This is a genomic window from Mycobacterium kyorinense (assembly GCF_001672775.1).
Lineage (GTDB): Bacteria > Actinomycetota > Actinomycetes > Mycobacteriales > Mycobacteriaceae > Mycobacterium > Mycobacterium kyorinense_A.
The window spans coordinates 1-41,210 of the sequence record NZ_LZKJ01000147.1 but is presented as its reverse complement, the minus strand read 5'-3'; the positions used below and the strand labels follow the sequence as shown (position 1 = coordinate 41,210).

The 41,210-nt window shown below is 66.1% G+C and carries 41 protein-coding genes and 1 pseudogene; 21 read left to right on the top strand and 21 right to left on the bottom strand.

The features are described 5' to 3' along the window. The first annotated feature begins 429 nt into the window (after window positions 1-429). Genes nadD through A5707_RS16720 form a run of 5 tightly spaced genes read left to right on the top strand, consistent with a single transcriptional unit; the run spans window position 430 to window position 3,675 of the window. Entirely contained in the window at window positions 430-1,026 is a 597-nt protein-coding gene (nadD, locus tag A5707_RS16740) for a nicotinate-nucleotide adenylyltransferase (protein WP_065015580.1), read from the top strand. Beyond that, the gene (gene rsfS / locus A5707_RS16735; protein ID WP_065015579.1) at window positions 1,023-1,391 is read left to right on the top strand and encodes a ribosome silencing factor; all 369 of its coding nucleotides are present in this window, start codon (window positions 1,023-1,025) and stop codon (window positions 1,389-1,391) included. Before nadD ends, rsfS begins: the two co-directional genes overlap by 4 nt. Next, a complete protein-coding gene (gene gpgP, locus A5707_RS16730) occupies window positions 1,388-2,038 on the top strand; it encodes a glucosyl-3-phosphoglycerate phosphatase (RefSeq protein WP_065015578.1) in 651 nt (216 codons plus the stop codon). Before rsfS ends, gpgP begins: the two co-directional genes overlap by 4 nt. Beyond that, entirely contained in the window at window positions 2,028-2,837 is an 810-nt protein-coding gene (octT, locus tag A5707_RS16725) for a diglucosylglycerate octanoyltransferase (RefSeq protein ID WP_065015577.1), read from the top strand. Before gpgP ends, octT begins: the two co-directional genes overlap by 11 nt. A 4-nt stretch (window positions 2,838-2,841) precedes the next feature. Beyond that, complete coding sequence (locus tag A5707_RS16720) at window positions 2,842-3,675, top strand: DegV family protein (protein ID WP_065015576.1); 834 nt, start codon at window positions 2,842-2,844, stop codon at window positions 3,673-3,675. Window positions 3,676-3,728: 53 nt separating this feature from the next. Here the strand turns inward: A5707_RS16720 and A5707_RS16715 are convergent, their stop codons facing one another. The 3 genes from A5707_RS16715 to A5707_RS16705 form a co-directional block, all read right to left on the bottom strand. After that, window positions 3,729-6,623: an RND family transporter gene (locus A5707_RS16715; protein ID WP_065015575.1), complete on the bottom strand. Its 2,895-nt coding sequence runs from the start codon at window positions 6,621-6,623 to the stop codon at window positions 3,729-3,731. Next, window positions 6,620-7,039 (bottom strand): MmpS family transport accessory protein, encoded by a 420-nt coding sequence (locus A5707_RS16710; protein WP_065015574.1) that lies wholly within the window; start codon window positions 7,037-7,039, stop codon window positions 6,620-6,622. The genes A5707_RS16715 and A5707_RS16710 overlap by 4 nt, the downstream gene beginning before the upstream one ends. A gap of 280 nt (window positions 7,040-7,319) precedes the next feature. Further along, window positions 7,320-8,363 carry a dihydrodipicolinate reductase gene (locus tag A5707_RS16705; protein ID WP_065015573.1) on the bottom strand — a complete coding sequence of 348 codons (1,044 nt, stop codon included), beginning with the start codon at window positions 8,361-8,363 and terminating at the stop codon, window positions 7,320-7,322. A 78-nt stretch (window positions 8,364-8,441) separates the two neighbouring features. On the opposite strand from A5707_RS16705, the gene A5707_RS16700 reads away from it, so the two are divergent. Beyond that, window positions 8,442-9,659, top strand: coding sequence for an enhanced intracellular survival protein Eis (locus A5707_RS16700; protein WP_269455155.1), 1,218 nt, complete (start codon window positions 8,442-8,444; stop codon window positions 9,657-9,659). A 75-nt stretch (window positions 9,660-9,734) separates the two neighbouring features. On the opposite strand, the gene A5707_RS16695 is transcribed toward A5707_RS16700, so the two are convergent. From A5707_RS16695 to A5707_RS16675, 5 genes are all read right to left on the bottom strand, one after another. Next, on the bottom strand, window positions 9,735-10,157 hold the full coding sequence (locus tag A5707_RS16695; protein WP_065015572.1) for a PPOX class F420-dependent oxidoreductase: 423 nt from the start codon (window positions 10,155-10,157) through the stop codon (window positions 9,735-9,737). A gap of 2 nt (window positions 10,158-10,159) precedes the next feature. Continuing rightward, window positions 10,160-11,251 carry an acyl-CoA dehydrogenase family protein gene (locus A5707_RS16690; RefSeq protein ID WP_065015571.1) on the bottom strand — a complete coding sequence of 364 codons (1,092 nt, stop codon included), beginning with the start codon at window positions 11,249-11,251 and terminating at the stop codon, window positions 10,160-10,162. A 7-nt stretch (window positions 11,252-11,258) separates the two neighbouring features. Beyond that, window positions 11,259-12,419, bottom strand: a complete 1,161-nt coding sequence (locus tag A5707_RS16685) for an acyl-CoA dehydrogenase family protein (protein WP_065015587.1) — start codon at window positions 12,417-12,419, stop codon at window positions 11,259-11,261. A gap of 90 nt (window positions 12,420-12,509) precedes the next feature. Further along, window positions 12,510-13,496, bottom strand: a complete 987-nt coding sequence (locus tag A5707_RS16680) for an NAD-dependent epimerase/dehydratase family protein (RefSeq protein WP_065015570.1) — start codon at window positions 13,494-13,496, stop codon at window positions 12,510-12,512. Between the two features lie 140 nt (window positions 13,497-13,636). Continuing rightward, complete coding sequence (locus A5707_RS16675) at window positions 13,637-14,410, bottom strand: SDR family NAD(P)-dependent oxidoreductase (protein ID WP_065015569.1); 774 nt, start codon at window positions 14,408-14,410, stop codon at window positions 13,637-13,639. A 137-nt stretch (window positions 14,411-14,547) separates the two neighbouring features. Here A5707_RS16675 and A5707_RS16670 point away from each other — a divergent pair, with 137 nt between their 5' ends. Genes A5707_RS16670 through holA form a run of 3 tightly spaced genes read left to right on the top strand, consistent with a single transcriptional unit; the run spans window position 14,548 to window position 17,940 of the window. Next, the gene (locus A5707_RS16670; RefSeq protein WP_065015586.1) at window positions 14,548-15,375 is read left to right on the top strand and encodes a ComEA family DNA-binding protein; all 828 of its coding nucleotides are present in this window, start codon (window positions 14,548-14,550) and stop codon (window positions 15,373-15,375) included. Between the two features lie 49 nt (window positions 15,376-15,424). Continuing rightward, complete coding sequence (locus A5707_RS16665) at window positions 15,425-16,939, top strand: ComEC/Rec2 family competence protein (protein ID WP_065015585.1); 1,515 nt, start codon at window positions 15,425-15,427, stop codon at window positions 16,937-16,939. An 8-nt stretch (window positions 16,940-16,947) separates the two neighbouring features. Then, window positions 16,948-17,940, top strand: coding sequence for a DNA polymerase III subunit delta (gene holA, locus A5707_RS16660; protein ID WP_156658058.1), 993 nt, complete (start codon window positions 16,948-16,950; stop codon window positions 17,938-17,940). A 25-nt stretch (window positions 17,941-17,965) separates the two neighbouring features. On the opposite strand, the gene rpsT is transcribed toward holA, so the two are convergent. Both rpsT and A5707_RS16650 read right to left on the bottom strand, forming a co-directional pair. Continuing rightward, window positions 17,966-18,226, bottom strand: coding sequence for a 30S ribosomal protein S20 (gene rpsT, locus A5707_RS16655; RefSeq protein WP_065015568.1), 261 nt, complete (start codon window positions 18,224-18,226; stop codon window positions 17,966-17,968). Window positions 18,227-18,470: 244 nt separating this feature from the next. Next, window positions 18,471-19,313, bottom strand: a complete 843-nt coding sequence (locus A5707_RS16650) for a ribonuclease Z (protein ID WP_065015567.1) — start codon at window positions 19,311-19,313, stop codon at window positions 18,471-18,473. 255 nt (window positions 19,314-19,568) lie between these two features. Between A5707_RS16650 and A5707_RS16645 the strand changes: the two genes are divergently transcribed. Then, the gene (locus A5707_RS16645; RefSeq protein ID WP_065015583.1) at window positions 19,569-19,997 is read left to right on the top strand and encodes a CBS domain-containing protein; all 429 of its coding nucleotides are present in this window, start codon (window positions 19,569-19,571) and stop codon (window positions 19,995-19,997) included. A gap of 15 nt (window positions 19,998-20,012) precedes the next feature. Here A5707_RS16645 and A5707_RS16640 read toward each other — a convergent pair whose 3' ends face one another. Continuing rightward, window positions 20,013-20,615, bottom strand: a complete 603-nt coding sequence (locus tag A5707_RS16640) for a type II toxin-antitoxin system PemK/MazF family toxin (protein ID WP_065015582.1) — start codon at window positions 20,613-20,615, stop codon at window positions 20,013-20,015. Window positions 20,616-21,130: 515 nt separating this feature from the next. On the opposite strand from A5707_RS16640, the gene lepA reads away from it, so the two are divergent. Next, on the top strand, window positions 21,131-22,984 hold the full coding sequence (lepA, locus tag A5707_RS16635) for a translation elongation factor 4 (RefSeq protein ID WP_082969508.1): 1,854 nt from the start codon (window positions 21,131-21,133) through the stop codon (window positions 22,982-22,984). A 111-nt stretch (window positions 22,985-23,095) separates the two neighbouring features. Here lepA and A5707_RS16630 read toward each other — a convergent pair whose 3' ends face one another. After that, window positions 23,096-25,093: a glycoside hydrolase family 15 protein gene (locus tag A5707_RS16630; protein WP_065015565.1), complete on the bottom strand. Its 1,998-nt coding sequence runs from the start codon at window positions 25,091-25,093 to the stop codon at window positions 23,096-23,098. A 129-nt stretch (window positions 25,094-25,222) separates the two neighbouring features. Here A5707_RS16630 and A5707_RS24585 point away from each other — a divergent pair. The 6 genes and pseudogenes from A5707_RS24585 to A5707_RS16605 form a co-directional block, all read left to right on the top strand. Further along, a pseudogene (locus A5707_RS24585) lies at window positions 25,223-25,411 on the top strand (hypothetical protein); the annotation flags it as partial. 224 nt (window positions 25,412-25,635) lie between these two features. Next, a complete protein-coding gene (locus tag A5707_RS24990) occupies window positions 25,636-25,728 on the top strand; it encodes an Ms4533A family Cys-rich leader peptide (protein WP_419866436.1) in 93 nt (30 codons plus the stop codon). Window positions 25,729-25,886: 158 nt separating this feature from the next. Then, entirely contained in the window at window positions 25,887-26,870 is a 984-nt protein-coding gene (locus A5707_RS16620) for a sulfate ABC transporter substrate-binding protein (RefSeq protein WP_419866437.1), read from the top strand. Next, a complete protein-coding gene (gene cysT, locus A5707_RS16615) occupies window positions 26,867-27,694 on the top strand; it encodes a sulfate ABC transporter permease subunit CysT (RefSeq protein WP_065015562.1) in 828 nt (275 codons plus the stop codon). The genes A5707_RS16620 and cysT overlap by 4 nt, the downstream gene beginning before the upstream one ends. Then, entirely contained in the window at window positions 27,691-28,506 is an 816-nt protein-coding gene (cysW, locus tag A5707_RS16610) for a sulfate ABC transporter permease subunit CysW (RefSeq protein WP_065015561.1), read from the top strand. The genes cysT and cysW overlap by 4 nt, the downstream gene beginning before the upstream one ends. Continuing rightward, window positions 28,503-29,555 carry a sulfate/molybdate ABC transporter ATP-binding protein gene (locus A5707_RS16605; RefSeq protein WP_065015560.1) on the top strand — a complete coding sequence of 351 codons (1,053 nt, stop codon included), beginning with the start codon at window positions 28,503-28,505 and terminating at the stop codon, window positions 29,553-29,555. The genes cysW and A5707_RS16605 overlap by 4 nt, the downstream gene beginning before the upstream one ends. A gap of 64 nt (window positions 29,556-29,619) precedes the next feature. Here A5707_RS16605 and A5707_RS16600 read toward each other — a convergent pair whose 3' ends face one another. The 4 genes from A5707_RS16600 to A5707_RS24985 form a co-directional block, all read right to left on the bottom strand. After that, the gene (locus tag A5707_RS16600) at window positions 29,620-30,363 is read right to left on the bottom strand and encodes a sirohydrochlorin chelatase (protein WP_065015559.1); all 744 of its coding nucleotides are present in this window, start codon (window positions 30,361-30,363) and stop codon (window positions 29,620-29,622) included. Further along, window positions 30,363-31,094 (bottom strand): phosphoadenylyl-sulfate reductase, encoded by a 732-nt coding sequence (locus A5707_RS16595; RefSeq protein WP_065015558.1) that lies wholly within the window; start codon window positions 31,092-31,094, stop codon window positions 30,363-30,365. The genes A5707_RS16600 and A5707_RS16595 overlap by 1 nt, the downstream gene beginning before the upstream one ends. Further along, complete coding sequence (locus A5707_RS16590; protein ID WP_065015557.1) at window positions 31,091-32,758, bottom strand: nitrite/sulfite reductase; 1,668 nt, start codon at window positions 32,756-32,758, stop codon at window positions 31,091-31,093. Before A5707_RS16590 ends, A5707_RS16595 begins: the two co-directional genes overlap by 4 nt. A gap of 113 nt (window positions 32,759-32,871) precedes the next feature. After that, window positions 32,872-32,928, bottom strand: coding sequence for a hypothetical protein (locus A5707_RS24985; RefSeq protein ID WP_370485981.1), 57 nt, complete (start codon window positions 32,926-32,928; stop codon window positions 32,872-32,874). A gap of 204 nt (window positions 32,929-33,132) precedes the next feature. Between A5707_RS24985 and A5707_RS16585 the strand changes: the two genes are divergently transcribed. The 3 genes from A5707_RS16585 to hemW are packed head-to-tail and all read left to right on the top strand — an operon-like array spanning window position 33,133 to window position 35,258. Then, a complete protein-coding gene (locus A5707_RS16585) occupies window positions 33,133-33,675 on the top strand; it encodes an Mce protein (RefSeq protein ID WP_156658051.1) in 543 nt (180 codons plus the stop codon). After that, window positions 33,672-34,052: a transglycosylase family protein gene (locus tag A5707_RS16580; RefSeq protein ID WP_065015556.1), complete on the top strand. Its 381-nt coding sequence runs from the start codon at window positions 33,672-33,674 to the stop codon at window positions 34,050-34,052. Before A5707_RS16585 ends, A5707_RS16580 begins: the two co-directional genes overlap by 4 nt. Window positions 34,053-34,100: 48 nt before the next feature. After that, window positions 34,101-35,258, top strand: coding sequence for a radical SAM family heme chaperone HemW (gene hemW / locus A5707_RS16575; protein WP_065015555.1), 1,158 nt, complete (start codon window positions 34,101-34,103; stop codon window positions 35,256-35,258). Here hemW and A5707_RS16570 read toward each other — a convergent pair. After that, window positions 35,255-35,455 carry a hypothetical protein gene (locus tag A5707_RS16570; protein WP_065015554.1) on the bottom strand — a complete coding sequence of 67 codons (201 nt, stop codon included), beginning with the start codon at window positions 35,453-35,455 and terminating at the stop codon, window positions 35,255-35,257. The two genes, hemW and A5707_RS16570, sit on opposite strands and share 4 nt — an antisense overlap. A 342-nt stretch (window positions 35,456-35,797) precedes the next feature. Between A5707_RS16570 and A5707_RS16565 the strand changes: the two genes are divergently transcribed. Next, window positions 35,798-37,150 carry a salicylate synthase gene (locus A5707_RS16565; RefSeq protein ID WP_065015553.1) on the top strand — a complete coding sequence of 451 codons (1,353 nt, stop codon included), beginning with the start codon at window positions 35,798-35,800 and terminating at the stop codon, window positions 37,148-37,150. 89 nt (window positions 37,151-37,239) lie between these two features. On the opposite strand, the gene A5707_RS16560 is transcribed toward A5707_RS16565, so the two are convergent. The 4 genes from A5707_RS16560 to A5707_RS16545 all read right to left on the bottom strand — a co-directional run. Further along, window positions 37,240-38,130 (bottom strand): MerR family transcriptional regulator, encoded by an 891-nt coding sequence (locus A5707_RS16560; protein WP_065015552.1) that lies wholly within the window; start codon window positions 38,128-38,130, stop codon window positions 37,240-37,242. Between the two features lie 7 nt (window positions 38,131-38,137). Then, window positions 38,138-39,598: a flavin-containing monooxygenase gene (locus A5707_RS16555; RefSeq protein ID WP_065015551.1), complete on the bottom strand. Its 1,461-nt coding sequence runs from the start codon at window positions 39,596-39,598 to the stop codon at window positions 38,138-38,140. A 3-nt stretch (window positions 39,599-39,601) separates the two neighbouring features. Next, window positions 39,602-40,522: a reductase gene (locus A5707_RS16550; RefSeq protein ID WP_065015550.1), complete on the bottom strand. Its 921-nt coding sequence runs from the start codon at window positions 40,520-40,522 to the stop codon at window positions 39,602-39,604. Between the two features lie 22 nt (window positions 40,523-40,544). Next, on the bottom strand, window positions 40,545-41,210 hold a 666-nt coding region (locus tag A5707_RS16545), incomplete at its 5' end, for an SDR family NAD(P)-dependent oxidoreductase (protein ID WP_065015549.1).

The following is a 41,210-nucleotide window of genomic DNA, read 5'->3' as shown; positions in this document are numbered from 1 at the left end:
GGCCCTGCGCTGCCTCAAACGCCACCTCGCCCGCAACGTCTTTCGTCGCCTACACGCCGACCACCAAACCCGCCAACCCGACCTTCACGCAGCCGCTTGACATAGGAGCAATGTGTCCCCGGTCGACACGCCGGGGCGAACGCCGTTTCTGCGCACGCTCGCGTCGCGGCAATAAGCACGTGGATCCTGGTCATGCGCTGTCGCGGGGATAGTCAGGCTGCCTGCCTCATCGATGGTCGCCTGCAACGCCCAGCAATTTCCGGGTCGGCCCAGTGCGCTGGCTTTGCCGCCGGCACCGGCTCGCCATCCTCTCTCGAGCGTGCGCAGAAACGGGTATGCGCTCGGCGTGTCGACCGGGAACACGCACGCTCGCGCGAGGGTGGGGCTCCAGTAAGCTGGCAAATCGTGCGAAAGCGGCGACTGGGAGTGATGGGCGGGACATTCGATCCCATCCACAACGGTCACCTGGTCGCCGCCAGCGAAGTCGCCGACCGGTTCAACCTCGACGAAGTGGTGTTCGTGCCGACCGGCCAGCCCTGGCAGAAGGGTCGACAGGTCAGCGCCGGCGAAGACCGCTACCTGATGACGGTCATCGCTACCGCGGCCAACCCACGCTTCTCGGTAAGCCGCGTCGACATCGACCGCGGGGGGCTGACCTACACCAAGGACACCCTGCGGGATCTGCACACGCTCAATCCTGATTCCGACCTGTTTTTCATCACCGGGGCCGACGCGCTGGCCTCAATCCTGTCCTGGCAGGACTTGGAGGAACTGTTCGCGATGGCGCGGTTCGTCGGAGTCAGCCGACCCGGTTACGAGCTGGGCCGCGAGCACCTCGCCGATGTCCTTGACGGGCTGCCCGACGACGCGCTGACCCTGGTCGAGATCCCGGCACTGGCCATCTCGTCCACCGATTGCCGTCGGCGCGCCCAGGAGTCCCGGCCGCTGTGGTACCTGATGCCCGACGGTGTGGTGCAGTACATCTCCAAACGCGAGCTCTATCGCAAACCCCAGGACCAGCCATGACCGCCAGCCAAGAAGCCATCGACATGGCCACCGTCGCCGCCGGCGCAGCCGCCTCGAAGCTCGCCGACGACGTCGTCGTCATCGACGTGTCCGGTCAGCTGGTCATTACCGACTGCTTCGTAATCGCCTCGGCGTCCAACGAACGACAGGTCAACGCGATCGTCGACGAGGTCGAGGAGAAGATGCGACGAGCCGGCTACAAGCCAGCGCGCCGCGAAGGCACCCGCGAAGGCCGCTGGACTCTGCTGGACTACATCGACATCGTCGTGCACATCCAGCACCAGGATGAGCGTGACTTCTACTCACTGGACCGGCTGTGGCGGGACTGCCCGGTGATCACCGTGGACCTGGAGAGCACGTCGTGAACGTGCGTCGGTTGGTCATGCTGCGCCACGGGCAAACCGAGTTCAACGCCGACACCCGGATGCAGGGCCAACTCGACACCGAACTCAGTGAGCTCGGCCGCGCTCAGGCGCTCGCCGCGGCTGAGGCGTTGGGCAAACGTCAGCCGCTGCTGATCGTGTCGTCGGATCTGCGGCGCGCCTACGACACGGCGACGGCACTGGGGCAGCAGACCGGCCTGCCGTTGCGCGCCGACAATCGATTGCGGGAGACGCACCTCGGCGACTGGCAGGGCATGACCCACGCCCAGATCGACGAGATCGCTCCGGGCGCCAGGTTGGCGTGGCGCGAAGACGCGTCCTGGGCGCCGCACGGCGGGGAAAGCAGGGTCGACGTCGCCGCGCGCAGCATGCCGCTAGTGGCCGAATTGGTCTCCGGTGAACCGGAATGGGGCGTCGACGATCGGCCGGTGGTCCTGGTTACCCACGGCGGGTTGATCGCCGCCCTGACGGCAGCATTGCTGGGGCTGCCGGTTGCCAACTGGCCGGCGCTGGGCGGGATGGGCAACGCCAGCTGGACGCAACTGTCCGGCCACTCCAGCGACGACGCCATCAGCTGGCGCCTTGATGTGTGGAACGCTTCGGCACAGGTCGCAGGCGATGTCCTCTGAGCCGGGCCCGGTATTGCTGGTCTTCGCCGATTCGCTGGCCTATTACGGGCCGACCGGCGGTCTGCCCGCCGACGACCCCCGCATCTGGCCTAATATCGTTGCAGCGCAACTCGGTTGGGACATCGAACTGATCGGTCGCATCGGCTGGACTTGTCGCGACGTCTGGTGGGCGGCCACCCAGGACCCGCGAGCCTGGGCCGCGCTGCCCCGGGCCGGCGCGGTCGTCTTCGCCACCGGCGGGATGGACTCGCTGCCGTCGCCGCTGCCGACCGCGCTGCGCGAGCTCATCCGCTATGTCCGCCCGCCGTGGCTGCGGCGCTGGGTTCGCGACGGATACGGTTGGCTGCAGCCGCGGCTATCGCCGATGGCACGGGCCGCGCTGCCACCGCACCTCAGCGTCGAATATCTCGAACTGACCCGCGGCGCAATTGATTTCAACCGCCCCGGTATCCCGATCGTGGCTTCACTGCCGTCGGTCCACATCGCCGAGACGTACGGCAAGGCCCACCACGGCCGAGCGGGTACCGCGGCTGCGATCACCGAATGGGCCCAGCAGCACCACATCCCGCTCGTCGACTTGAAAACCGCCGTGGCCGAACACATCATGAGTGGGCGCGGCAACCCGGACGGCATTCACTGGAATTTCGAGTCTCACCAGGCAGTGGCCGAGCTGATGCTCAAAGCGTTGGCCGAGGCCGGTATTTCAGGCGCGGCGCCGATGCAGGGGGGGCCCCGCGAAGCTGGGGACGCGGCGCCGACGCAGGGCGCGGAGCGCAATCATACCGAGAAGCCGCGCTGAGTCCATGGCGGTGGTAGTGGTTACCGATTCGTCGGCGCGGCTTCCCGACGACGTCCGCCAAAAGTGGGCGATCCGGCAAGTGCCGCTGCACATTCTGTTCGACGACGCCGATTTGCGCGACGGCGTGGACGAGGTACCCGACGACATTCACCTGCACGGCGGGGCAACCACAGCGGCAGCCACGCCGACCGAATTGTCTGATGCATACCGGCAAGCCCTTGCTGACAGCGGTGGCGACGGCGTGGTAGCGGTACATCTTTCGGCGGCGCTGTCTGGAACCGTCGGCGCCGCCGAATCCACCGCCGCCGACCTCGGTGACGGTGTGCGGGTTGTCGATTCGAGGTCCACCGCGATGAACACCGGGTTCGTCGCGCTGGCCGCGGCCCGAACCGCCGCCGACGGCGGCGATTTGGACGCGGTTGCGCGGGCTGCTGCGGCGGCGGTGCGCCGCAATCACGGATTCATCGTCGTGCACCGATTGGACAACCTGCGTCGCAGCGGACGCATCGGCGGCGCTGCCGCCTGGTTGGGCACCGCGCTGTCACTTAAGCCGCTGTTGCGCATCGACGAGGGCAAACTGGTTCTGGCGCAACGGGTTCGCACCGCGAGCAAGGCGGTGGCGACCATGATCGACCGGGTCTGCGCGGTCGTCGGGGAGCACTCCGCGGCCATCGCCGTGCACCATGTCGCCAACCCCGACGGCGCCGCCGAGGTGGCCGCGGCGCTGGCCGAGCGGCTGCCGTCCTGCGAACCGGCGATCGTGACCGACCTGGGGCCGGTATTGGCGCTGCACGTCGGCGCCGGCGCGCTGGCGGTGTGCGTCGAGGTCGGCGAATAGGGTTCGCGAGCGTAACGTCACCGCGACTTTCGTTGCCGATTCTCGCAATGGCGTTACGCTGGCGGGCCGTGCGCCGGCACGGCCAGCGGCGCGGTATCGTCGCTGAGCCGGTCCGGGGGAGGCCGTCGCCGCGCGTTGTCGCCGCGGGGATGGACGATCTGCGGCCACCAGAACCAGCGTCCGAGCAGGACGGCGACCGACGGCATGAAGAGCGCGCGCACCACCAGGGTGTCCATCAATAGGCCGATGCAGACGGTGGAGCCGAACTGGCCGAGCACCCGCAATTCACTGCCCAGCATCGCTGCCATCGTGAACGCGAACACCAGGCCCGCGGCGGTCACCACGCCGCCGCTGCCGCCCATCGCCCGGATATACCCAGTCTTGAGTCCGGCGTGGATCTCTTCTTTGAACCGGGACACCAGTAGCAGGTTGTAGTCGGATCCGACGGCCAGCAGGATGATGATGGACAGCACCATCACGATCCAGTGGATATGGATGCCGAAGAGGTCCTGCCAGATGAGCACCGACAGTCCGAAGGCCGCCGCGATCGAGCTTCCCGCGGTGCCCACGATCACCAGCGCAGCGACCAGGCTTCGAGTGATCAGCAACATGATCATGAAGATCAGCGTGAGCGCCGACACCACCGCGATCATCAGGTCGTATTTCGCGCCGTCGTGCATGTCCTTGAACGTCGCGGCGGTACCGCCGAGGTAGACCTTGGCCTCCGACAGCGAGGACTGCTTCAGCGCTTCTTGCGCGGCAGTGCGTACCGGGGCGACCCGTTCGATTCCCTCCGGGCTCATCGGATCACCCTGATGCGTGATGAAGAAGCGGGCGGATTTGCCGTCCGGCGACAGGAACTGCCTGAGCCCGACTTGGAAGTCCGGGTTGTCGAACGCCTCTGGGGGCAGGTAGAAGAGGTCGTCGTTCCGGGAGTCGTCGAAGCTTTGTCCCATGACGATGCCGGTGTCGCTCAACGCCTCCAGCTGGTTGATCATCGCAGTGAAGGTGCTGTGCAAGGTCAGCGTCAGCGACCGGGTGGTTTTCAGCGATTCGATCTGCGGCGGCAGCACCGTGAGCAGTTCGCGCGTCACGGCGTCGAGGTCATCGAAGTCGCTAGCGAGGGTGTGGAACTTTTCATCGAGTTCGTCGATGCCGTCCAGCGAGTCCCATATCGACTTCAGGGAGAAGCAGATCGGGATGTCGTAGCAGTGTTTCTCCCAGTAGAAGTAGCTGCGGATGGGCCGCCACATGTCCTCGAAATTGGCGAAGTTGTCCCGCAATTCATCGGTGATCTCCGTCAGTTCATGGGTGTCGATGTTCGTGCGGTGCGTCGCCGCGCTGAGTCGTGTCTGGATCTCTAGCGTCTTCTGCAGATAGTCGATGGTGATTCCGAGCTGATCCGATATCTTCAGGACGTCGTTGAGGCGATCTTTGAGGTAGTCCATGTTCTGCATGAGCGTCTGGCCCTGCACGCTGTTCTGAAATGCGATGGAGCTGTGCTGAATCGGAATACCCAACGGTCTGGTGATGTCTTGGATCATCGCGATGCCGACGGTGCGGATGACGTTCCTGGCTACCTTGTCCAACACCAGCATGTCGGCCGTATTGCGCATATCGTGATCGGCTTCGACCATCAACATGTCGGGGTTCATCCGGGCCTGCGAGAAGTGCCGGTCCGCGGCCGCATACCCGAGGTTGGCCGGGGCCGATGCCGGCAGATAGTGGCGGTCGTTGTAACTCGTCGAGTATCCGGGTAGCGCGACCATGCCGATGAGCACGACCACACCACTTGCGGCCAAAACCGCCGCCGGCCAACGCACGACCGCGGTGCCGACCTTCCGCCACAGCTTGCTCTTGGCAGGCCGCTTGGATTCGAAAAGACCGAACCGGCTCCCCACGAAGACAACCGCCGGTCCCAGCGTCAGACCGGCCGCCACCACCACCAGCATGCCGATCGCGACGGGCGGCCCCATCGTGGAGAACCAGGGCAGCCGAGCCAGGCTGAGGCAATACGTTGCTCCGGCGATGGTCAGACCCGACCCCAGCACAACCGGGGCCACCGAACGAAACGTCGTGTAGTAGGCGGCTTCTCGATCTTCGCCGGCCCGGTGCGCTTCTTGGTAGCGCCCGATGAGGAATATTCCGTAATCCGTTGCGGCCGCGATCGCCAGCATTGTGAGGATATTCGCGGCGAACGTGGTCAGCCCGAATGCGTTGGCGTTGCCCAGCACCGCAACAATTCCCCTGGCCGCGCTCAGTGCCACGAAGGTCATGAACAGCTGGACCAGGGTGGTGACGAATGACCGGTAGACCAGCAACAGCATGAGCGCGATCGCGCCCAGGGTGAACAGCGTGATCTTCGCCAGGCTCTTGTTCCCGATGATGTGCATGTCGTCACTGAGTGCCGCCGGGCCGGTGACGTAGCCCTTCACCCCTGGTGGCGCGGGTGTTTTGTCCACCACCTCACGCACGGCGTTGACGGAGTCGTTGGCCTCCGTAGTGCCCTGGTTGCCGGCGATGTTGATCATCACGTAGGCGCTCTTGGCGTCGGCGGCCTGCACACCCGCTGCCGTTAGACGGTCGCTCCAGAAGTCCTGGATGTGCTGGACATGCTCATGGTCCTGCGACAGTTGCCGCATGATGTCTTCGTAGTAGCGGTGCGCGGCGTCGCCGAGTTTGTCCTGGCCTTCCAGGACGACCATGATCGTGCTGTTGGAATCGAATTCCTTGAAGTTGTGGCCCAGCCGCATCATCGAGACCATCGACGGCGCATCCATCGGGGCCATCGGTGCCGAGTGTTCCTCGCCCACCACTTCCAGTTGGGGTACGGCGACATTGACGACGACGGTCAGCGCCACCCAGCCCAGGATGATCGGCACCGCGAACAGGCGGATGACGTGCGGAATGACCGGTCGACGGGGACGCTTGTCAGTTGTTTCGGTCATGCGGACTTCACCAGGCAGAACGTCTGGGCATTAACGCCGTGGACCGTTTTCTCCTCCCGCACCACACCGTCAACGGTGATCCGGCAGCCGATTCGATCGCCGTCGCCCTGCGCCACAATGTTGGCGCTGACCGAGGGCAGCGTCGTAGTGACCGTGTACGACCACGGCACCGGTGCGCCATTGATTTGGTGGGTGTTTGCCTCGGCGTCCCAGTAGTTGATGTTGGCGGTGGTCCCGGCGGGGCCGAAGACCTCGTACTTGACGTCCTTCGGATTGAACTGCACGATCTCGATCCCGCCGCCCGCACCCGCGTTGAGGTCCTCGGAGCCGAAGATGCGGTGCAGCCGCAACACGATGAGCCCCGAGACGGTGAGTACGACCACCAGGACAAGGGGTATCCACGCGCGTTTGGCCATGTTGGCGATTGGAATCGCTCTCACCGAGTCTCCTCCCGCTCACCGATCAGCGACCGTTCGCACGAGTTCTGTCGCCACGGCGCGGCTCGCCAGCAGGCTGTCCGACTGCGCGCGCGGCGCGATCCACATGCTCTCAGATGTGCTCGGTTCCGCCGGTTCGGACCTTCGATACCGCAGAACTTTCGCACGGCTAAGAATCGTAGAGGATACGGTACGGCAGCGTTCCGTCCCCCTCGCCGCTCCGCGGCTGGGCGGCCCGGCGTCGCACGTGCGATCGCCGCTACACCGCGGCGCGACCGGTCACCGGCGGCAAATCGGCCAGCGTCACAATCCCGGGCTTGGCCGCCGCTACAGCGGGAACGGCGTTGGTAACCGGCATCGCCGTGTAGATCATCCCCAGACCCATGAACCCCGGCTCTGTCCAATCCTTCGGCGGCAGACAATGAATCACAGTGCGCATATTGGGCAGGCCGAAAACTTGAATGACATGCCCATGCTCCAGCGGTTTCGGCGGTGTGACATGCGATCCCATGATCCAGTTGAACCCGACGCTGACGACGTTCTTGTTGCCGACCCAGCCGCGGTGATACCCGTAGACGCTGCCGACCGTTCCGGCCGGAATCTTCATGAAGCCCAAATCGGTGTCCGCGGTGGCGGCGGTGAACTTGACGTCGAACGTCATCTTGTCCAGCGTGGCCCCGATCGCGTCGGCCATCATCGCGGCCGCCTCGGCGAAGACTTCGCTTTCCCGGCGCACGCTTTCGGCCAGGCCGGGGGTATCGGGATCTTGGGAGAAGCCCATCGCTGTCTGGGTGCCCGCCGATTCGTAGGTCGAGCAGTCGACCGATTCGGTGATGCGGATCTCGTCGACGCGCTCGCAGGACCCGCTGAGCACCATGCCGACCATGTTCGTCATCCCCGGGTGTGCGCCGCTGCCGAAGATCGTCGACCCGCCACGTTCACAGGCGTCGAGGATGCGTTGCCGGTCCTGCGGGGTTTGCTTGCCGCCGGTGATCCAGGCTGCGGTGGAGCACACATTCACGCCTGACTCCAGCAGGCGCACAAGTTCATCGATGTTGGGCCACAACGGGTTATAGCAACAGGCGTCAGGCTTTAACGCCAGCAGCGCGTCGACGTCGTTGGTGGCCTTGATCCCGGTTGGTTGCGGCCAGCCGGACAGTTCGGCGGCGTCGACACCGACCTTGTCCGGCCCGTGTGCATACACGCCGACCAACTCCATGTCGGGTCGGCCGATGATGGCGTGCAGCGACCGTCGACCGATGTTGCCGGTGGTCCACTGGATCACGCGCAGCGGTGCTGTCATCTCGCTCCTCGGTGTCGGCAGGTGTCAACGACGATATCCGGGTGCGATGAGCCGAGGTTTGTGGCACCGTCGAACCTCGTGAGCGACGCTGTAGCCCCCGGACTGACCCTGCGCAGCGCGACCGAAGACGACTGGCCGGCGATGGCGTTGTTGGCTGCCACCGGTTTCGGTGAATTCGGTGATCCCGGCTCGTTGACCCTGTGGCGGAGCCTGCTGGCACGCGACGGCATTGTGCTGATCTGTGACGAGGCGCTGGAGCAGGCCGTCGTCGGCATGTCGCTGTATCTCGATCTGCGGTTGACCGTGCCGGGGGGAGCGATGCTCCCCACTGCCGGAGTCAGCCTGGTCGTGGTTGCGCCGACCCACCGCCGACGCGGGTTGTTACGGGCGATGTACACCGAATTGCATCAGCGGATCGCTGATTCGGCGTATCCGATCGCGGCGCTGACGGCCAGCGAGGGCAGCATCTACGGACGGTTCGGCTACGGCCCGGCCACGATCAAACACGAGCTGTCGGTCGACCGCACCCTGGTCGGCTTTCACGCGGACGCCCCAGATCCCAGTGGCGTTCGGCTGGTCAGGCCGGCTGAGCACCGCGAGGAGCTCGCCGCGGTTTACGAGCGCTGGCGGCTGCAGACACCTGGCGGCCTGGCGCGCCCGCAACCGCTATGGGACGAGCTGCTGGCCGACCGAGAGGCTGCCCGCCGTGGCGGAACCCCGTGGTTCGGGCTGCTGCACCCCGACGGGTATGCCCTATACCGGGTGCACGACCACGATCAGCGAGTGGCACGGGTAGCTGAGCTGAGGGCCGTGACCAATGACGCGCACGCCGCCTTGTGGCGGGCACTGCTCGGCCTGGACCTGATGAAGTCCGTCGCCACCGCCACCCACCCGGATGACCCGTTGCCCTACCTGCTGACCGACACCCGGCTCGCCCGCACCACCGGGCGTCAGGACGACTTGTGGTTGCGGATCATGGACATTCCGACCGCGCTGGAAGCCCGTAGCTACCAGAGCGAGCTCGCCGCGGTGGTTGAGGTCTTCGACGGGTTCCGCTGCGACGGTGGGCGATTCGCGTTGGACATCCGCGACGGCCGGGCGCGCTGCCGGGCCAGCGACGCGCCGGCCGACATCGAGATGGATCTCGACGTGCTCGGCGGCCTTTACCTGGGGGTGCATCGCGCGCCGGCGTTCGCGGCAGCCAACCGATTGCGCGGCAACGACCCTGAGCTGATCCGGCGCCTCGACGCGGCCTTTGTCAGCGACGTCCCCGCCCAGTTGGGCTTCAGCTTCTGAACTTGCGAGGGTGCGTGTTTGTACGCCGACACGCCGCTGCGACCGGCAATCTGCGCACGCTCGCGCCCAGAACCCTCAGTCGGCGATGTTGAAGGCGGCGACGACCTTGGTGGGCCGCACCCGCACCAGCAGCTCGCCGGGAGCGGCGTTGCGGCGACCGAACTCGATCGCACGATGCGTTCCCATGTAGCGCCCGCCGATCCGGGTCGCGATGTCGAGTAGCTCTGCCGCATCCTCGGTGACACTGGCGACGCCTTGCACCTGCACGAACGAATAGGGCGGATGTGGGTCGTCCACGCAGATCACGACACGCGAATCACGTTCCAGGGCACGGCCTTTAGCAGTGTTACGGCCGGTGTTGAACACCACCTGCCCGTCCTCGACGATGAACCACACCGGAGCCACCAGCGGTCGGCCATCGGATGCGACGAATCCCAACATGCCGGTGCGGGTGCCTGCCGACAGGAATTCGAGGACTTCCGCGGAGAGTTCGGTCATACCTACAGTGTGACGACCTCGTAGTCGCCGACGTGGTCGATAAGGACGTGCAATTGGTCCTGTGCCGAGCCCAGAGTGCGGTCGATCGCAGTGAGCCGGGCCGCATAGTGGCCGACCGGATACTCGGCGGTCATGCCGATCCCGCCGTGCAACTGGATTGCTTCCTGGGCGATGTGCCGCCCTGACCGACCGATCTGCAATTTCGCCCGTGCCGCGATCAACGGGTCGAGGGTGCCGTCCGCGATCGACATCGCGGCATAGAAGTTCATGCTGCGGGCCATCTCCAGCGAAACGTACATGTCCGCGGCGCGCTGGGTCAGCGTCTGGAACGTGTTCAGGGTGACACCGAACTGCTTGCGCGTCTTGAGGTAGTCGGTGGTCAGCCGAAGTGCTTCCTCCATGGCGCCGACCGCCTCGGCGCACAACGCCGACTGGATACGGACGACTGCATTCTGGATGGCTGCTGACGCGTCGACCGCATCGCCGAGCGGCTCGCCCGCAGCCTGATCCAGGTCGATCTGGGCACCGCGGGCACCGTCGAAGGTCTGGTAGGGCCGTCGGGTGACGGTCTGAGCGTCGACGAGAAACAATCCGGTGCCGCCATCCGGCAACGCGGCGCTGACCACCAGGGTGTCGGCGCAGTCACCGGCGAGCACCGGGTTCTTGCTCCCGGTCAACACCCACGAATTTCCTTGCTGCACGGCCGTCGTCGCAGCACCGCCCCTGGGCTCGAGGTGAGCGAACGCCAGCAGCTTCTCACCGGTCGCGACGTCGTCCAGCACCTGTTTTTGGGCGTCGGTGCCCGCCTCGGTGATGATCGCGCCGGGTCCCAGCGCGGCGTGCACGACCGGTTCGGGAGCCAGCCGCCGCCCGATTTCGGTGAGTACCACCATGATCTCGATCTGGCCTGACTCGCTCGGGTCGAAACCTAGCCCCAGAATCCCGGTGTCGGCCAACTGATTCCACACGTCGCGGCTCCAGCCCAGATCGGTCCCGACAACCTTCAGCCGGCTTTCCGGGTCATAGGTTCGAGACAGCAGGTCGCGGGTGGTATCGCGGAGCAGCGTCTGCTCGTCGCTCAATTGAAAGTCCATGACTACCTCACAATCCCAGGATGGTGGACGCGATGATGGTGCGCTGCACCTCGTTGCTGCCGCCGTAGATCGACGTCTTGCGGTAGTTCAGGTAATGCGGCGCACTGCGTTGCGCCCACCCGGGCGAGGCGATGTCGTCGTCGCTGTCGAACGGCAGCGCATCGGGCCCGGCTACCTCCATCAGAAGTTCGGTCGCGGTCTGCTGCAACTGACTGCCGCGCAGTTTGAGCACCGACGACGCCGGGTTGGGCTTACCACCCGACGAGCCCGACGCCACCCGCATCTGAGTGAGTTCCAGTGTCAGCACCTCGTTTTCGGCTTCGGCGAGGCGAGCCGCGAATAGCGGATCGTCGAGCAGACCGGTCTCGGTAGCACGCTGCTTAACCTCCGCGAGGCGAACCTTGGTGCGGCCGACCTGCGCGATCCCGGTCCGCTCGTTGCCCAGCAGGAACTTCGCGTACGTCCAGCCCTGATTCTCTTCGCCGACGAGTTGATCGGCGGGCACCCGGACATCCTCGAAGAACACCTCGTTGACCTCGTGGCCGCCGTCGATCAACTTGATCGGGCGCATCGTGATGCCCGGGGTGTCCAACTCGATCAGCAGAAACGAAATCCCGGCCTGCTTCTTAGGGGCCTGCGGGTCGGTGCGCACCAGGCAGAAGATCCAGTCCGCATACTGGCCCAGGGTGGTCCAGGTCTTTTGCCCGTTGACCACGTAGCTGTCTCCGTCGCGCACCGCGGTGGTGCGCAGCGACGCCAAGTCCGAGCCGGCTTCCGGCTCGGAAAACCCTTGACACCACCAAATATCGAGGGCCGCCGTTGGTGGCAGGAAGCGCTGCTTGGTCTCTTGGGAACCGAACTCGGCAATCACCGGCCCGACCATCTTTGCGTTGAAGTTCAGCGGCTCGGGCACCGAGGCCAGCTGCATCTCGTCCAGCCAGATCTGGTGTTGAGCCGGCGTCCAGTCCTTGCCGCCCCATTCCACCGGCCAGCTAGGCACTGCCAGGCCGTGATCGTTGAGAATCTTGTGGCTGGTGGCGAGGTCATCGCGGCTGGGGGGTAATCCCAGGCGGACCCGCTCCCGGATCTCGGCGGGGATCTGGGTGGTGTAGAAAGTGCGAAGCTCGTCGCGGAATGCGGCTTCGTCCGCTGTGAGCGCCAATTGCACGGGTATCTCCATCTGTTGGGAACTCTGTCCAGCACGTTAGCGGGTTGCCTCGTGGCGCTCGGCCGCGCCCGGCTTCCCCGGGGCCGGCTCTCAGAGCGACTCCGCGAGTGCCTGCAGTGTTTGAGCCGACGTGTACTGGGGCGTCCAGCCCAGCTGGGTTTTGGCCTTGTCGGTGGCCATTACCACCGACGTGCGGGCGATGTGCAGCCATTCCGCGGCCGAGGGAACGAATGGTAAGCGGGCGATCACCGTTGACGCGGCCGTCGCCGCCGCGGCGGGCACCCGCACCGGTCGGCCGCCGAGCGCCGCGGCCACCGCGGAGACCGACAGCACCCCGTCGCCGGCGATGTTGTAGGCGCCCGGCGGAGCCGAACTGGTGGCGGCCAGCACAATCGCGGCGGCGACGTCATCGTGATGCACCAGCTGCAACGGGTTGCCCGGGTCGGGGACCGGAGGTTTGAGCAGAGGCATTCGTCGGATCGCCGCACCGGCATACGGGATGCGATTCCACGGCATGGCGTCGACCAACGCGTGCGCCTGTGGGCCCGCGACGATGCAGGGCCGCAGAACGTACACCTCCAGCGGCGATCCCGCGGTGATCTCCTCGAGCGCGGCTTCGCAGGCCGCCTTCTGCTGGGAGTAGTAGTGCTCGGGCGAGCCCCGCGGTGGGACGTCTTCGGTCAGCGGGACCGGGTTTTCGCCGTGATAGCCGTAAGCGGCCACCGACGAGCTGTACACCAGGCGGCGCGGTCTCTGGTCGGCGGCGCCGGCCACGCAGGCTTCGAAGACGTTGCGGGTGCCTTCGAGGTTCACCCGTTCACTTTCCTGGCGGGACCCCATGATGATGAACGCCAAATGCACTACCACGTCAGCCTCGGCGACCAACGCATCCACCGCGTTGCGGTCGAGGATGTCGCCTTGCAGATAGATCGTCTTGGTCCACCCCCGCGACGACGGCTCGAAGGGTCGGCGCGCCATGCCGATGATGCGGTCGACGGCCGGGTCGCGCTCCAGCGCCGTCACCGCCGAGGTGCCGATTTCGCCGGTAGGTCCGGTAACCGCGACAGTGAGTCCCACGTCAGCTCCGGTGGCGGTCGGATCGCTTGCGCCACCAGACAATCCCGACCACGCTGACACCGGCGACTGACGCCACGATGGCAAGCGGCGGCTTGACTGCGGCCTTCTTTCTGTCCAGCTTGCTCGTCAACGCGCTGACCTCATCGCCGGCCGAGCGGTTCGGCGAGCACACGGTCGGCCGCCGCTTTGATCGAGTCGGGCAAAAACCGGTTCGCGACGCCCATGATCTTAGTGGTCATCGATTCGGCGACCACCTTGCGCTCACCGCGCATCAGCGCGTCGAAACCTTGCTTGGCCACCTCGGCCGGATCGTCTTTGGGCATGCGACCCATCCGGGTGTTCTCCAACCCGGCACGGCGGAAGAAGTTGGTGTCGGTGGGGCCGGGCAACAGCGAGGTGACCGACACACCGGTGTTGCGCAGCTCATCGTGGAGCGCCTCGGCGAACGACAGGATGAACGACTTCGACGCGTTGTAGACCGCCTGGTAGGAACCCGGCATCATCGCCGCAATCGACGAGGTGAACAACAGCTTCCCGGCGCCGCGGGGCACCATGTCGGCCAGGATCAATTTGCTCAGGTGCACGGTTGACCGGACGTTCAAATCGACCAGCGCCAGGTTGCCGGTCAGGTCGCTGTTGAGGAAGCTTTCGCCCCGCCCCACGCCGGCATTGAGCGCGGCGGCATCCAATTGCCGCCCGTCACACCGCTGATACAGCTCCTCGACGCCGTCGGGTGTGCGCAGATCGACCTGCACCGCCCGGACATCGGTGCCGGCTCCCGACAGCGTGGCAGCCGCTGTGTGCAGACCGTCGTCTTCGGCGGCGACCACGAGGTCATAACCGTGCTCGGCGAACTGCTTGGCGATCTCGAGGCCGATTCCACTCGACGCGCCGGTGATCAGAGCCAAACCCATAGTCGCCCGGCTACCCGCATGCTCGATCGCCAAACCTTCCGGCGACGGTTGTACACAGTTTCGGCTTACTCCACAGCGGCTCTCCGGCACCGGTGCGACGGCGCCGCGGCGACGGTCGGCGCACCTACCGTCGGCGCATGCGAACAGAACCGCCTGCCGAGCGGCTGCAGCGGCGACTCGGTGCCCGACCCGACACCGATGTCGACGCGGCCGAGGGCGACGACGACCCCAATTCCTTGCTGCCGCGCTGGCTTCCGGACAGCACGGCACACAACGCCGGTGTGTTGGCCCGGGTCCGCGCCGATCCCGGACGTGCCGGCGCCATCGCCCTGGCAGTGGTGGCCGCGATCGCGGTACTGGTCACCGTATTCACGTTGGTGCGCGACCAGCCGGCGCCGGTGGTGTCGGCCAAGCTGCCACCGGTGGAGATGGTGTCGAGCCGCAGCCCGAGCGCCACCGCGTCGGCGGGGCCGGCCCAACCGGTGATCGTCAGCGTGGTCGGGCTCGTGCACACGCCCGGTCTGGTCACCTTGGCGCCCGGCGCACGGATCGCGGACGCGCTGAAGGCGGCGGGCGGCGCGATGGACGGCGCGGACACCATCGGGCTGAACATGGCGCGACAGGTCGGCGACGGTGAGCAGATCGTCGTCGGCATCGCCCCGCCACGGGGCCAGCCGACCGCGTTGGGCAGCTCGGTCAATTCCGGTTCGGCGGCCCCGGCAACGCCCGTCGCACCGGGTAAGCCATCCGGAACGACACCGGCCAAGCCCACGGACGTGATCGATCTGAACACCGCGACAGTCCAACAACTCGACACCCTGCCAGGCATCGGACCGGTGACCGCCGCGGCGATCGTGGCCTGGCGTGAGGCCAACGGCAAGTTCAGCAGCGTCGACCAACTCGCCGAGGTCGACGGTATCGGGCCCGCGCGGCTGGACAAGCTGCGCGCGCTGGTCCGTGTCTAGCGCCCTGTCGCATCCGTTGGTCGCCGATGTGCCGGCCGCGCGGCTGGACGTGCGTCTGGTGCCCGCTGCACTGGCCGGGTGGCTGGTCACCGCCATCGGGATCGTCTGGCCGATCGGCAATGTCCTTGCCGCACTATGCATTGTCGCGGCCGCCGCCGGGGCGCTGCTGCTGCGCAGGGTGGGCCTGCGGACCATCGGCGTCAGCCTGGCCGCGGTGGGGGTCGTCGGTGCGGGCTTCGGGTTCGCGGTCGCGTTACGCGCCGAGGCAGCCGCGCGCCACCCGATCACGACGGCGTTCGGAACGGCCGCGAAAGTGACGGTCACACCCAGCGAAAGCGCGCTGCCGGTGGGCCGCGGCCGGCTGATGTTCCGCGCCACGCTGCAACGCGTCGGGCCCGACGAGATATCCGGGCGGGTAGTCGTTTTCGCGCCCGCACATGCGTTTGGGGACGTGATGGTGGGCCAGCCGGCGCAGTTTCGGGCGCGGATCACCCGTCCCACCCGTCATGACCTGACGGTGGCGGTGCTCAACGCGATCGGCGAACCGACCATGGGGCGTGCCGCGCCGGTGTACCGGGCTGCGCATGCCGTGCGCGCTCAGTTTGCCGGCACAGCGCGTCGAGTCTTGCCGGCCGACCAGGCGGCGATGTTGCCCGCACTGGTGCTCGGCGACACCTCGCAGATCACTGCGGTCACCAGCCGAGAGTTCCGGGTGGCCGGGTTGACGCATCTCATGGCGGTGTCCGGGGCGAATGTGACGATCGTGTGCGGCGCGGTGCTGTTCTCGGCACGGCTGGTCGGGCCGCGGGCAGCGGTGGTGTTTGCAGCGTGCGCGCTGGTGGTGTTCGTCGTGGTGGTGCAGCCCACGGCCAGCGTGTTGCGAGCCGCGGTGATGGGCGCCATCGCGCTGGCGGGGGTGTTGTCGGCCCGGCGGCGCCAGGCGATCCCGGCGCTGTCGGCCACCGTGCTGGTGTTGATGGTCGCCGCTCCGCAGCTCGCGGTCGACGTTGGTTTCGCGCTGTCGGTGGTCGCCACGGCGGCGCTGGTGGTCATTGCGCCGGTCTGGTCACGGCGGCTGGTATCGGCCGGGTGGCCGAAACCGCTGGCCGACGCGATCTGTGTGGCATGCGCGGCGCAGCTGGTGACCGCGCCACTGGTCGCCGGGATCTCCGGCCAGGTCAGCCTGGTGTCTGCGATCGCCAATCTCGCGGTGGCGGCGCTGATCGCACCGATCACCGTGATGGGCAGCGCCGCGGCCGCGCTGGGCTTGTTCTGGCCGGCCGGCGCACAGCTGCTGATCCGGTTCACCGGCCCAGAGTTGTGGTGGGTATTGCATATCGCGCGCTGGGCGGCCGCGGTGCCGGCCGCCAGTGTGCCGGTCCCGTCCGGGGTCCGGGGTGTCGTGTTCGTCGGCGCCGTCGCGGTGCTGGCCGTGGTGCTGTGGCGCTGGCGATGGTTTCGGGTGGCGGCCGCGGTCGGTGCCGTGGGCCTGCTGGCGTGGTCGCTGTCGGGCGTGGTGCCGACGAGGTTGCTGTCGGCCGGACGTGACACGATCGAGTGGTGAGCCAGGCGTTGCACCTCGTACTGGGTGACGAGGAACTGCTGGTCGAGCGCGCCGTCGGCGAGGTGCTGCGCGCCGCGCGGCAGCGGGCCGGCACCGACGACGTGCCAGTGAACCGGCTGCGGGCCGGCGAAGTCGACACTTACGAGCTTGCCGAACTGCTGAGCCCGTCGCTGTTCGCCGACGAGCGGGTCGTGGTCCTCGAAGCTGCCGCTGAGGCGGGCAAGGACGCCGCTGAATTGATTGCCGCCGCCGCAGGGGACATTCCGCCGGGCACGGTGCTCGTCGTCGTGCACTCCGGTGGCGGGCGGGCGAAGGCGTTGGCCACTCAGCTGCAGGCGTTGGGCGCTCAGGTGCACCCGTGCGCGCGGATCACCAAGGCTGGTGAGCGCGCGGATTTTGTCCGCAACGAATTTCGCTCGCTGCGGGCCAAAGTCGACCAGGACACGGTGACCGCGCTGCTTGACGCCGTCGGATCTGATGTACGTGAACTTGCCTCGGCCTGTTCACAATTGGTGGCCGATACCGCGGGCCGCGTCGATGCCGCCGCGGTGCGTCGCTATCACAGCGGCAAAGCCGAGGTGAAAGGCTTCGACATCGCCGACAAGGCGGTGATCGGCGACGTCGAAGGTGCCGTTGAGGCCCTGCGGTGGGCGATGATGCGCGGGGAGCCGCACGTGGTGCTGGCCGATGCGTTGGCTGAGGCCGTGCACAGCATCGGGCGGGTGGGGTCTCAGTCCGGTGATCCCTACCGGCTGGCCGGCGAGCTCGGGATGCCGCCCTGGCGAGTGCAGAAGGCGCAGAAACAGGCTCGGCGTTGGTCACGCGACATGGTGGCGACGGCGATGAGACTGGTTGCCGCCCTGAACGCCGATGTCAAGGGGGCGGCTGCCGACGCGGACTACGCGCTGGAAGCCGCGGTGCGGAAGGTTGCCGAATTAGCCGCCGGTGACGATGCGGGCGGTTCCGCCCGGGTGGGTCGGTTACGAGGACGAGCCGGATAGTGGTGCCGCGTTAGCGACCGGTAGCTCAGAGCTTGTTGAAGGCGCGGGCCAGCGCTGACTTCTTGTTGGCGGCCTGGTTCTTGTGGATGACGCCCTTGCTGGCCGCCTTGTCCAGCTTGCGGTTGGTGGCCACCAGCAGTTCGGCAGCCTTGTCCTTCTCGCCGGCCTCGGTGGCCTCGCGAAACGCGCGGACAGCCGTGCGAAGCGACGACTTCACCGATTTGTTGCGCAGCCGGCGGCGCTCATTGGTGCGGTTGCGCTTCTGCTGCGACTTGATGTTGGCCACGCGTTAGTTCCTTCGTCGATCTCGATGGGGGTTCAGGCTCCAGGTGCCGGGCAGCTGGGCAGCGAATGACCAGGTTATCAGCCGATGGGCCGCTCTCCCAAAGTCGAGCCCAGCACTCGGCGACCACGCTACTGGCCCGACGGCTCACTCACGACGATCTCGCTGCTACTCCCGGCTAGATCATCAGCGCTGAGCTGCGGAAACGGGTGCGACGGACGGGGGCCGCACCGGTCGCGCCCTGCCGTCAGCTACCCGGCCCGACCTCGATGCGGTGCAGGTCGTCGCCGAGCTCGATCCGTCCGTCGAACTCCGTTGCGGCCAGCGCCCGCCATTGGTCTTCTTGCCCGGGCCCGATCGCCGGCACGTAGTGCGTCAGCACCAGAGTGGACACCCCGGCGCGCTTGGCGGTGGCGGCGGCCTGCTCGACCGAGGAGTGGTAGTCGCAGATGTCCTTGATGCGCTGCTGCGGCAGCTGCCTGATGAGGTCTTCGCGAATCACGGTGTGCACCAAGGCATTAGCGCCAGAGCTCAGACGGTCGAGGCTTTCACAGGGCACGGTATCGCCGGCCAGCACGACCGACGCGCCGTCGAATTCGATCCGAAAGCCGATGGTGGGTGTCACCGGCCGGTGATCGGTGGGAGCCACCCGGATCGTGACACCGTCGTGGTCCCACACCGGCCCCTCGGTGTGCTCGTGCACCTCGACCGGCGGGGGCGCCGTCAGGTCGGCGTGGTGAGCGATCCGGTAACCGATGTCGTGGCCGAACGCTTTCAGGGTGGCATCGACGACCTCTGCGGTGCCCGGCGGCCCGATGATCGGCAGCGGCGCTGGCTCGGGTCCGAATGTGCTGACCCAGCGGGTGATCAGGACGTCGCCCAAATCGGCGATGTGGTCGCTGTGCAGATGGGTGAGCAGCAACGCCGACAGCGCGTTGGCGCCCACGCCGATGGCCGCTGCCCGCTGCAGCACTCCGCGCCCGCAGTCGGTCAAAAACAATTGTCCGCCGGCTCGCACCAAGGTGGCCGGTCCGGCTCGGTTGGGGTCGGGGATAGGGCTTCCGGTACCCAGCAGCGTGATCTCGATCATGGCGTCAGGTATGTCACACATTCTGGGCGCTCGCCTCGTATTGGACGATTAGCTTGTGCGGCTTGAAGTTTCGGATGTCGTCGGGCATCCGGTGTCTCATCACGCAGACGGGCGTTTCGGCTGCACCGCGCGAGCATCGCCGCGCTAGGCACCGTGGTCCCGGCCGGTCCGGGCGGCGATTTTCGCCGGTCGCTTTCGCGCCGACGAAGATGTCCGTAGCCTGGTGTGAACCGGATCACAACGCGGGAGGCCTCGATGCGGATTGCAGACGTGTTGCGGAACAAAGGCGCGGCGGTGGTAACCGTCAACCCCGACGCGCCGGTGACCGAACTGCTTGCCGGGCTGGCCAGGCACAATATCGGCGCGATGGTGGTGGTCGGGCCGGACGGCGTCGCCGGCATCGTTTCCGAGCGCGACGTCGTGCGCCAGCTGCACACTCATGGCGCTTCCGTACTTTCTCGGCCGGTCTCGAAAATCATGACGGCCGTCGTCGCCACCTGCGGCAAGGCCGACACCGTGGACAGCATCAGCGTGCTGATGACCGAAAACCGGGTGCGGCACGTGCCGGTGCTGGAAAACGGGGAGCTGATCGGGATCGTCAGTATCGGTGACGTCGTGAAGACGCGGATGGAAGAACTCGAGGCCGAGCAGGCGCAGCTGCACTCCTACATCACCCAGGGCTAACCGGCTCGGCGGGCGTCAGCTCCACGAATACTCGGCCCGCAACCGGGCGGCCACCACATCGAAAGTCTCGCGCTGCAAAATGGCGCCCTCGCGACGGATTCCTTCTTCGGGCACGTCGAGCACCCGGTCCAGTCGGACCCAGCTTTCCCGGCCCTCGTCGTCCCAGCTGCCACTGCCGATGCCGACCCAGTCGGGGTCAGCGGCGTGCCGCTGCTGGCTGGACATCATCAGCCCGAGCAAGGTGCGACGGTCGCGGCCCACCACCAGCACGGGGCGGTCCTTGCCGCGGCTGGGGTCGTCCTCGTAGACGACCCAGGTCCACACGATTTCGCCGGGATCGGCCCGCCCGTCGAGATCGGGGGCGTAGACCAGCTTGCGGGCCCGGTGCGCGGTCGGGGCGCTGTTGCTGGTCACCGGGCGCCCGGCGGTGATCTCGGCCGGTGGCGATGACGTGCCGCCGGCGAAGACCTCCATGCCGATCCTGAGGCCCTGCTGAATGCCGCGCTGCATCGTCGGCGAATTCTGCAGCTGACGGATGAACTTCGGTGCCTCGTTGAACACCAGGTTCTCCGCGAAGCGCTGCAACGTCTTCCACTGTGGCTTGCGTGGGGACGCCATCTTCGCAGCATAGCGAGAGCGACCCGACTGATCGCACCGCCGAAACAGCGAGGCCGTCACTACCGCAGAATTCAGCAGGTATGTGCGACGAAATTGGACGTGCGTCCAACAAACTGGCCTCACGCGGCCTGCGAGCCGACGGTTGAGGTCCCGCGCGGTTTTTCTCACGAATCTTCGATATTCCTCTCAGCTGGCTATTAGGCTCATGCGCGGTTGGTAACCAAACTTTTGTGCATCAAGGGTTGGCCTCATCTGTTGTGGTGAGGCAGTGAAGTGGGTTGCTCGACCCCCGCGCGGGGGGCGCGGGAGGGAGGGGGTCGAGCAACGCATGTCCGGCGGTTTGCATCGCCCGTAACCCGCCGGACGGGGGTCTCCGGCCCCGGCCGCGTTCGCGCGACCGGGGCCGGAGTTAATTTCGGCCTGCTACTTGTCGCGGCAGCGCTTCGGCGCGATTGTGTTTCGCCCCGGCTGCCTAGATACCCTGGACGGACGCGCACGTATGAGTCCACCAGGAGATCCCCATCAGCAGTTTCGCCGACCAAACGTTCACCGCGCCGGCGCAGATTCGGAACTTCTGCATCATCGCCCACATCGACCACGGCAAATCCACATTGGCCGACCGGATGCTGCAGCTCACCGGCGTCGTCGACGACCGGTCAATGCGCGCACAGTATCTCGACCGGATGGACATCGAGCGTGAGCGCGGGATCACCATCAAGGCCCAAAACGTGCGGCTGCCCTGGCGGGTCGGCGACACCGACCACGTCCTGCATCTAATCGACACCCCGGGCCACGTCGACTTCACCTATGAGGTGTCCCGGGCGCTGGCCGCCTGCGAGGGAGCGGTGTTGCTGGTCGATGCCGCCCAGGGCATCGAGGCGCAGACGCTGGCCAACCTGTATCTGGCGTTGGACCGCGACCTGGTGATCATTCCGGTGCTCAACAAGATCGATCTGCCCGCCGCCGATCCGGACCGCTACGCCGCCGAGATCGCCCACATCATCGGCTGCGAACCCGACGAGGTGCTCCGCGTCTCCGGTAAGACCGGAGAGGGGGTGGGCGAGTTGCTCGACGCCGTCGTCAAACAAGTCCCCCCACCCACCGGCGAAGCCGAAGCGCCTACTCGGGCAATGATTTTCGATTCCGTCTACGACATCTACCGCGGGGTTGTGACCTATGTGCGGGTGGTCGACGGCAAGATCACCCCGCGGGAGAAGATCTCGATGATGTCCACCGGCGCCACCCACGAACTGCTGGAAGTCGGCATCGTCTCACCGGAGCCCAAAGCCACCGCCGGCCTGGGCGTCGGGGAGGTCGGCTATCTGATCACCGGCGTCAAAGACGTGCGCCAGTCCAAGGTCGGCGACACCGTGACGACCGCGCGCCACGGCGCCGCCGAGGCGCTGACCGGGTACCGCGAACCCAAGCCGATGGTCTACTCGGGCCTGTATCCCGTCGACGGCTCGGACTATCCCGATCTGCGTGACGCACTGGATCGATTGCAGCTCAACGACGCCGCGTTGACCTACGAACCGGAAACGTCGGTGGCGCTGGGTTTCGGGTTCCGGTGTGGGTTTTTGGGCCTGCTGCACATGGAGATCACGCGCGAGCGGCTGGAGCGCGAATTCGACCTCGATCTGATCTCGACCTCACCCAACGTGGTGTACCAGGTGGTCGTGGAAGGTGGGGCCGACGAGCGCATTGTGGTGACCAACCCGTCGGATTGGCCGTCGGGCAAGATCCGCACCGTCTACGAGCCGGTCGTCAAAACCACGATCATCGCGCCGAGCGAGTTCATCGGCACAATCATGGAACTGTGCCAATCCCGCCGCGGCGAGCTCGGCGGCATGGACTATCTGTCACCAGAACGGGTGGAGCTGCGCTATACGATGCCGTTGGGTGAGATCATCTTCGACTTCTTCGACTCGTTGAAGTCGCGCACCCGCGGCTACGCCAGCCTCGATTACGAGGAAGCCGGCGAGCAGGAAGCCGATCTGGTCAAAGTCGACATCTTGTTGCAGGGCGAGGCCGTCGACGCGTTCAGCGCGATCGTGCACAAGGACGCCGCGGCCGCCTATGGCAACAAGATGACCACCAAGCTCAAGGAGCTCATCCCGCGTCAGCAGTTCGAGGTGCCGGTGCAGGCCGCGATCGGCTCGAAAATCATTGCGCGGGAGAACATTCGCGCGATCCGTAAAGACGTGCTGTCGAAGTGCTACGGCGGCGACATCACCCGCAAGCGCAAACTGCTGGAAAAGCAGAAGGAAGGCAAGAAGCGGATGAAGACCATCGGTCGGGTCGACGTGCCGCAGGAGGCTTTCGTCGCGGCGCTGTCCGCCGACGCGGCGGGGGATAAGGCCAAAAAGTAGCGCCACCTCTCGCGCGAGCGTGCGTGTCCCCGGCCGACACGCCGTGTCGGGCGCCGGGAACACGCACGCTCGCCCGAGGTAAGGGGGGCACGCTCGCCCGAGGTAAGGGGCCTACATCGGGGCGTTGGCGGGCTGGAATCCGCCGGTGGAGTCGGCTTCCTCCTCCGCGCGAATCACGTGCACCACGGCGTTGATCAGCGCCAGGTGGGTGAACGCCTGCGGGAAGTTACCCAGATGCCGGCCGGTGCGCGGCTCGATCTCCTCGGCGTAGAGGTGCAGCGGGCTGGCGTAGGACAGCAGTCGTTCACACAGGTGCTTGGCGCGGCTGACCTCGCCGATCTCGACCAGCGCCGACACCAGCCAAAACGAGCAGATCGTGAAGGTGCCTTCCTCGCCGGTCAGGCCGTCGTCGGTCTCCTCCACGCGGTAGCGCAACACCAGACCCTGTTCGGTGAGGTTGTCGGCGATAGCCAGCACGGTCGCGCGTACCCGCGGGTCATCCGGCGGTAAGAACCGGGTCAGCACCACCTGCAGCAGTGACGCGTCCAGCGCGTCGGTGTTGTAGTGCTGGGTGAACACACCGCTGGAGTTCACCCCGTGCTCGAGGATGTCGGCCTTGATCTCCTCGGCGACGGCACGCCACTGCTGGGCGTAGCTCTTCTCGCCTTGCCGCTCGGCCAGCTTGGCGCCGCGGTCCAGCGCCACCCAGCACATGACCTTCGACGAGGTGAAGTGCTGCGGTTCGCCGCGGACCTCCCAGATGCCGCGGTCGGGCTCCCGCCAGTGTCTCGAGGCTTCTTCGACTTGTTTTTTCAGCACCGGCCACAGCGTCTCGGGGACCTGCTCACGGGATCTGGCGTGCAGGTAGAACGAGTCGAGGATGGCACCCCAAATGTCGTGCTGCGCTTGGTTGTAGGCGCCGTTGCCGATGCGGACCGGGCGTGCCTGGTCATAACCGGACAGATGGTGCAACTCTTCTTCGACCAGGCTGCGCTCGCCGCCGACGCCATACATCACTTGCAGCGGATGGCGTTCCCCGTTGTTGGCGCCGGACACGTCGGCGATGAACGAGAAGAAGTCGTCGGCTTCGCGATCCAGACCCAAGGTGTAGAGGCCCCACAATGCGAATGTGGAGTCGCGGATCCACGCGTAGCGGTAGTCCCAGTTACGTTCGCCCTGCGGTGTTTCCGGCAGCGAGGTGGTGCTGGCAGCAAGCAGCGCACCGGTGGGCGAATACGTCAAGCCTTTCAAGGTCAGCGCGCTGCGCTGTAGGTAAGCCCGCCACGGGTGGTCCGGGAAGTTGCCGATGTTGATCCACTGCCGCCATGATTCGGTGGTCTGCCACATCTTGTCGGCGGCTTCTTTATAGCTTTGCGGCGCAGGGTGCTTGGACCAACTCAACGCGACGAACACGTCGTCGCCCTCTTTCAATCGGGTCCGTGCTCGTGCCTCGCGCCCTTCCAGTCCGATCCGCAAGTTCGTGGTCAGCCGCAGCGTCGGATACGCGTCGGGGTTGTGTTTGGCCCGCGCGATGGCCTCGCCGTAGGCGTTGGCCGAGTACTCCCACGTCGCGCCGACACGGTGGTAGTCGAACGCCGGCTCGCAGCTCATCATCAGCTCGACGGTGCCGGACACGCAGCGCACCGTGCGCAGCAAAATATGCTCGGCGTCCCAGTCCATCGGGGTACGACGATGCGTGCGCGACCGCCGCTCGATGTCATGCCACGGACCCATCACCAGCGCATCGCGAACAATCAGCCAGCCGGTGTGGGTCTGCCAGGTGGTCTCCATGATCAGGCTGCCGGGCAAGTAACGCCGGGCCGAGGGCACCGAGACCCCGTAGGGCCCCAACCGGAAGTGACCGGCGCTACGGTCGAGGATCGCGCCGAACACGCTCGGCGAGTCCGGTCGCGGCACGCACAACCACTCGACCGAACCGGCCGGTGAGATCAGGCACGTCGTTTCGCAGTCGGACAGAAACGCGTAATCGGCGATCGGCGGGAACGGGTTGCGCAACGACCCGGTCGGCGTGAAGGGCACCGGCGACGTCACGGTGAACGGTGGGGCCTCCTCGGAAGCTTCTTCGGCCGAATTGGCGTGCAAAACCATGCCGACATCATCATCTGTGGACCTGTCCGGCGTCTACTCGGGTCTGCGCGGTGAGCGACTCCGGCCTGATGTCACCTGGTGGATCTTCACACATTGGATTCGCGAGAGGTGCGGCATAGGGTAAGCCCGGTGAACGGGTTCCTCAGCTGGTGGGACGGCGTCGAGTTGTGGTTGTCGGGACTCGGCTTCGTCCTGCAGACCATCGTGGTGATGCCGGTCGTGCTGATCTTGGCCTACCTGATCGCGTTGGCGCTGGACACCATGCTGGGTCGCGGCATCGTGGTGATGCGGCGCGTCCGGCAGCCGTCCGATGGCCCGGTTTTCCCCCGCAAGCAGGCGGTACCCCCACCTCGCGCTGGTGTTCCACAGCGCGCATCGTCGCCGGGCGGCGACGAGGAGTCCAGATGAGCGGTATGCCCCGATCACAGGTGACGTTGGTGTTGATCCTGCTGGTGGTACTGGTCATCGTCATGTGGTGGCTGACGCGCTGACAGTCGCCGGCTCGCCGTGCCGGTGCAGCGGATTCTGTTAGGCTTCGCGGCATGCGCGCAGCGTCCGGCAACCGGGAGTGCTATGTCTTGGCACTCATTGCCGTGGGTGATTCCGCTGTCGCCGATGTGCACTGTCGTCGCTGAACCCATACGCGCGCGGTCTGGCGTCGGCGTCGGTGCAACTGACGAGTACTGGTCACTGAACGACCTGAGGCCTTTCCGTCGCGGTGATTCGATTCCCGCAGCCCGAAAGGTCACCGATGCTAAACCACCTCAGGGGATGGCGTGTCGTCGCCCTCGCGATGGTCGCAGCCGTCGCGGCCGCCTGCCACGGTGGCGCCAGCGACGTGGTCGGCGGTGGCGGTCCGCGCAATGCCCGCGTCAGCATCACGCTGGTCGCCTACTCGGCTCCGGAACCTGGCTGGAGCAAGGTGATTCCCGCGTTCAACGCCTCCGAGGACGGCAAAGGCGTGCAGGTCGTCAGCTCGTACGGGGCCTCGGCGGATCAGTCGCGCGGCGTCGTCGACGGCAAACCGGCCGACGTGGTGAATTTCTCCGTCGAACCCGACATCACCCGCCTGGTCAAGGCCGGCAAGGTTTCCGCGGACTGGGACAAGGACGCCACCAAGGGCATTCCGTTCGGGTCGGTGGTGACGCTGGTGGTGCGCCAGGGCAATCCGAAAAACATCAAAGACTGGGACGACTTGGTGAAGCCCGGTGTGGAAGTCATCACCCCCAGTCCGCTGAGTTCGGGCTCGGCGAAATGGAATCTGCTGGCCCCCTACGCCGTCAAGAGTGGTGGAGGACGAAACCCCCAAGCTGGAGTGGATTTCGTCAACAAGCTGGTGAGCCAACACGTCAAACTGCGTCCGGGGTCGGGACGCGAGGCCACCGATGTGTTCGTCCAGGGCAGCGGCGACGTGCTGATCAGCTATGAGAACGAGGCCATCGCCACCGAGCGGCAAGGCAAGCCGATCACCCACGTCAACCCGCCGCAGACCTTCAAAATCGACAACCCGCTGGCGGTTGTGACGACCACCGCGCATCTGGACACCGCGACCGCGTTCAAGAACTTTCAGTACACGGCGCAGGCCCAGAAGTTGTGGGCGACCGCGGGTTTCCGGCCCGTGGATCCGGCCGTCGCCGCCGATTTCCGTGACCAGTTCCCGGTACCGACGAAGCTGTGGACGATTACTGATTTGGGCGGCTGGGACACCGTGGACCCGCAGCTGTTCGACAAGAACTCCGGCAGCATCACCCGGATCTACATGCAGGCCACCGGATGACAGCGACGATCGCACCCCACTCGACTCAGGCGCGCCGCGGCAACACCCCGTTGCGGGTCGGTGTTGCGACGGTGTGGCTGTCGGTGATCGTGTTATTGCCGTTGGCCGCGATCGCCTGGCAAGCAGTCGACGGCGGCTGGCGCGCGTTTTGGCTGGCCGTCACCTCGAATGCCGCGCTCGAGTCGTTTCGGGTGACGCTGACCATTTCGGCCGGGGTCACGGTGCTCAATCTGGTGTTCGGCCTGGTGATCGCCTGGGTGTTGGTGCGCGACGATTTCCCGGGTAAGCGGCTCGTCGATACGATCATCGACCTGCCGTTCGCGTTGCCCACCATCGTCGCCAGCCTGGTGATGCTGGCTCTCTACGGTCCCAACAGCCCCGTGGGGCTGCATCTGCAGCACACCGGGTGGGGCGTGGGAGTGGCGCTGGCGTTTGTCACGTTGCCGTTCGTGGTGCGCGCCGTGCAACCGGTGCTGCTCGAAATCGACCGCGAGGCCGAGGAGGCGGCGGCATCGCTGGGCGCCAATAGCGCGACGATCTTCACCTCCGTGGTGCTGCCGTCGCTGACGCCGTCCTTGCTCACCGGTGCGGGCCTGGCGTTTTCACGTGCCATCGGCGAGTTCGGCTCGGTGGTTTTGATCGGCGGCGCGGTACCCGGGAAAACCGAAGTCTCCTCGCAGTGGATCCGCACTTTGATCGAGAACGACGACCGCACCGGTGCGGCCGCGATATCCATTGTGCTGTTGGGTATTTCGTTCGTTGTGCTGTTACTCTTGCGCACTGTCGGTTCACGCGCCGCTAAGCGCGAGGAGCTGTCGGGATGACGACCTCACCGCGCGTTCGCTACCTCATCCGCTGCATTGCGTTGGGCTACGTCGCCGTGCTGCTGGTCGTTCCGGTTGCGGTGATTTTGTGGCGAACCTTTTCGCCCGGCATCGGCCAGTTCTACGCCTATATCAGCACGCCCGCGGCGATCTCGGCGCTGCAGTTGTCGTTGCTGGTCGTGGCGATCGTGGTACCGCTGAACGTCATCTTCGGTATTCCGACGGCCTTGATGCTGGCGCGCAACAGGTTTCGCGGTAAGGGTTTGTTGCAGGCCATCATCGACCTGCCGTTTGCGGTCTCGCCGGTCATCGTGGGCGTGGCGCTGATCGTGCTGTGGGGGTCGGCCGGCGCGCTGGGGTTCGTCGAGAGAGATTTCGGGCTCAAGATCATCTTCGGTCTGCCCGGGATCGTGCTGGCTAGTGTCTTCGTCACGCTGCCATTCGTGGTGCGCGAAGTCGAACCGGTGTTGCACGAGTTGGGGACCGACCAGGAGGAGGCCGCTGCGACACTGGGTTCGACCTGGTGGCAGACCTTTTGGCGGATCACGTTGCCGTCGATCCGCTGGGGCCTCACCTACGGCATCGTGCTGACCATCGCCCGCACACTCGGCGAATACGGCGCGGTGCTCATGGTGTCGTCGAACCTGCCCGGCAAATCGCAGACCTTGACGTTGTTGGTTTCCGACCGCTACAACCGCGGCGCTGAGTACGGTGCCTATGCGTTGTCGACATTGCTGATGGGAGTGTCCGTCGTGGTGCTGATCGTTCAGGTCTTGCTCGACGTCCGACGTACCGGCAAGGAGGCCGCATGACCGCCAACCCGGGGTCGGACGCGATCATCGTGCAGGGCGCCAACAAGCGCCACGGCACCTTCGTCGCACTCGACAACGTCGACTTCACGGTGCCCGCCGGTTCGCTGACAGCGCTGCTGGGCCCCAGCGGTTCGGGCAAGTCGTCGTTGTTGCGCGCCATTGCCGGACTCGACAGGCCCGACACCGGAACCGTCACGATCAACGGCCGCGACGTGACCCGGGTGCCACCGCAGCGGCGGGGCATCGGGTTCGTGTTCCAGCATTACGCCGCCTTCAAGCATTTGACCGTCCGCGACAACGTCGCATTCGGGTTGCGGATCCGCCGGCGGCCGAAGTCGGAGATCACGAAAAAAGTCGACAACTTGCTTGAGGTGGTGGGGCTCAGCGGTTTTCAAAGCCGCTACCCCAATCAGCTCTCCGGGGGTCAACGGCAGCGCATGGCGCTGGCTCGCGCGCTGGCGGTCGACCCGCAGGTGCTGCTGCTCGACGAGCCGTTCGGTGCGCTCGACGCCAAGGTTCGCGAAGATCTGCGGGCCTGGCTGCGGCGGTTGCACGACGAGGTGCATGTCACCACGGTGCTGGTCACCCACGACCAGGCCGAGGCGCTCGACGTGGCCGATCGCATCGCCGTGCTCAACAAGGGGCGTATCGAGCAGGTCGGATCCCCGGCGGATGTCTACGACAGTCCTGCGAACGCCTTCGTGATGTCGTTTTTGGGCGCGGTGTCCTCGTTGAATGGCACCTTGGTGCGCCCGCACGACATCCGGGTCGGGCGCAATCCCGACATGAAGATCGCTGCCAGCGACGACGCCGCCAGATCTGCCGGCGTCATCCGCGCCACCATCGACCGTGTGGTGATGCTGGGCTTCGAGGTCCGCGTGGAGTTGACCAACGCGGCCACCGGCGGCCCGTTCACCGCGCAGATCACCCGGGGCGACGCCGAGGCGCTGGGCCTGAAGGAAGGGGACACCGTCTACGCGGCCGCCACCCGAGTGCCCGATCTCCCCTTGCCGCGAGCGTGCGTGTCCCCGGTCGACACGCCGACCTAATTACCGGGTTTGCGCACGCTCGCGCCAGAGACACTCGCGCCAGAGATGCTCGCGCCAGAGATGGTCAGGCCGCAGCCTGCTCGGTCAGCGCTGCGTCGAAGCGGTCCAGCACCGTCTGAGCCACCAGCGGATGCGCGCCCAGCGGGGCCGCCATGGCAATACCGCGATCGTGCGCAAAATCAGCCACTCGATCGGTCAGCCGTCCCGGCGCCAGGAACCACGGCGCGATCACCAGCCGTCGAGCACCAGCGTCTTGCAACCGGTCGGCGGCCTCGGCCAGCGAGCCGGCCGCGGTCGCAAACGCCGTCGTCGCACCGGCCCAACTGGTGCTCGCCGCGAGCCGTGCGGCCACCGTCACCGTGCGCGCATTAGCCGCGGCATCGCTCGAGCCGATCGCCACCACCAGTACGCCGAGGTCGTGGTCGAGCCCAGAAACGCCTAGTTCGCGCAGTCTTTCGCGCAGCACGGCAATCAGCCGGTCGTCCTCACCGAGCACTTCGGCTTGCCGCACCCCGGCGCGCCCCGCGATCTGGCGAGGAATATCGATGCGGGCGTGGTAGGCGTCGGCCAGCAAAAACGGTGTCACCACCGAACCCGGCGTGACCACGTCGGCCAGCATCGGCGAGTTCTGCTCGCAGAAGGCAACCCGCACGTCCAGACCCGGGCGCATGCGTCGCAGCAGAGCAGCGACGGCCCGGGCATTGGCCGCCGAGCGTGGATCCGCACTGCCGTGGGCGGTGAGCACCAGCGGCGGCCGCAAACTCGGTGGAGCCGAGTGTGGCGGCTCGGCGCTAAATGAACCCAGCATCACGAGGCGTGCAACCCGCATTCGACTTTGCCCGTCCCTTGCCAGCGTCCGCTGCGCGGGTCGGCGCCCTCAGCCGGCTTGGCCGTGCACGGTGCGCAGCCGATCGACGGATAACCTTCGTAGACAAGCGGATTGACCAGCACATCGTTTTCGGCGATGTAGTCGTCCATGTCCTGATCCGACCACGCCGCCAGCGGGTTGATCTTCACGAGCTTGAAAGCTTCGTCGAAACTGATCAGCGGAGCGTTGGCACGAGTCGGTGCCTCGACGCGGCGCAGCCCGGTGACCCAGGCCGAGTAGCCGCGCAGCGCTTTGGACAGTGGCTCCACTTTGCGCAGCCGGCAGCATTCGTTGGGCTCGCGAGCGAACAGGTCCTTGCCCAACAGCGCATCCTGCTCGGCCACCGTCTGCTCAGGAGTGACGTTGAGGATCCGGATGTCGTAGACCGCCTCGACCGCGTCGCGGGTGCCGATGGTTTCGACGAAGTGATAGCCGGTGTCGAGGAACAGCACTGGAACCCCCGGCCGTACCTTGGCCGCCAGATCGACCAACACGGCGTCCTGCATGTTGGAAGCCACGACGTAGTTACAGGTCGCTGCACCCCGCGGCCCATTGACGCCGCCGAAGTTCTCGTCGGTCCAGCGCAGCAGATCGGAGGCGCTGGCGCCGGCCAGTTCCGCCGCGCCGCGAGCGGCAAGCTCCCTAAGCTCCGCCTCCGTCGCGCCGCTCATCGCAGATCCGCCTCGTCGGCACGGGCCGCCCAGGTGGCGAACCGCTCGCCGTCATCGCGTTGTTTGACGAAGTTGCGCACCACCCGGTCGATGTAGTCGCTCAGCTCGCTGCTGGTGACCTTGTGTTGGCGCAGTTTGCGGCCGAAACCGCTGTCGAGCCCGAGGCTGCCGCCGAGATGGACCTGGAAGCCCTCGACTGAGCCGCCGTGGCCGTCGTCGACCATCTGGCCCTTGAACCCGATGTCTGCGACCTGGATGCGCGCGCACGAGTTCGGGCAGCCGTTGATGTTGATCGTGATCGGCACATCGAGCTGAGCGTTGATGTCCTCCAACTGGCGCTCCAGCTCGGGCACCAGCACCTGCGAGCGCCCACGGGTCTCGGCGAACGACAACTTGCAGAACTCGATCCCACTGCACGCCATCAGGTTTCGCCGCCAGTGCGACGGCTGTGACTGCAGGCCCAAGGCGTCCAGACCGGCGACCATCTCATCGAGCCGCTCGTCGGGCACGTCGAGGATGATCAGCTTCTGATACGGCGTGAACCGCGCCCGGTCAGATCCGACCCGCTCCATCAGGTCGGCTACCGCCGTCAAGATGGTCCCGGAGACCCGCCCGGCGATCGGAGCCACGCCGACGGCGTTGCGGCCGTTCTTCAATCGCTGCACGCCGACGTGGTCGATCGGGTGCTTGACTGGTTCGGGGGCCGGGCCGTCGATCAGCTTGCGGCCCAGGTATTCCTGTTCGAGAACTTCACGGAACTTTTCAACGCCCCAATCTTTGATGAGGAACTTCAGCCGGGCCTTGGAGCGCAGCCGCCGGTAGCCGTAGTCGCGGAACACGCGCGTGACGGCCTCCCACACGTCGGGCACCTCGTCCAGCGGCACCCAGACACCGACCCGCTTGGCCAGCATCGGGTTGGTGGACAGCCCGCCGCCGACCCACAAATCCAGACCAGGACCGTGCTCGGGGTGGTTGACGCCGATGAAGGAGATGTCGTTGATCTCATGTGCGACGTCCTGAAGCCCCGACACCGCGGTCTTGTACTTGCGCGGCAGATTGGCGTACTCCGGCTTGCCGATGTAGCGGCGCACGATCTCGTCGAGAGCAGGGGAGGCGTCGAGGACCTCGTCGAGCGATTCGCCGGCCAGCGGCGAGCCGAGCATGCCGCGCGGACAGTCACCGCACGCTTCGGTGGTCTGCAGTCCGACTGCCTCGAGCCGCTTCCAGATCTCGGGGACATTCTCGATCTCGATCCAGTGGCACTGCAGGTTCTGCCGGTCGGAGATGTCGGCAGTGTCGCGGGCGAACTCAGTCGAGATCTCGCCCAGCGTGCGCATCGCCGCGGCCGGCAGCGCCTTACCGTCGCAGCGCACCCGCATCATGAAGTAGCTGGCCTCCAGCAGGTCGGCGTTCTCGTCGCCGGTCCAGGTGCCGTCGTAGCCCTGCTCACGCTGGGTGTAGAGACCCAGCCAACGGAACCGGCCACGCAGATCGGTCTTGTCGATGCTGTCGAAACCACGCTTGGCGTAGATGTTTTCGATTCGGTCCCGCACATTGAGGGGTGCGTCGTCGACCTTGAGCTGCTCGTTGGGATTGAGCGGTTCACGCTCGCCGAGCGCCCATTGGCCTTCGGAGCGACCTTTGGCGGGGCGGGGGGTCGTCATTCGGCGATCTCCTTCGCGGAGGGGCCGGCTGGGAACGCGCACATCACCGGTTGGCTGTCCGGCGGCGCAGATCCGCGGCCAGCTGCAAGTACAGGGTGGGCGGGTCTACGACATCAAGGCAGACAGCGACAGCTGCAGACACGCTTGAGATCGATATGCCGGCGCGCCACCAAGGCAATGCGAAGCTGGCTGCGGTGGGCGGCGGTCACCCGGCCATTGTGCCATGGATGCCGAAAAGCCGCCCGACCGGGTCGAAATTGCGATCACCGTGAATAAAAGCCCGACGACCGGTGTGTCGGTCCCTCAGATGCCGGCAGCGCTGGGCCAAACTACCTGGGCGCACGCCATCCGGCGCGGGCAGGTAGGCGGTTGACATGACTGATACGGATCCTTCGCAAGCCGGCGTTCGTGACGAAGACCACAACGCCGCGCCGGCGTCACCGCGCGTGAAAAGCCGCTGGCTTGCCATCGCAGCGCTGGTGGCCGTCCTGGCCGGAGCCGGCGGTTATGTGGGGTGGCTTCAATACGAGCGACACCAGACACAGATAGCCAGCCAGCAGGCAGTCGCCGCGGCAGTGAAATACGCTGTCGCGCTGACCAATTTCGACAGCCAGGCGATGGATCGCAACGTCGCGACGCTCCGCGATGGCGCAACTGGTGAGTTCAAGCAACGCTACGTCAAATCCAACGGATCGCTGCGCACGGTGTTGCTCGACCACCAGGCAGCTACGCAGGGTCGCGTCGTCGAATCGGTGGTCAAGTCGGCCAGCCCCGACCAGGTCGAGGTTCTGCTGTTTGTCGAGCAACTGGTGACCAACACCGATGATCCCGACGCCGAGACCGACTTCAGCCTCGTCAACATGACCATGGACAAAGTCGACGGCCAGTGGCTGGCCAGCAAGGTGCAGTTGCGATGAAACGTTGGTGCGGACTGGCGGCAGTTGCGATCGTGGCGGCGTCGATCAATCCGATCAGCAATATCGCGTCCGCCGACGCGGTCAATTGGGACGCGCTGGCGCAGTGTGAATCCGGTGGTAACTGGGCGGCCGACACCGGTAACGGGTTCTACGGCGGCTTGCAGATCAGCAAGGCAACCTGGGAAGACAACGGCGGCATTGGTTCACCGCAACACGCCTCGCGCGCCCAGCAGATCCAGGTGGCGCAGCGGATCATGGCGACCCAGGGGCCTAAAGCGTGGCCGTCGTGCGCTTCGCCTGGTGGTGCTAGTAAGCCGGCGCGGGTGGGCTCGCTGAATCACTTGTTGACCTATATGTTCAACCAACTCAACGGGTAGTCGCTCGGCACAGCGTGCGCTCGGCTTCCCATGGGATGATGGGGTGCCGTGACGACATCTCTGCCTGACGTGCAGCTGACTTCTGGTGCACCGTTCGGCGTGTACGTTCACGTGCCGTTCTGCCTGACCCGCTGCGGGTACTGCGACTTCAACACCTACACCCCGGCCGAGTTGGGCGGGGTCAACCCCGACGCATGGCTGCAGGTGCTGGCGTCGGAGCTCGAGCTGGCGGCCGGCATGCTCGGCGCGCCGTCGGCGGGCACCGTGTTTGTCGGGGGCGGGACACCGTCGCTGCTGGGCAGTGTGCGGCTGTGCGCGCTGCTTGACATGGTCCGCGAGCACTTTCCGCTGGCGCCGGATGCCGAGGTCACCACCGAGGCCAACCCGGAATCGACGTCGCCGGAGCTGTTCGCGGCGCTGCGCGAGGCCGGCTACACGCGAGTGTCGCTGGGTATGCAATCGGTGGCGCCGCGGGTGCTGGCCACGCTCGACCGGGTGCACTCGCCAGGACGGGCGGCGGCTGCGGCCGGGGAGGCGTTGGCGGCCGGTTTCGAGCATGTCAGCCTCGACCTGATCTATGGCACGCCCGGGGAATCCGACGACGACGTGCAACGCTCGGTCGATGCGGTGCTGGCGACCGGCGTCGATCACGTCTCGGCGTACGCGCTGACCGTAGAGGAGGGCACCGCCTTGGCGCGCCGGGTCCGGCGTGGCGAGCTGGCTGCGCCCGACGACGACGTGCTGGCGCATCGCTACGAACTGGTGGACGCGACGCTGCGCGCCGCCGGCTTGGATTGGTACGAGGTGTCCAACTGGAGCCGGCGCGGCGGGCAGTGCCGTCATAACCTCGGATACTGGAACGGCGGCCAATGGTGGGGCGCCGGGCCCGGAGCGCACAGCTTCGTCGGCGCAACGCGCTGGTGGAATGTCAAGCACCCCAACACCTATGCGCAGCGGCTTGCCGAGGCGTCGCTGCCGGTAGCCGGTTTCGAGGCACTGCAAGCCGACGCGTTGCACACCGAGGAGGTGATGCTGCGCATCCGGCTGCGGGAGGGGCTGCCATTCGACCTACTCGATGCCGTCGAGCGCGAACGTGCCGAGGTCGCCGTCGCCGACGGTTTGCTGACCAACGAGGCGGACCGGGTGGTGCTCACCGATCGCGGACGGCTACTGGCCGACGGCGTGGTGCGCGCGCTGCTGGGTTAGGCCGACACCCTCTTCATTCCGGCGCCCTTGACGCGGTGCGTCACCGAACCCCACGCCGAGGGCGAGAAATGGGTCGTGACTTCCTCGAAACCGTCGACCCGGGAAACAGTGAGGACGCCGGTGTCATGGTTGATCGATAGCTTGTCGCCGTCGTTGGCGTGGACTTCCTCACCGTCGAGAAGCCGGATGGTGAACACGGTGGTTGCCCCTCTCGAATCTGTTCGGTTGTTGTCGGCTGCGGATCTGGTCACCGGGTCGGGCCGAACGTGATGCTACGAATGGCCCGTACCGAGCCGCGATCCATTGCGGGACTACGGATTGAACGTTGTGGAAACGTTCGATGATCAGCCAAGCACGAGAACTGTCCGATGGCTCGACGCATGGGGCGTCGCCGGCGATCGATTCGATGGTTCAGGCCGTGATCACAGCCGGTGTGGAGCAGTCGAGGGCAGTTAAAGTCAGCACTACTTAAATAGCCGACCGCGCATTTTGGCCGCCGCCTCCCCACTCGTTCTGAGGTTAGGCTACTCTTACTAGCCGTGACCGATGTCAGTGTCCAGACAAGTTCCGTAGGCGCCGAGTCGCGGTCATTCCGGTTACCCGCTGACATCGCCCCCGCCGACCTCGCGGCCGAGCTGGCTGCCGCGCTGCCCGAGTGTGATGGCGAGGAGTATCTGCTTTACGAACACGACGGCCAATGGGTGTTGGCCGCCGGGGTGCTGGCCATGGTCGAGCTGGACTGCAACGAGTTGCGCGTCACCCGAGACGGCGTCACCCAGCGGCAGTCCTGGTCGGGACGCCCGGGACCGGTCCTCGGCGAGGCGATTGACCGACTGCTGCTGGAAACCGACGAGCTGTTCGGGTGGGTCGCCTTCGAGTTCGGCGCCTATCGTTTTGGACTGCAGGACCGGCTGGCCCCGGATACGCCGTTGGCGCGGGTGTTTTGGCCGCGCACCCGCATCGTGATCACCGAGGAGACGGTTCGGCTTGTCGACGCCGAGCGACGCCACCACGAGGCGGTCGGCCAGTTGTTGCGCGACGGTCTGGACGCCACGCCGTCGGCGTCTGCGCTCGATGTGAGGAGCGATCACACCGGCTACCGCGGTCGAGTGACAGCAGCGATCGACGAAATCAACAGCGGCGGCTATCACAAGGTGATCGTGTCCCGCTGTGTCGACGTGCCGTTTCGGCTCGACTTCCCAGCGACGTATCGATTGGGTCGTCGGCACAACACGCCGGCGCGGTCGTTTCTGTTGCGACTGGGCGGTTTTCGCGCGGTGGGTTACAGCCCCGAACTGGTCGCGGCGGTCCGCGACGACGGGGTCGTGATCACCGAGCCGCTGGCCGGCACTCGCGCGCTGGGGCGGGGAGAGGCGCGCGATCGCCAAGCCCGTGACGACCTGGAATCGAACTCCAAAGAGATTGTCGAGCACGCGATGTCGGTGCGCAGCTCGCTACAGGAGATCACCGAGATCGCCGAAGCCGGCAGCGCGGTGGTCACCGATTTCATGACGGTGCGCGAGCGCGGCAGCGTGCAGCACCTGGGCTCGACGGTCAGCGGCCGGCTGTGTACGGCGAAAAACCGGATGGATGCTTTGGAGACGTTGTTCCCTGCGGTCACCGCATCCGGCATTCCCAAGGCGGCCAGCGTCGATGCCATCCTGCGCCTCGACGAACGTCCGCGCACCCTGTATTCCGGTGCGGTGGTGAAGTTTTCCAGTGACGGTGGGATGGATGCTGCGCTGACGTTGCGGGCGGTCTATGAACACGACGGCCGGACGTGGCTGCGTGCCGGAGCCGGCGTCATCGGCGCATCGGACCCCGAGCGCGAATTCGAGGAGACCTGCGAAAAGCTGACGACGCTGGCCCCCTACCTGGTGGCGCGGTCTTAACGAGTTGCGCCTCCTTGCGCGAGCGTGCGTGTCCCCGGCCGACACGCCGCCGCTGTGCCCGTTTTTGCGCACGCTCGGCGCGGATGGGCTCAGGCGTTCTCCATGTAGTCGGCAAGAATCTTGCTGACCAGTGATTCGATTGTCGATTCGATCGACGACGCCAAGGTGGCGGTGACCGAGGCGACGGCCTGGGTGCGGAACCGGACCAGCATCGTGATCAGCTCGGCGATTTCGGTGTCGGCAGGCAGCGCCTCGCCCGGTTTGAGCCGATGAGCGACGTGCTCGGCGCCGGCGCGCACCAGCATCTCGCTGATCTGGTCGACTAGCGGAACGATCTGCTCGTGCAGGTCGATCATTTTGGCCAGATTGACGCCGTAGCTGCGGATCTCGTTGAACGCGTCGATCAGTTTGGGTCGGGTGATCGTGGCCCGCGGGCCGTTGACGCGGATCACGCCCAGGCCCACCAGCCGCTCGAAGGCCGGCGGGTCGTCGATGCGTCGCCGCGCCTCGGCGAGCGGCATTGTCTCGGACTTTTCGGTGGTCCAGGTGCCGACGATCGCGGTCTCCAAACCCAGCACATCGCCGAGGTTCTTGCCTTCCTCCCACGCGCTGAGCATTTCCCGCACGTGGGCGATGTTGTATCCGCGGTCGAGCATCGAGGTGATCAACCGCAGCCGGGTCAAGTGGGTGTCGTTGAACAGCGCGATGCGCCCAACGCGCAACGGCGGCGGCAACAAACCGCGGTCGCGGTAGACCCGAATATTGCGAGTGGTGGTACCGGCCAGCCGCGCCAGGTCATCGATGCGGTATTCCCCGGACACGCCGTAGGGTTGGCGTGCAGCCGCATCGAACAGCTGCGCCACGGCAGTCTCGATGACCTCGCGCGACTGGCGTCGCACCCGTTGGGGCGCCCGGCGCAGGTTGGCCAGTACGCCGGCAATCGTGCCGGCCTCGGCCCGTGGCGCTCGGTCGGGAGCCATCGGCGGATCAGGCCGCGTCGTAGTCGGCGAACCGGAAATCACGCATCTGTCGAAGATACTGGGTGGCGAACCCGGGATACATCGACGCGTTGAACCCGTCCTTGGTCAGATACCAGCTGCGGCAACCGGACATCCAGGTCGTCTTGGTCAGCCGCTTCTGGATGCGTTCGTTGTAGCGGCGCTGCACGTCGGCGCGTACGTCGAGGTAACGCAGGTCGTTGTCGAGGACGGTGGTGATCCCGCGGACCGCGTAGTCCAGCTGTCCTTCGATATACACCAGCAGCGAGTTATGGCCAGGCCCCGAGTTGGGCCCGGTCATGAAGAACAAATTCGGATACCCGTGTGCGCTGGCGCTTTTGTAGGCCTGTGCGCCGTTGGCCCACTCCTGGGTCAGCGACCGGCCGCCCAACCCGGTCACCGGGAACGGCGGACCGGTCAGGTGCACGTCGTAGCCGGTGGCGAACACGATGCAATCCAGTCGATGCTCGATGCCGTCACTGGTGCGGATGCCCGCGGGACTCAGCGTGGCGATCGGCCAGTCGATGAGCTTGCAGTTGTCGCGCTGCAGGGCGGGGTAGTAGTCGCTGGAGACCAGCATCCGTTTGCAGCCCGGCGCAAAACTGGGGGTCAGCTGCCGGCGCAGCCACGGGTCTTTGACGGCCATCCGAAGATGTGCACGCCCCAGCTGCGCCACCAACGAGGTCAGCGGTGTCTTCCACACCAGCGCGGTGGCGCTGGCCTCATGACCCCAGAACAGCGCTTGACGGGCAAGTTCTTGGGCGGCAGGCACTTTCGTGAAGACGGTTTGGACCGCCGCCGGAGTAGCGACGTCGAGGCGGGGCAGCACCCAGCCGGGCGTGCGCTGGAACACCTTGACGAACTCGGCCTGCTTGACCAGTTCGGGGACGATTTGGATGGCGCTGGCCCCGGTGCCGACGACGGCAACGCGCTTGCCGGCGAAGTCGTAGTCATGGTCCCAGCGGGCGCTGTGGATCTTGTGGCCCCGATAGGAGTCGATGCCGCGGATGTCGGGAAAGCTCGAGTCCGGCAGCGGTCCCGACGCCAAAACCACCGTACGGGCACGAAACCGCTTGCCGCCTACCGTGGTTGCAGTCCACACACCGGCGTCGTCGTCGAACGACAATCCGTTGACCTCTCGGCCGAATTCGATACGGCGACGGATGTCGAACCGGGTGGCCATGTCCTCGATGTGGCGGCGGATTTCGTCGGCGGGAGAGTACGTCCGTGACCAGCTGGGGTTTTTGACGAACGAAAATGAGTACAGCAGCGACGGGATGTCGCAGCTGGCGCCGGGATAGCTGGTGTCTCGCCAGGTTCCGCCCACCTCGTCGCTGCGCTCGAGGATCAGGAAGTCGTCGACGCCGGCCTCGGCGAGTTTGATCGCGGCGCCCAGCCCGGTGAACCCGGCTCCGACGATCAGCGTCGAGTAGATGTGGTTGGGAGGCACCGGTTACGCCGCCGGCTCGTGGGTGAGTTCTCTTACCCAGGTTGGTACCGCCGGCAGCAGGGGCCGTGGATACCGGTCGGAAAGCCACACCATGGAGTTGGCCAGCAGGTGGTAGGGGTGGCGCGGATTCGTGACCACGCCGGCGTAGCGCCGCAGAAATCGATAAGTCGGTACCCGCCCGGTGTTCGCGCCGCGGTCGCCGAGCTCTTTGAATCGTTTCACGGCCTTATACAGCCGCTCGGGTTCCATACCCATCGCGGTGATCTCGTTGCGGATTCTGTTGATCAGCGGCGCACCCGTGACGGCGCCGATGATGAGGCCCGGAGTGGCATTGCGACCGACGAAGTCGATCAGCAACCGGCGGACCTTCGCGTGCCCAATCATGTCGAGGACTTCGAAATCGACTACTAGATGGCGTGATTCGTCATTGTTGATCTTCTCGAACACCTGATGACAAACCGGGTCGTGCACCTCGTCGAGGAGGAACTTCAACAGGGCGCCGTCCAGCGCGACTTCGAGCATCGGGATGACGGTGCCAAGCAAAGACAGCGGCATGTCGTCGGCCCAGCGGTCCAGCCAGTCGATGGCCAGCCGGATGTTCACATTCGGCTCGGGAACCTCGCCGTCCTCGAGCATGCCCCAGCGCTTCATCAGCGCCAGTTCGGCGTTGGCGTGGCGTTGCTCTTCGGCATGGAAGTAGCGGTAGATCTCGGCGATGGTGGGGTTGGGCGCCTTCTTGGCCAACGCGGCAAAGCCGCGGGCACCGATGTTTTCGATCCAGCACAGGTCGGCCATGAAAGCTTTGAGCTTGGGCCGGAACTCGTCGCTGATGGTTTCGGCACCGGGCGCGTCCCAATCGATGTCAGCCAGTGCCCATTGCCGGTCCTTGATCTTGGCCAACATCATGTCCATGTCGATAGTCATCTGCGCCGCTCCTTTTCGATCTTCAGTGCAGGCCGCCGCGCGAGACCAGCCCGACCGTTCGGGTGTAGGTCGCCGGGGCGAGACGTTTGACGTTCCAGCCGATCTTGGCGTCCAGCTGCGGCATGCAGTACAGCTCGCCGCGATCGTGGGCATCCAGACAACTGCGTGCGACTTTGGTGGCCGAAAACCCGGTCCAGCGCATCAGTTTGGTCGCCAGCTCGGTCGACTGGGCACTGATGCGGCCGGACTCGACGATGTTGGTCTTGACAAAGGTGGGGCACAGCACCGTGACTTTGACCCCCGCACCGGACAATTCAGCGGCCAGGGTTTCCGACAGCGAGAGGACACCGGCCTTGCTCACGTTGTAGGCGGCCATGCCGGGGGCCGCGCCGAACGCAGCGGCCGAGGCGACGTTGATGATGCCCCGCGGCGTTTTCGAGGGTCCCGCGGCGCGCAGGATCGGCGCGAACACATGACAGCCGTGAATCGGGCCCCATAGGTTGACGCCCAGAGTCCAGTGCCAATCGTCCAGGGAGACTTCGCCGATGGGAGCCCCACCGGCGCCGACGCCGGCGTTGTTGATCACCAGGGTGGGCGCGGCGCCGAACCAGGACTCTGACTGCGCCGCGAGGTCGGCCACGTCGTCGATCTGGGAGACATCGCAGCGGTCGGCGGTGGTCACCGGAGC

Bases quoted from the DNA above. Each gene is read 5' to 3' on its own strand.
- A5707_RS24990 (WP_419866436.1), top strand. From the start codon at position 25,636: ATGCGCGCAGCGTCCGGCAACCGGGAGTGCTATGTCTTGGCACTCATT.
- A5707_RS16550 (WP_065015550.1), bottom strand. From the start codon at position 40,522: ATGACTATCGACATGGACATGATGTTGGCCAAGATCAAGGACCGGCAA.
- A5707_RS16645 (WP_065015583.1), top strand. From the start codon at position 19,569: ATGCGGATTGCAGACGTGTTGCGGAACAAAGGCGCGGCGGTGGTAACC.
- A5707_RS16720 (WP_065015576.1), top strand. From the start codon at position 2,842: ATGGCGGTGGTAGTGGTTACCGATTCGTCGGCGCGGCTTCCCGACGAC.
- A5707_RS16715 (WP_065015575.1), bottom strand. From the start codon at position 6,623: ATGACCGAAACAACTGACAAGCGTCCCCGTCGACCGGTCATTCCGCAC.
- A5707_RS16595 (WP_065015558.1), bottom strand. From the start codon at position 31,094: ATGAGCGGCGCGACGGAGGCGGAGCTTAGGGAGCTTGCCGCTCGCGGC.
- A5707_RS16580 (WP_065015556.1), top strand. From the start codon at position 33,672: ATGAAACGTTGGTGCGGACTGGCGGCAGTTGCGATCGTGGCGGCGTCG.
- A5707_RS16630 (WP_065015565.1), bottom strand. From the start codon at position 25,093: ATGGTTTTGCACGCCAATTCGGCCGAAGAAGCTTCCGAGGAGGCCCCA.
- A5707_RS16675 (WP_065015569.1), bottom strand. From the start codon at position 14,410: ATGGGTTTGGCTCTGATCACCGGCGCGTCGAGTGGAATCGGCCTCGAG.
- A5707_RS16560 (WP_065015552.1), bottom strand. From the start codon at position 38,130: ATGGCTCCCGACCGAGCGCCACGGGCCGAGGCCGGCACGATTGCCGGC.
- A5707_RS16590 (WP_065015557.1), bottom strand. From the start codon at position 32,758: ATGACGACCCCCCGCCCCGCCAAAGGTCGCTCCGAAGGCCAATGGGCG.
- A5707_RS16705 (WP_065015573.1), bottom strand. From the start codon at position 8,363: ATGACAGCACCGCTGCGCGTGATCCAGTGGACCACCGGCAACATCGGT.
- A5707_RS16690 (WP_065015571.1), bottom strand. From the start codon at position 11,251: ATGGACTTTCAATTGAGCGACGAGCAGACGCTGCTCCGCGATACCACC.
- A5707_RS16670 (WP_065015586.1), top strand. From the start codon at position 14,548: ATGCGAACAGAACCGCCTGCCGAGCGGCTGCAGCGGCGACTCGGTGCC.
- A5707_RS16620 (WP_419866437.1), top strand. From the start codon at position 25,887: ATGGTCGCAGCCGTCGCGGCCGCCTGCCACGGTGGCGCCAGCGACGTG.
- A5707_RS16600 (WP_065015559.1), bottom strand. From the start codon at position 30,363: ATGCTGGGTTCATTTAGCGCCGAGCCGCCACACTCGGCTCCACCGAGT.
- A5707_RS16650 (WP_065015567.1), bottom strand. From the start codon at position 19,313: ATGATCGAGATCACGCTGCTGGGTACCGGAAGCCCTATCCCCGACCCC.
- A5707_RS16710 (WP_065015574.1), bottom strand. From the start codon at position 7,039: ATGGCCAAACGCGCGTGGATACCCCTTGTCCTGGTGGTCGTACTCACC.
- A5707_RS16585 (WP_156658051.1), top strand. From the start codon at position 33,133: ATGACTGATACGGATCCTTCGCAAGCCGGCGTTCGTGACGAAGACCAC.
- cysT (WP_065015562.1), top strand. From the start codon at position 26,867: ATGACAGCGACGATCGCACCCCACTCGACTCAGGCGCGCCGCGGCAAC.
- A5707_RS16605 (WP_065015560.1), top strand. From the start codon at position 28,503: ATGACCGCCAACCCGGGGTCGGACGCGATCATCGTGCAGGGCGCCAAC.
- cysW (WP_065015561.1), top strand. From the start codon at position 27,691: ATGACGACCTCACCGCGCGTTCGCTACCTCATCCGCTGCATTGCGTTG.
- A5707_RS16695 (WP_065015572.1), bottom strand. From the start codon at position 10,157: ATGACCGAACTCTCCGCGGAAGTCCTCGAATTCCTGTCGGCAGGCACC.
- rsfS (WP_065015579.1), top strand. From the start codon at position 1,023: ATGACCGCCAGCCAAGAAGCCATCGACATGGCCACCGTCGCCGCCGGC.
- nadD (WP_065015580.1), top strand. From the start codon at position 430: ATGGGCGGGACATTCGATCCCATCCACAACGGTCACCTGGTCGCCGCC.
- A5707_RS16640 (WP_065015582.1), bottom strand. From the start codon at position 20,615: ATGGCGTCCCCACGCAAGCCACAGTGGAAGACGTTGCAGCGCTTCGCG.
- octT (WP_065015577.1), top strand. From the start codon at position 2,028: ATGTCCTCTGAGCCGGGCCCGGTATTGCTGGTCTTCGCCGATTCGCTG.